Source organism: Thalassoroseus sp., from assembly GCF_984380535.1.
In genome coordinates, this window is sequence record NZ_CFHRBF010000008.1 from 230,687 (window position 1) to 288,357 (window position 57,671).

A 57,671-nucleotide genomic window follows, 5' to 3' on the forward strand; every position below is an offset into this window, starting at 1 on the left:
TTCGCGGACTTCCTCGTTAAATTGATTCGCAGTGCGACGTTGGAATTCGTCTTGAAGTTCGCGAAGTTCCTGCTCGGCCCGCGTGCCCTCGGCGGCGGCTTGTGAGACCATTCCCTCTTCGAGCGCCTCGGACGATTGCCGAGCGTTCTCGCGGGCTTGCTGCAGTTGTTGTCGCTCTTGATTCATCCGCTCCTGGTTCTCAGGTTCGGACATCCGCTGATCGAGTTCCTCCATATTCCGCAGGATTTGCTGCTGTTCCTCACGGAGCCGTTTGAGTTGTCGTTCGAGTTCCTCCTTCTCCGCTTGCGTTTGGGCCTCGTCCAAGGCGGACTGCAATTCCTTCACGCGGTCATTGAGATCGTTCTGCCGTTGGGCAAGTTCACGCAATCGGTTGAGGACTTGCCGATCTTCCCGTTGTTCCTGTGTCTCCTGTGGAGCGGCGGTCTGTTGAGTTTCGTAGCGGTTTTCATCGTCGTTCAATTCCAACTGTTGGAGTTGCTGTTGGGATCGACTGGATGACGACGAACTCGAACTACTGCTCGACGATTGTTGCTGCTGACTACGGACGACTTCGTGCTCTCGGGCTCGCAACTTGAGCAACGCTTGATACGCCGACTGAGCCGCCGCGAGAGCCGGCTGTAACTTTTCGGGAGCGGCTTCTTCCCTTGCTGCACCGAGTTCGACGATCGTTTCTTGCATGTGTTGCTGGACGGCTTCGACGTACGCTTGCGACTGGGCATCTTGCAAGTTTTCCGCCAGTTCCTTGGCTTGTTCGAGGGCCGAGATCTGCGATTCCAGCACAAGACCGGCATCGTCTGCAAACTTTTCGGTGGGTTCGTCGTGGGTTTCACGTCGCACGATTTTCCACAGTGCATTGATGATTTGCTTCTGCAGTTCCGCCAGTTCCTCAGCTTGCTGGGCGTTGCCGCCGTTTTGTTGCTGCTGTTGCTGCTGTTGTTGTTGAGACGCTGACGGCTGTTGACCTTGGCGGAAGATTTCCTCGAAGTGCCGCACCTCGGCGAAGTACAAATCGCCGGATGTTCGTCGTCGTTCGCCGTCGGGTCCGATGTCCTCCGCCCAGAAGTAGTAGGACACCAACTGATCCGGCTCGGCGTTGAGACTTTCGAACGAGAGTAAATGCTCGATGGCCAACCGTTCCTTCGCCGGTGCATCTTCGGCGAGTACGATTTCCTGCCCCTCAGTGCCTGCCAAATTGAAGTTGAGACCGAAGCGTTTCAAACCGTAGTCGTCCCAGGCATTCGCTGCCAGGTTGAGTTCTTCGATTGGGGAGACTTGCATGTCGCGGGCAGGAAAGGTGAGTTTCAAATCCGGCGGTCGATTTGGCAACGCCTTCAACACGAACTCAGCGGGATCGCGGTTTTCTCGACCGTCACTATCGGTGAGTTTGAGTTTCAAACGACGTGAGCGATCGAGTGTCAGGGTCGTTTGCATCGTTGTCGGTTCATTCGGGTCCGCGACGAGTGCGATTGGTTCCGCGTCATCTTCGACGAGCATCGCCTCACGCACGGGTTTGTTGAGTCGACAGATGAGTGTGACTTCCGTGCCCTCGATGGCGGAAACTCGGCGCACATCTTGCACGACTTTGTCGTCTTGATTCGTGTAACTCGGGAAGTGCAGTTTCGCGTCGGCTTGTTGCAGTTTGGGGTATTCAAAAACGGTGACGTGATAGGCAGCGGATTGCTGCTTCGCGAAGGCAACGCGGTAAGTCAGCGGTTGATCGACGGCGGCGATGCGTCCGCCGAAGACCGGGTCGTCGAGACTCTTCGCGAGGGCGATCTGCTGCGACTTGCCGGTTTCGTCGTCGGCGATGAGTGTGGCGTCGGGCGGGAGCGGACCGGTGAACCGTGCCAACACCAGCAGACTGCTGCCCCGTTCGATCTCGGTGTCGCCCGGCTCCACGCTGAGTTCGTATTCCGGATTCTCGGTCACTTTCACATCGTCGAAAGCCAACCCGCTAGGCGTATACGCGGGCGTCGACTTGTTCCCGAACAGTGTGAACAACAAGGCGGCCAACACGCAGACGCTGAGCCCATTCGCCAAATGGGCGGCCCATACACGGGACCGTGGAATACTGTCCTTCCAGGCGTGAATTTCGGAATGCGTAAGCGCTCGTCGCAACACATCTTGCTGGAGGTAGCCGTATCCGTATTGCCCGTTGGCCGCGTTTGGTTGCTGCTCGATGGCCGTCAGCAAACTGACGTTGAGTTCAGGAAACTTCGATTCAATCCGCCACGCCAAACGCCGGATGCTAATCGACGATCGCCAAACGACCAGACTGTAGATCGCCGCCACTCCGCAAGTTGTCAGGATTAAGCCAAGCACGAAGCGACTCGACACCGGACCAACCGACCAAGCCACACCAGCGACGATGGCCGCGATCATCCAAATCATCGCGAGCCCGGTCGAGAGACGCAGTCGTCGCAGCCGACCGGCGACCGGCTCCAACCGGCGAGAGAGTTGACGGTCGATCATGATTGTTCTCCGGAGGAGTGTTGAAGGCGTCGCGTTCGCCAGGCGGCCAAACCGGTTTCTAAACCGATAAAGACCAATGCGGCTACGATGAACCACTTCCACAGTTTTTGACGGTTTTCCAGCTCGATGTTCTGCAAACGACTGAGCCGTTCCAGTTCTTCCGTTCGCGTCGCTTGCATACCGAGCGAAACCCCGAACTGCTCGAGTTGGTCCAAATCGAGCGGGGCGGTTCGACTTTCCATATGCGGCACATTCACTGCAAATGATTGCGATTGATTCCCGGTGACGAGTTGATAAATCCCCGGTGCCATCGCCGCTTCGATTACCCTGGCGTCGACAGCGATCGAGAATTCTTCGCCGCTTGCAGCTTTCACAACCCGCGTTGCGTTCTCCGAGTTCGGAGGCAGTGTGAGGGTTTGGGTGTCGGTCGAACTGGTTTGCAAGGTGGTCGGCTCAACCGATAACGCGAGCAACGCTTCCAACCAGGGCACAAACTTCGTGGACAAGGCAAACTGACTTTCCTCGGGCTGCCAACCACTGGTGAGAACGAACATTCGTCCTTCGCCAACGGTTTGCTCCCAGAGCATGGGGCGATAGTTATCGAACCGAGCGATCACGTTCGCCGACGATTCCGTTGGCAAATCGACAGGCACCGATCGCCAGAATCGAATCGCTGTGAAATCGTTGTAGCGGGGGTTTGCGAACGGACGAAACAGCGGGTGCGAGAAATCAATTTCGCCAAGCAAGCGGTAATCGTCTTCGGTCACAGGTGGTGTTTCGGCTTCGGTGATGATGTCGCTCGCCAACGGTCCTAACGATGCGATCATCTCGGAATCTTGCAGCACCACTAATGCCGTTCCGCCATCGCGAATGTAACGGTGTAATGCGTCTTGTTCCGCATCGGTGACTTTCGCGGTCACGAGGGCCAAATCGGCACCGTCTTTGGAAATCAGGAGCGGATCGTTTGCACTGACGTTCGTGATGTCCACACGACGCTCTGGCGTCTCTGCCAAGGCCGAGGCAAAGTAATACAACAGTCCTTGCGGATCGCCCTTTTGATCCTGGCCCAGGTACGCGACGTGGACGTGCTGCTGTTTCGGCGGGACGACGAAGTAGGTGTTGTCGAAGTCGGCTTGGTCGCCGGTGAGGACCAGCCGATCTGCATGCGGGGAAGAGTCGCGTGGCACGGACAATACCCGACTTTCCCCCGGCGGCACGTAGAACTTCACAGACGGTGATTCTTTGAGTGAATCTCCGCTCGTCCAGCGGACTTCAAATTGTTCGGTGGTTGAATCCGGAGCATTGTGCACGCGGACTTTAGGCGGGGCGGTTGGTTCGTCGGTTTCCGTGCGGGCGAGCAATTGCAACGACGCGTTAGACGGATCGGGTAGCGTGAGCGGCCTGACATCCACTTGCACTTGCTCCGGCCACTCGAACGCCTGCAATGCCTGTCGGTCGGCTCCTTCTTGGAGATCGCTGATCAACACAATTTGCAGAGCGGCAGGTTGATCATCTTGGCCTTCAATTTCGAGCATTTGCTCTGCGAGATTCACCATCGCGTCACCCAGCCGCGTGGTTCGCCACGTGGGTTCCAACTTCGCAAGTTCCCCACGCACGAGTTCGTGATTGGGTTTCGAGGCGTCTTTGTCGTGCTGGTCAGGAAAACCGACCACGCGTTCGGGAGTCCGGTCGAACGTCCACAAGGCGACGACGTCGGCCGGTTCAAGTTCGTCTAACGTTTTCTCGGCTTCCGCGATCGCCTCCGACCACAATTCGCCCCGCTGCATGCTGGCACTGGTGTCGAGCAAAATCGCGACGTGTCGCCCGCGAACATCATTCGCGGAGAGTTCGACGGCCGCCTGCCAGTACGGTCTTGTGAATGCGAGGGCCAACATCACGATGGCCGCCGTCCGCAGCAGAAGCAACAGCCAATCGTCCAACCGACTGCGACGTGTCAGCCGAGGTGGCGTGGGCTTGAGGAACATCAGCGAACTGAATTCCTGCCGACCTTTGGGCGTGCGGCGGATCAGGTGGAAGACGATCGGAAACGCGACCGCCGCCGTCCCCGCCAGGAAGGACAGGAACAACACGTTCATGTCGTCGGCCCTCCCGCATTCAAGTTTGCCGACCGGGAGCCCGCCGATCGGCTGCGTCGCATCCGCATGTTCAAGAAGTCGAACAGCACGTACTCCAACGGCTGAGCCGTCGAAACGGAAATCAGATCGATGCCGAGCGTGTCACAAATCTGTTGTAACTCGGCCGCGTGTTCGTGGAAGTTCTTCAGGTACGATTCGCGAACGGCGTCGGGGTCGATATAGATTTCCCGGCCGGATTCCAAATCGTGAAACATCACCGGATCACGGAACGAGAAGTCCGTTTCCCGCGGATCGAGCACCCGTAGCAACAGGACTTCATGCCCCCGCGATCGCAAGTACGACAGGCTTTTCTTCAGGGGTTCCACAGGCGTGAGGACATCGGAAATCAGCACGACGAGTCCGCGTTTCGTGACTAGGTCGGCCATTTGTTCGATCGGCGTGATTAGGTCGGTGTTCTTGCCCCCTAAGCTGTTCTCCAAGCCAAGCATCAACCGTCGCATGTGTCCGGTGCGAAAGCGGGCGGGGAGAAACTCGCGGATCGTTTCGTCGAAAGTCATCAGACCGACCGCGTCGCGTTGAAGTGTCATGAAATACGCGAGTGTGGCAGCGGCGGTCTTGGCGTACTCGGCTTTGGTGTTAGGGGTGTCACTACTGCCGAAACCCATCGAACGACTGAGATCGACCAACAACCAACACCGCAGATTCGTTTCGTCTTCGAACCGTTTGATGTAGTAGCGATCGCTGCGGGCGAATAACCGCCAATCGAGATAACGCGGATCGTCACCTGGGGAATATTGCCGATATTCGGAGAACTCCACCGAAAATCCGTGATACGGACTGCGATGCAAACCGGTCAAAAACCCTTCGACAACCGCCTTCGCCCGCAGTTCCAAATTCTTGATCCGCATCAGCGTATCGGGATCCGACCGCATCGCAGATCTTTGCGGATTCGTAGTTGTGGGTTCGGACGTACTGACGTTCATAAATGACGTTTGATTGGGGTGCCACGACTCAGTGAGTCGTGTGTTCCGGGTCCATTGCTTAGCACGGCTCACAGAGCCGTACCACACGTTGATCCATACAATCTCATTGCTTCGGGACTTCGATGCTTTCCAACAGACGACTAATGACGTTCTCGACAGACACGCCTTCGGCCTCCGCTCGGTAACCGACGAGCACACGATGTCGAAGTGTGGCATGGGCGAGTGCGCGAATGTCTTCGATTGCAACATGCGTCCGACCGGCGAACAACGCCCGCGCTTTGGCTCCCAGAACCAGATATTGAGCCGCTCGCAAACCGGCCCCCCAACTCACCCAGTTGTTGATGTAATCCGGCGTGTGCGGACGACCGGGCCGGGTCGCGTCGACCAAACGCACCGCATACCGCACCAAATCCTCAGCGACTGGCACCCGGCGGACGATGTCCTGAAATCGCAGGATGTCCTCGCCCGTGTAGAGTGGTTCGATCGGTTCCGGCTTGCGAGACGTGGTCTGCGTGACGACCGCAACTTCGTCGTCTTCGGGCAAATAATCGATCTGGACGTTGAACATGAAGCGGTCCAACTGAGCTTCCGGCAACGGGTAGGTGCCTTCCATCTCGATCGGGTTTTGGGTGGCGAGCACGAAGAACGGTTCTTCGAGGGGATACCGTACACCGGCTGCTGTCACTTGATGTTCTTGCATCGCCTCCAAGAGGGCCGCCTGCGTTTTCGGCGGCGTGCGGTTAATTTCGTCGGCGAGAATCACGTTGGCGAATATCGGGCCTTTGACAAACTGCAAGCGACGACGTCCATCTTCGGCTTCTTCGAGAATTTCGGTGCCGGTGATGTCGGCGGGCATCAGGTCAGGGGTGAACTGAATTCGCTGAAATTTGAGATGGAAGATTTGCGCGACCGACCGCACCAACAACGTTTTCGCGAGCCCCGGTGCCCCGGTGATGAGACAGTGCCCGCCTGCAAACAAGCTGAGCAACAGTTGCTCGGTGACTTCGCGTTGGCCAATGATGACCTTCGAGAGTTCCGCTTCGATCCGGTCTCGGCTGCCCCGAATTTGTTCGACGGCTGCTTGTTCATCTTCGTAGGATTCGCCAGCGTTCACGTTTGATTCCTTGTCTCCAGTAGGGTGCGTGAAGCTATGCGAAACGCACCACCAAGGTTGGTCATCGGATCCAGCGATGGGGTTCAAAACGCAAACCCACGTATAACATGAAACCCCGCAGACAGACGATTGGGTTCGCAAGACCCAACCTTTTTTCCGTTCAGTGCGTCATTGCGTAAGTCACGATGTTGATTCCCAACGGGTACGCCCACTTTTCGGAGTACTCATGGAAATAACCGGAATCGACCCCTTCGCGTTCCCAGCCGTCACCGAGATCGGTGTTGTGACAGATGATCGCCATCATCCGGCCATCGTCGTCAAACACGCCACGGTAATGGGCTTCCGTCGCGTCCCAGCGTTCGGTGCGACGACCACTGAGGTAGTGATTGATGCTGGGAATCTGCGGTTTCTCGGTGAGGTCGTAAACGCAATGAAAGATTTCATGTTCCAAAGGCAACTCTTGCGGCTCACGATCGGGGAAGACGCGTTTGAGGTTTTGATAAAACGTGTCCCACTCGTATTCGCCCCAGAAGTCGTCGACCATCAGGAATCCGCCGTTCAGCAGATACCGTCGTAGCCCTTGAACTTCCGCTTCGGTCAGCGACATCTCGCCAGGTTCGATGATGTAGATGAAGGGGTAATCGAACAGTTCCGGGTCATCCAACCGTACGATCTTGCCATTCGGATCGACCTTGAGCGACGTGAGTTGTTGCAGGCGAAACGAGAAATTCAGATCGCTGTCGGGCCAATCGGTTTCCCATTTTCCCCGCCAGCCACGATTCCCGTAAGACGTGTACTGAATACGGGCGAACGTAAAAACATCCTGCTTGAACTCGGCGTCTTTCTCCCATGTGGGCACGCCGTTGCGGTTAATGTCTTCCGGGGCGATCTGCGAAGGATCGACGCGACGGTCCCAACTCCGCCGACCGCGGCCGTACTGTGCCCAGGCGATTCCGCCGATCACCACGAGAACCAGCAGACAGATCAATATCGAATTACGGACGCGTTTCATGGACGGCCCTCGGTGATGGGTTTCCGTTCCTCGGCGATCGCGGGCGGAGGAACGGCGGTCTCTAACGGTGTGGATGGTGTCTCGACAATGGCGAGCAGCAAGCGTTGGGCATCGCGATAACGCGGCGCTTCCTCCAAGGCTTGCAGAATGTGTCGACGGGCGGATTCTTTATGCCCCGTGCGGTGCAGTAGTTTTGCGGTTCGATACGAAAGAGCCGCCGGGTCGAACGGTTCCATCTCCGCGAGTGCGAACAATCCGGCCAACGCACGGTCATCGTCGCCAGCGTGTTCGCCAGCATCCGCCAAATAGCGATGTGGTGCAGCCACCAGCGGATTCACCGCCAAGACACGCTCGGCATTCGACAGCACCGCGGGCCAATCGTTGCGTTCACTCGCCAACTCCGCCAACCGCAATGAGACTTCCCAAGCGTTGTCTTGAAGTTCAACAATCCGCTCCAAAGTCTCGCGTTCGGCCGCCGTGTTTTCCTGCTCCCGATACACACGCACCAACATCGCAAGCGCGGCTTCGGAACCTGTGCGTTCGGGGAACAACTTGGAAAGCCTTGTGAGGATTTCCGCAGCAGTGTCCCATTGTTTCGCGGCTATCAGTTGCGTTGCGTACTGCTGGAGTGCGGTGACGTTCTGGGGATGTTCGTTCACGAACGCGGCTAGCATTTCCAAGTTGGCGGCGCGGGGTAACTCGGGGTCACTGAAGTCAGCATCCGGTGCCCAGTTTCTCGCACGATCGCGAGCATACTCGCTGAAATCTTCGTCGAGAGCCGCCAAGGAACCCGTTGTGCGTTCCAAACACTCGTTGATCGACAACCCGCGTCCCAAGTCGACAAGAATCTCTTTGAGTGCATCTAGACCGTGTTGTTCGATGATGTACTCCACCACCAACGACGACTCGTAATACGCGAATTGCAAGTGAATCGGCGTTTCCGGACTCAGAAATGCGGCACTCAACTGACTGACTGGTGTCAGGTCTTCGCCGAGAATCATTTCGCGGTATTGTCGATTCATCGACTCGCCCCATGCGGGGTCGGCTTGGCGTTCCTCGTAAACGGAAATGCCTTCACTGAGCCATCGTGGCATGCGGTTGTTCGTTTTTGTCAGCGTGACGACGTGACAGAATTCATGCCATAACACCGATTGCCAATTTGCCGGCGTCGCACCTTGCGAAGCGGGGCTGTTCATTGTGATGACCGACCCAAAACATACGCCCAGAAACCCCGCACCGCCGGGCAAACCGAACGTGCGAATCGCGAAGTCTTGCTGTTTCGGATAAATGTCGACAAACACCGTCTCCGGCAATTCAACATCGTATTTCGCCACCAACTCGGCCTTGGCTCGGCGAAGCGTGTCCAACACTCGCGGGCCATAAATCCGGGATTCGCGAGCATCCATGCGGACGAGAAACCCATCGGACTTCAGAATCGCAAACTCATCGAGATGGTCGTGCAAGATCGAAAGGTTGTGAGCAACGACGTTGTAACCATCTCGCTCGAAGACTTCGCTGGCGAGTTTCCAACCTTCGTCTTCCTGGCCGAGTCGTAACAAATCTTGCGACAACTGCATTTTGGCGGGTAGGTAATACGGGTCGAACTCCAACGACTGTCGTTGATGTTTCGCCCCTTCCGCGAATCGATACTTCTGCGAGAGTTTTTTGCCGATGAGGTGATCAACTTCGGGATTCTTCGGCCATGTAGAAAGTGCCTGCTCGCGTGCGGCTTTCTCCTCGTTCGGTTCGTTCTCCAAGTGAGCGAGCACCGCCCGGTATGCCCATAACTTGGGATGCCGGGGATTGACGGCTTCAATTTCTGCGAGTGTCTTGTGAGCCAACTCGTAGCGTTCGGCGTCGACTTGGTCATCGACAAGCGAGAGCAAACTCGGCACATGTTTCGGGTTCCGCTCCAACGCCTGTTTGAGCGCGGCTTGGGATTTTTCGGAATCACTGGGAGCATACGCCTGCGACAGTCCAAAGGCGATTCGCGGGTCGTCTTCGTCGAGCTTCTTGGCTTTCTCGAATTCCGTGGCGGCCAAACCGTAATCGTGTTTGGCAAGAGCCAACTCACCGCTGACGATGTAAGCCATCGGCAAGTTCGGCTGATCTTTTTTGATCTGATCGTAAATGCTCTGCAGCACTTCTTTGGCATCGGCGCCTTGTTCTAACAGGAACTCCGCGAGCACCAACCGGTCCGCGACATTTCGGTAACGCCACGACGCTTGTTGGACTTTCTCGATTAACTCGACGACCATCCGATCGGCGTCCGCGGGTTTCGCGTTGAAGCGGTAAACCTCCCGCCCCAACCACCGCAACCGAATACTGTGCGGATACCGTTCGAGAGCCGCCGTCAACGACTCCAACGCCTGGCCGTATTCACCGATTGCGAGCTGCGCTTCGATGCGGAGGGTTCGCCAACTCTCCGAGAAGTCCCGATCTTCGATCGCTTCCCCCGTCAGTGCGATGCATTCCGCGTACTGCCCGGTGTCGAAAAACTCCTGGGCTTGCGACAAGTCCGCCGCGTTCGCCGAGGGGGAAACAAAAAACGACCCCAGAAGGGTCGCGAGCAGAAGACTGGCGGGAAAGACGGTCAGCGGTCCGGCTTCGGTACGAGCGGATAACGGATTCAGCCGCCAACGCAATCGGGTCAGAAGTTCCAAAGGCACGGTCTCCGTTCCGGATCAAAGAACGTCATCACAGCACCAACTCACAAACTTTATCCTACGAACCGGAACCGAGAAGGCAATAGCCAGACATCAGCGAAGCCAAAAACGCGGCCGGACCATTACAACGCCGAAACGGCGATCAGGTCCATTTCTTCGCCAATTGATTGTAGGCGTCGGTGATATCAAACCAGTATTCCGAACCATCGGTGCATTCGATGAGATCGAAATGCGATTCGTCTTGTGAGTTGAAACTTTGCAGCTTGAGTTGTTTGCCCATGTGGTGAATCAAATCATGTTCGTCCGAAGTGCGAGTCACAATGAACGGGGCGTCCCGCGTCCCCTCGCCAGATGTACGAATGCCGGTGAGACAAGCATCCTCGATCACCAATTCCAACTGAGCCGCTTCATCATTGCCAAGTTTGTGATGCAAGAAGCCAAGCATGTTGTGGGCACGTGGACTTAGCATCAAATTCGGCATCGTCTTGCGGAGCGCGTCTTGCGCTTCCTCGAGTTGTCCTTGCTCGTAGAGTTCTCCGGCGGTTTGGAATTCGTCGGAATAAGGGTCGTACTCGTCACACTGAATGATGTAGTCACGGATGGCGAAATAGGACTCACGATCGGGCGTTTTCACAAACTGAAAGAACTGTTCACGCATTGCATAGCCTTTCGTCTCGAGTTGAGATGTTCGCGGTCGCAACCCACGTTTCTATGGAACTCCAAAGCGAGTCGGTTCGCGAGTTCTGAAATGTTTGTCACTGAGTCATTCTTTCGCCCATGCTTCGTGCATTGCTTTCAGCTTCGTCACCATATCCGGATTCTCGGCGGCAAGGTTCTTCATTTCGGTTTTGTCTTGTTTGAGGTTGGCGAGAAAGAGTTTGTCGTCTTTGCCAAGTGGGGCTTTGTTGGAGGTGTCACGCGGGTTGGCGATGAGTTTCCAATCGTGATGACGGACAGCCCAACTGTTGCCGATGGTCCAATGCAAAATCTCGTGCGGCGTGTTTGCATCGGCGGACTTGATCACCGACATCAGACTTTGGCCATCGATATTGTTCGGTGATTGAACTTTACAAAGTTCCGCAACGGTCGGGAGCCAATCGCAACTGTGGGCAAGTTGATCACGGACTTCACCCTCCGGCAGATGTCCCGGCCACGCAATGATCGCCGGCACACGGATGCCACCTTCGAACAGACTAAACTTCGCCCCACGATATGGACCCGCGTAACCGCCACCGTTGTGAGCGCGGACTTCGGTCGAGTACCCATGATCCGACTGAAACACGATGATGGTCTTGTCCTTCAAACCCTGTTCATCGACATGGTCCATCAATCGGCCAATACGAGCATCCAACGTCGAGACAAACGCGTTGTACAAGTTTCGGGGGTAGGGGACATCTTTGTAAGTCTCCAGCCATTCGGGTTCGCCTTGGTAGGGATAATGCGGCGTGTTCATGGCGAAGTACATAAAGAACGGCTTCTCGCGGTGTTCGCTGATGAACTGCGATGCCTCCTCAACCATCATGTCGGGAAAGAATTTGCCGGGTTCGCGGATCCGTTCGTTGTTTCGCCACAGGTCATGACGGTTCGGCCCGTTCCAGTAAAAGAAGTGCGTGTAGTTGTCGATGCAACCGCCCATGTGCCCGAATGAGTAGTCAAATCCCTGGTCGAGCGGTCGCTCTCCGTTGCCCACATTCAAGTGCCACTTGCCGATGTGAGCCGTCGCATACCCCGCGGCGTGGAACATTTCCGCCATCGTGGTTTGTATCGCCCAGGTGCTCTCGGGAGACTTGGTGCTTGCGAGATGTTTCAGCCCTTCGACTGGTGGAGCTCCCGCGTTTCCTGGCATCCCGGCGAGAATCGGGTATCGCCCCGTGAGCAAACCGGCTCGACTCGGCGAACACACCGGAGCGGCCGAATAGAACTGCGTAAATCGCACGCCACGTTTCGCGAGACGATCGATACTCGGCGTTTGCAGATCCGTCGCACCGTAACAACCGGCATCGAGCGTGCCTTGGTCGTCGGTGAGAATAACAACCACATTCGGACGATCCGCAGCGTCTGTATGCGTATCCCGATCACCAATCGCCGCGACCGCAACAAGACAGCTGAAAACACGCACTAACAACCAGATTCGAGCGACTTTCATGACTCTCACAATTTTGAAAACGAAGAATTCGAACGAGAGGTTCCGCTCGCATTCTGAGCCGCCATTTCGAGAGAGTCAAACCTACACCAACTGGCCGACGTTTGGTTTGCCACAACCGGCGGGATATCATCAGCCGGTTCGGTGGATCAGCAGCGTCTTCACCGCCGACACTCCTTTCCACGTTGGCCTTAAGGAATCCTGCAATGAGTCTTACAGTCGGCGGACACAAATTTCAGCTTGAACATCAGGGCGAAGAAGATGATCTGGGCTACCGAATCTATTGGCGGAGCCAGATTGCCGCTGCACCCCTCACGACTTGGGGGCGGGGAGAAGATCAGTTGGGAGAACAACCGTTGCCGGTGAGTTTTGTTGGAAACTCCGAAGCCCCACCTTCACCCGCTCAACGGGCGGCTTTCGAGTGGTTGGCCTCTCATCTCGAAGAAGCGACGACACGAATCCAAGCCGCGTGCGAGAACTCGTGGAGGGAGTGCTACTTCTGGGAAGGCAACGAAATGGAGGATGATGAGGAGTACTTCATCGAAGACATTCGGATTCCCCCCGGCGAAACAGGCGAAGGAGTCAATACCCCCCGTGACCCCGCGTTGCCCGCTTTGATCGTCGTCGACCTGCAACAGGACTGGGAAATCGAACACGGTTTTTATGTGGTACTCGATCCGGCCGACGCGCAGGGCGATCGCTGGACCACCTGGGATGGCATGACCGAAATCGGCCTCTGCTGCGACGACGACGCATTTACGTAAGACAAACGGAAGTCCTCATGACAGCCAAGAGCAGGTCGGTCACGCGCCTTCCAACACGTGCTGGACAGCGGCACGGACCAATTGATTCGCGTTGGGCAGGTGGAGCTTCTCTTTGATTTTCTCGCGATAGCTTTCCACCGTTTTCGGACTCAGTTCCAGATCGCTGGCAACCTCCTTGGTGGTCAACCCTCTGCCAATCAGTTCGAAGACAGCTAGTTCTCGATCGGTCAGACTGTCCATCGGAGATTGGTATTCCTCCGTTTGTCCGGAGATCAGCCGATTGAGAATTCGCTCGGTCATTTTCGGACTCAGGAAAATTTTCCCGTCCAAGACCCGTCGCACCGCTTCCACCAAACGTTCGCCAGTTTCGCCTTTGTTGAGATAGCCAGACGCCCCCGCATGCAACGCCCGCTCGGCGTACAGTTCATCATCGTGCGCGGACACCACAAGCGACTTCACCGGGGTTCGCGAATTCGTGTCGGGTTGCTCGTTCCAAGCACGAATCTGCTTGCAAACCTCCAAACCGTGACCGTTGCGAAGGGCAATGTCGACAATGACCAGATTCGGGCCCAACTGTGCGATCTTCTGTGTCGCCTCGGTCTCGGTCGCTGCTTCACCGCAGATTTCCAGTCCGGCTTCGCTGCCAAGAATCTGGCCATAGCCTCGCCGCACGATCTCGTGATCATCAACGATAAAAATTTTGGCAGGTGGTGATTCTGGAAATTCGGAACGCGTGGTCATTCGGGGAAACTCGGTTGTCTATCGACGAGTAAAAAGCGAGTGGCAAAACGAATCTTCAAGACGACAGACCGACCTGACTCGCCAACCCGCTCAATGTGTTCATTGATCGATCCGCCATTCGACATAATAGTCCTTATGACAAATGTCGTCTATGACCATCATGTTCACGCAGGCTGGCGAACAACCAGAATGCCAGCGCACACGTCTGGGTTTCGTCGATTGCAAGTCATACGGACGCCCACGAATTTCGAAAATTGCCGAGAAAAATCCCGGTCGTAGTCTCGACTGTTAGCTGGATTCCAATTGTCTGTCGGTCCGCATCAACTGATCCAGCAACAACGCATCGGCATGCCCAGACGGACCATTCTTAGAATCTCTGCATGTCGACTCTCGAACGACCCGATACAACAGATCAGGACCTGTCTGCGTTGTCGTTCATGTCAATATCAGTTCTGATAAATGACGGGTCCGCCCCTTTCAGACGACCATCTCATAACCTCAACAGCCCCAACGACATCCAACACGCCATCGATTTTTCGATCGAAAAATCGCTACGGACAGGATTGTTTTGCGTGAGGAACTCACTATCATCGCTCGACACGCTGTACGTTTTCGCTAATGTTGCATTCAGACGAAACTAGATGAACACACTGTCAGCCTGACGGTACCGATCAGGTGCTCGACAAACCGCAGAGGGCCAACTTCGATGAGCGAATACCGAATCGAACAAGATTCGATGGGCCAAGTAAAAGTTCCTGCGGAGGCGTACTACGGTGCCCAAACACAGCGGGCCGTGCAAAACTTTCCGATCTCAGGTCAACCGCTGCCGCCAGACCTGATTCAAGCCATGGGCCTGGTCAAATTCGCCTGTGGGATCGCCAACCGCGACCTCGGGAAGTTGACCGGCACTGGTAAAAACCCGCTCTCTGATGAGCAAGTCTCCGCAATGCTAGACGCTGCTCGTGAGGTTTCGGTCGGCAAATGGAACGATCAGTTCCCAATCGACGTGTATCAAACGGGTTCTGGCACGTCGAGCAACATGAATTGCAACGAGGTCATTTCGAACCGAGCGATCGAACTGCTCGGCGAAGACCGGTTCCAGCCGACAAAAAGCGTGCATCCGAACGATCACGTGAACATGGGCCAAAGCACCAACGACACGTTCCCGACTGCTATCCATGTCGCAGTCGGAAGCACCATCAGCAAGCGATTGCTGCCGGCTTTGAAAGCATTGCACGAGGAGTTGAGTGCAAAAGCCGCCGCTTGGGACCGCATCATCAAGATCGGCCGCACACACCTCGCAGACGCCACCCCACTGCGATTAGGCCAAGAATTTGGCGGTTTCGCTCGGCAAATTGAGTTATCGATCGGGCGAGCGGAACGGGCCTGCCAGGCAGTTCTGGAACTGCCTGTCGGTGGAACTGCTGTTGGATCAGGTATTAACACTCATCCGGAATTCGGTCGCCGAGTCGCAAGAGTCCTTGCGGACGAGACCGGAATTGCTTTCGTCGAAGCCGATAACCACTTCGAAGCCAACGCTCAACGCGACGGACTCGTCGAATGTCACGGCCAACTCAAAGCGGTGGCGGTGACGCTCTTCAACTTGGCTAACAACATCCGCTGGTTGGGTTCTGGTCCGCGTTGTGGGTTTTACGAAGTCAAAATCCCTGACTTGCAACCAGGCAGCTCGATTATGCCGGGGAAAGTGAACCCCGTCATGTGCGAAAGCCTCATGCAAGTAACCGCCCGAGTCATGGGGCACGACGAAGCCATCACCGTGGCCGGTGCCGCCGGTGGCAACTTCCAACTGAACATCATGATGCCGATGATGGGACAAACCGTCCTCGAGAGTGTGACGATCCTCTCCGGTGCGGTGCAAGCATTCCGAGATTTCTGTATCGAGAGCCTGGAACCAAACGAAGAAGCGTGCGAGGCTGCGGTCGAAAAAAGCTTGTCGATGGTCACAAGCCTAAACCCGCACATTGGCTACGAAAAGGCAGCTGCACTCGCCAAAGAAGCCTTCAAAAGCGGAAAAACAATTCGAGAGTTATGCCAAGAACAGGAAATTCTTCCCGAAGAAGTTCTTGCAGATGCTCTCGACCCATTCAAAATGACTGTACCGCGAAGCTGACAACGGCCCCGAGCCCTGTTAGCATGCCCAGATGGTATCAATCCGTCTAGTCACTATCGATCCACCTTGTGAATTGATGTAGCAGTTCTGCCTGCATCAGTCCGCAATTCATAGCTGACGTTCTCCCTTGATCCTTTGCCGATTCCGGCGGGAGTCATGTCGAAATGCGTACGATCTTTGCCTGGATGTTCACGTCCCTCAAACCGATCACCCTCATTACGCTTTGGCTGGGTTTGATCGGCGTCGTGATCGTTGCCACCACCCCAGCAGTCGACGAAGCCGTCGGCGACGAACCGTCAAGCTGGGCGATCGCGATGGGCAGCAAACACGACGAAGTTCGAGAGGAAGCCGTCAAACGATTCTTGGCAGCCGGCCCCAAACTGTGCCCACTCCTTGAGACCACCGCCCTGAACGGCAACGAACGCCAGATCGACTCCGTTCTCAAAGTGCTGCAAGAATTCTACCGATCGCCACGCCCTGAATATCACGTGGTCGCAGAAGAAGCGCTGTACCGACTCCAAGATTCATCGATTCCCGATGTCACCCTACCGACGATCGCCTCCTGGTCATCCAATCGAAAGCTACGGGTGAATCGGTGCGCTGCCCGATTCGAAGAACTTGGCGGTTCGGTGCGGATCGATGAATCCCAATGGAATGGACCAACCAGTGATTTCCGTCGAGCCACCACTGCGATCCTCGACGAAAACTGGTCAGGCGGCGATGAGGGCTTGGAACATATTCGCCGAATGCCGGGACTTCAGGTAATCGAAATCACTCGTGATGCGAACGTCTCCAAAGCAGCGCTTGCGGAACTTCAAGAGCACTGCCCAGGCGTGACGATCATCCACCGCGGGGCAGCGAGCATGGGCGTCGAGGGCGTCGAACAATCGCAAGGCTTCTTGGTCGTCTCGGTTACGCCAGGTGGAGGAGCAGAAAAAGCAGGGCTCAAACCACGCGACTTCATCCTGATCGTGGGCGACGTTTCTGCTAGCAGTTTCCAAGATGTCGCGAACCACATCGCCGAACACGCCCCTGGCGATGTCGTCCCAATGACGATCCGACGCGGACACGCAATCTTGGAACTTGATGTGACGTTGGGTTCACGAGATTGACGCTTGAAACCCGTTGTTGCCGAAAAACGCAACTTCAATCTTTCGTGCGTACTTCCAGAAACAAATCACTGCGTTGATCGTATGGCCGAGTGCGGATGTACCACCTTCGCCAGCGATCACGCAATTGTTCCTTCCACCTTTTGAGTGCCTGGTCTCGCTCGGCCTGCGTTGCATTGGCCGCAAGATTCGCCCAAGGCGAATTCGGAATATTCTGCCCTCGAGGCAATCGGCTCAGGGTCCGTAGGGCCGCCTGTGCTTCAACGAGGATATCGAGATCCTCACTATCCAAAGCCTCAATCAGCATTCGCGCGAGCCCCATATCGGCGGTTTGTCCGATCGCCCAGATCGCGGTACGACGCACCTCCGGTCGAGGATCGTCAGCAAGTTTGATCAATGTTTCCGTTTGCCCGATCAGCGATTCTTTGTCGCCGATCTTGATTTGATCCACCACGGCCGCCTGTGCAGACGCCACATTCGCGGAATCCAGTTTCTCCAATTCCGCCAACAACTCGTCCAATGGACCGACGACTTTCTGCTGCTTGACTTTACCGTCTTCGAGTTCCGTCCGCCCGAGATCATCCGGCAGACCACGCCCACCCACGAGCAACCCCGAACCCACACTTTGTGGCGTGACCACCTTCCGTCCCAGCAACTTGGATGTTGCCCGGGTCAGAAACAATAGTCCGAACCCAGTCGTGGCGGGGTCGTCGGATTGACCACTCCAACCACCATCCGGTCGCTGCAATCGTAACAACGTGTTCGTTCCGTCATCGTACCAGTTCCGACCAGCAATCGTTTCGCGGTCCGCGAATGCCGCCATGCGTTCGAGACCATAGATGTAATACATCGGCCAGTCGGGAGCCTTCGGCGAGAGATAGGCCCGATCCACCCACCTCAATGCCCCTTCGATGGCTGCATCGATTCGGGCCAACGGAGTCCGTACGACACCCACCGGTTCTGCGTTCACTTCCTTATCGGAAGCCGCTTTATCAATTTCGACTTTCTCCAAGAATCCAAACTTTTTGGAATCTTCTTCCTCCTTCTTCTTCTCCTTACCTGCCGGCGTTCCGGCCCTGCCTGAACCGATTTCACCCGCATTCGGGTACAACTGCATGCGACAAATGACCAGACTGCTGATGCCGTTGACCGTCAATGCGAGTGTGCCGGCTGAATTATTGCCGCCCGGATTTGGATGATATGCAAAACTGCCATCACGACACTGCGTGACAATATGCCAGTTTGCAGCACGATCCCAAACGTGGAGAGGGATTTCACTTCCGGCCCGTTTAGCGGCCCATAAGCCGAGCAGTGCATACTGGGTTTGGCTGGTGTCTCCGTTTCCGGGAGTATTATTGTAATGCCAAGCCCCGTTCGGCAGTTGCGTCGAGAGCAAGTGTCGAGCAATCGCCTCAATTTGCGTGCTGTAACGCTCTTTGTCGACGGCCTCCAAGAACATGAGGTCCACACCCGCCGTGTAATTGTGAGACGTATTCCGTGGTTCATATCGCGTGCCGCGAACCGCGGAGGTCACCTTCCGGGCAACTTGCGTGATGGCCTGATGATTGGTATCGGCTCCCGCTTTGAGCGCAGCATACGCACCGATACTGTCTTGCCCGGCCGTACCGGACGCCACTTTTCCCAGAATAAATTGCAGGCCCCGATCGACCGCTTGCTGAACCTGCGGACTAAGATCCGCACTGGTCGCAAACTCTCCCCCGAGCATCACGCTCGACACCAAAACCATAATTACAAGGCGAGACCGGATCATCGATTCAGATACCTCGTGCAATGCCCGCAGATGTGTTGCTGGCCAATTGTAGCGGATTCCGCTCCAAACTGGCGCATGGTTACGTGAAAATTCTCATTCCTGAAAAATGCCGCGTAACCGAATTGAGAAAAGAACGGGCTCGTTCAGTGATTTTATGAGGAATCGGAAGCCGGCTTCAGCGAATTTCGTGAAAGTCTGGGCTTTGCCACTCCCGAACGTGGCAAACCGGAGTGGAATGAATATACTCCCCAGTGTCCTCCGAAGTTCGGCCGGACGTTTTCATTCCCCGCGTTGTTGGTAAGCCTCACGGAGAAGGCGAATGCCGCAAGTTTTTCATCCGAGTTTCAACACGATTTCCCGGGTGAGCATCTTCGGTTCGGCGTTTATTGTCGCAGCGATTTTTTACGTGCTTTACGCGTTTTATCGCTCGCCATATTCGACCGAAGAAGACGTAATTCAAACCCAGCCCGTGCCATTCAGCCATGCGCATCACGTTGGCGATATTGGAATCGACTGCCGCTACTGTCATACCAGTGTGGAAGATTCCTCGTTCGCGAACGTGCCTCCAACGGCCACATGTATGAACTGCCACTCGCAGTTGTACCGTGATGAGCCGATGTTCGCGGCTGTTGTCGAAAGCTTCCGCAGCGCGGGAACCACTGAAGAGAAACCTCTTCGCTGGACCCGGGTCCACGACGTTCCCGACTATGCTTACTTCAACCACAGCATCCACTTGAAAAAGGGAATCGGCTGTGTGAGTTGTCACGGGGAAGTCGACAAAATGCCCCTGATGTGGCGGGAAAATACACTGCATATGGAGTGGTGTTTGGACTGCCATCGGAACCCAGAGAAGAACATCCGCCCGCGAGAGTTTTTGTTTTCGCTCCTCTCGCGTGAGGAACTTTCGAGTAGCGACGAGTTCCAAGAGTATCTCAAACGCGACTTCCCCGACATCGCTCAAGATGATGATCGAGCCGGCGACATGGCGGCAATCGCGAATGATTTGGTGGAAGCGTACGGAATTCAAAAAGAGCACCCGAAAACCCATTGCTCGGCTTGTCATCGGTGAGTCATGCCACGGAAAAACGGATTCGAAAATCAATCAGCCGGCGAACGGTTGCGAGTCGCGCGTGGCCGCGAGTACTGGCGAACGCTCGACGAACTAGCCGACACGCCGGAGTTCCAAGACGCACTCCGGCATGAGTTCCCGGCTTCCGCCGACACCTGGACCGACGACGCTTCCCGTCGTGAGTTCCTCAAGGTGATGGGTGCGTCGCTGGCGTTGGCTGGTTTGAGTGGCTGTAATGCCTCGCAGCCGCACGAAGAAATCGTGCCCTACGTCAAGCAGCCGGAAGAAATTGTTCCCGGTTTGCCGATGTACTTCGCAACCGCCATGCCGTTGGCCGGGTTCGGTACAGGGCTGTTGGTCGAAAGTCATATGGGACGCCCGACGAAAGTCGAAGGCAACCCATCACATCCGGCCGTTCCAATCGGTCATGGACGCAAAAACGACGACGTTCGTGCCGGTGCGACCGATGTGTTCGCACAGGCGTCGATCTTGCAGCTTTACGATCCCGATCGTGGCCAAACCGTCTTCGATCGCGGCAAAATCGCCACTTGGGAGCGGTTTCTCTCGGCGTTGCGAATCGAAAAACTCGCCCGGGAAGCGAACAACGGTCAAGGTCTTCGGATTCTCACAGGCAACGTCACGTCGCCCTCGACCCGCGATCAAATCAGCCGATTGCTTGAGAAGTATCCGAACGCAAAATGGCATCAATACGAGCCGATCTGCAATGACCACTCGCGTGCGGGTGCGATGGTAGCGTTTGCTCAAGATGTGCAACCGGTCTACCATTTTGACCGAGCGGACGTTGTGCTCTCACTCGATGCCGACTTCATGCAAGCTGGTGCAGCCCACTTGAAGTCCGCTCGTGATTTCATGAGTCGTCGCAACGTCCTCATGGCTGAAGGCGATGCCAAACCGACGATGAATCGGCTTTACGCCATCGAATGTACGCCGAACTTGACGGCGTCGAAGGCGGACCATCGCTTGTCGGTCGAGCCCGAACGGTTGGGTCAGATCGCGATGGCGATTGCATCCCGCGTGGGTGTAAACGTCGAGGAACCAAGTTTCGAAGTCGACGAAAAGCTGGAAACGTGGATCGAAGCCCTCGTCGAAGATCTGAAGGAGTATCGCACTTCCGAAGACGGTGCCAGCTTGGTTGTGGCCGGTGAATCCCAACCACCCGCCGTCCATGCTTTGGCTCACGCGATCAACTCGCAACTGGGCAACATCGGCAAAACGGTGGAGTACATCGAGCCATTGATCGGTTCTGATGCCGGTCACCTGGAATCGCTCAAAGCCTTGGTCCAAGCGATGCGGACGGATGAAGTCGAGACCCTCTTGATTCTCGGCGGCAATCCAGTTTACTCCGCACCGGCCGATCTCGAATTTGCGGACGCATTGAACAAGGTTCCGTTCCGAGCACACCTCGGACTCCACAATGACGAGACCTCGCGGTTGTGTCACTGGCACGTCCCGATGGCCCACTTCCTTGAAACCTGGGGCGATGTGCGAGCGTTCGACGGTACCGTCTCGCTCATGCAACCGTTGATTGCTCCGCTGTACGATGGCCACAACGCGAGTGAGATCCTGGCGTTTCTGTTGGGCGAGGAATCTGCGACGGCTTATAACATCGTGCAAGATTACTGGTCCAAACAGTACGAAGGCGACAACTTCGATACGTTCTGGCAAGAGTCACTCCACAACGGAGTGGTGGCGGCCGATCAGACAGCGGTCAAGAAGCCTGAGTCCGTCGATGTCACCCTGAAAGTCGGTTTTGCGAGTGATGAAGAGTTCAAGTTGCCGGAATCAACAGGCGACTTTACGGTCCTCTTCCGTCCTGATCCCCATATTGGTGATGGTGAATTTGCAAACAACGGCTGGTTGCAGGAACTTCCAAAGCCGTTCACAAAACTGACGTGGGACAACGCTGCCCTCATCAGCCCGGAAACAGCCGAGAAACTCGGCGTGCGGGACGGTGAGATGGTCACGCTCACGTCCGGTAAACGAACACTCGATGCTGCCGTGCTCAAGTTGCCCGGTCAGCCGAACGGTGTGGTGACCCTCCACCTCGGTTATGGTCGCACACAAGCTGGCCGAGTCGGAGACGATGCCGGCTTCGATGCGAACAAACTCCGCACGACACAAAACCCATGGATGCTTTCGGGCGTCAAAATCACGCCGACTGGCGAGAAGTATTTGCTCGCTCATACGCAGCACCACTTCTCGATGGAAAATCGCCATCTGATCCGCTCCGGTTCGTTGGAGCAATTGCATGAATCGCCGGAAGACCCGGAGTTCATGCACGTCGGGCATGGGGCACCGCATGAGTCGATGTACCCTGAGATCGAGTACAACGACTACAAGTGGGGCATGGTGATCAACCAGTCCGCGTGCATCGGCTGCAATGCCTGCACGATCGCTTGTCAATCGGAAAATAACATTCCGGTGGTCGGCAAGAAAGAAGTGGCCCGCGGACGGGAGATGCACTGGATTCGCGTCGATGGCTATTACAGTGGTGATGCCAACGCTCCCGACACGATGGAACATCAACCCGTCGCCTGTCAGCACTGCGAACACGCCCCCTGTGAGATCGTGTGCCCGGTTCACGCAACCACACACAGCCCGGATGGCGTCAATGAGATGACGTACAACCGCTGTGTGGGAACGCGGTACTGCTCGAACAACTGCCCGTACAAAGTCCGGCGGTTTAACTTCTTGGAGTACACCGAACCCGTCAAAGAAACGCCGGTGCTGCAGTTACTCCAGAACCCCGATGTGACCGTGCGGTCTCGCGGTGTGATGGAGAAGTGCAACTACTGCATCCAACGGATTCAACACGGCAAGATCGAATCGCAGAAAGAAGACCGCCGCATCGAAGATGGGGAAGTCGTAACGGCCTGCCAATCGGTTTGCCCGACTGAAGCCATCGTGTTCGGCGATTTGAACGACGAAGACAGCCTGATCAACAAAGCTTATGCGAGCCCGTTGACTTACGGCTTGCTCGAAGAATTGAACACGCGACCGCGAACCCGTTACGGTGCGGTCGTTAGAAACTTGCATCCAAAGTTAGCCGCTTTGGAACCGAGCGAGGAACACGCTCACCACTAGAGATGTCGATGTCAGGTGTGTCGAGACGCACCTTGGAAACGATCTGGAATTTCGGTGCGTCTAGACGCACCCTACGCCCAAGTCATGTTGAACGGCAATCCCAACGGCCACCGAGTTACGATATGAGTAGTCATTCGCCCGACTCGTCGTCACACGACGCCCAGCATCAACCCGCTAATCGAATGATTGGCCCGGGTCATAGCTTGGGATCCGTGACGGACAAGATCACCAGCTTGACGCTCCGACAGGGTGTCGGCTGGAAGTGGCTTCTCGGTTTTACCATCAGCTTTGCACTGGTGATGTTGTTAATGCTCTCAGTTGCGATGCTGTTTAAGTACGGCGTCGGAATTTGGGGGATCAACATTCCGGTCGGCTGGGGTTTTGCGATCGTCAACTTCGTGTGGTGGGTCGGAATTGGCCACGCGGGTACGTTGATTTCCGCCGTCTTGTTGCTGCTGCGACAGCAATGGCGAACCAGTATCAACCGTTTCGCCGAAGCCATGACGCTGTTCGCTGTCGCGTGTGCAGGGATGTATCCGCTGTTGCACATGGGTCGGCCGCAGTTCTTCTATTGGATTTTCCCGTATCCGAACACAATGGATATCTATCCGCAGTTCCGCAGCCCGTTGGTGTGGGATGCGTTCGCGTTGACGGCCTATGGAACCGTTTCCGCGTTGTTCTGGTACGTCGGTTTGATTCCGGATATGGCGACACTCCGCGACCGGGCCAAGACTCGGTTCTCGCAGATCACCTACGGGTTTCTGTCAATGGGCTGGCGAGGTTCGGCCCGACACTGGAAACGCTATGAAACCGCATATTTGCTGCTCGCCGGTTTAGCGACGCCGTTGGTGGTCTCGGTGCACACGATCGTGAGTTTCGACTTCGCGGTGGGGATCATCCCCGGTTGGCACGCGACGGTCTTCCCGCCGTACTTCGTCGCCGGTGCGATTTACTCCGGCTTCGCGATGGTGTTGACACTTTGTATTCCGCTGCGAGCGGCTTACGGCTTGAAAGATTTCATCACCGACCGCCACCTCGACAATATGGCGAAAGTCATGCTGGCATCCGGGTTGGTTGTCGCTTATGGCTATGGCATGGAAATGTTCATGGCGTACTACAGCGGTCATGATGTCGAAGCTTACATGCTCGAGAATCGTCTTGGCGGACCGTACGCATTCTTCTTCTGGTCCTTGCTGGGCTGTAACATCGCAATTCCACAATTGCTGTGGTTCCCGGCAGTGCGGCGGAACACGCTGATGCTGTTCGTGATTGCGATTATCATCAACATCGGCATGTGGTTGGAACGGTTCATCATCGTGGTGACCAGTTTGCACCGCGACTTCTTGCCTTCATCCTGGGATATGTATTACCCGACCTTCTGGGATTGGGCGTTGTATATCGGCACGATTGGTTTCTTCTTCGCGTGTCTGTTTGTCTTCGTGCGACTGCTGCCTGCAATTTCGATCTTCGAAATGCGTGAATTGTTGGAGACGGAAGAAGGGGGTAACGGACATGGCCACTAAATGGGACGCCGTCACCTACGGACTGATGGCAGAATTCAACGAGCCGGAAGAACTCATCGTCGCCACCCGTAAGGCGCGAGAACAAGGCTATCGCTGGTTTGAATCGTACTCCCCGTTCCCGGTTCACGGTTTGTCGGAAGCCATGGGTTTCCGTCATACGAAACTGCCGTTGATCGTCCTGACGGCCGGTTTGCTCGGCGGACTGGGCGGGTTCGGTTTGCAGTATTACCTCACGGTGATTGAGTATCCGTTGAACGTCGGCGGTCGACCGTTGTTTAGTTGGCCGTCGTTCATTCCGATTACCTTCGAACTCACCGTTCTTAGTGCCGCGTTTGGGGCGGTGCTGGGAATGTTAGGACTCAACGGTCTCCCACGACCACACCACCCGGTGTTCAACATTCCCGAGTTCGCCAGCGCGAGTCGAGACAAGTTCTTCTTGTGTCTCCAATCTCGTGATGAAAAATTCCAAATGCAGTCGTCGCGTGAGTTCCTCGAGAGCTTGCAACCGGCGGCAATTTACGAAGTTCCGCAATAGACGTTTTGAATGCCTAGCGACGTTAGTCACCTGGCGACCGGAAAGATGTGCTTTCGGTTTTCGATTCAGAATTGAAGACACAATGGATTCCAGAATCATCCTATTCGTTTTCGGACTGTTCGCCCTGGCGGTGATGGTCGGTTGCGATCAAAACATGATCGACCAACCACGGTACGAACCGTTGGAAACGAGCAACTTCTTCCCAGACGGGCAATCGGCGCGACCGATTGTTTCCGGCACAGTTGCTCGTGGCAACCTGCGGACCGACGAAGAGTTTTTCACCGGCCGGGCTGATGGAAAACCTGTTCGCGGTTTGCCGGAACGAGTCCTCGAAGGCAAGACACTCAAAGATGTGCTGACTCGCGGTCAGCAGCGATACGAGATTTTCTGCATGCCCTGTCATGGGATTTCCGGCAATGGCGACGGAATGGTCGTCAAACGCGGTTTTCCAAGACCGCCGTCATTTGTGCATGGCGATGACGGTGCCCGATTACGCGGCGTGGGTGAAGGTCATATTTTCGGCGTGATCACCAACGGTATCGGCCGAATGTATCCTTATGCTTCGCAGATTCCACCGGAAGATCGCTGGGCCATCGCCAGTTATATTCGTGCTTTGCAACTCAGCCAACATGCTGCTGTGGATGCGTTGCCGAACGACTTGAAGAGCAAATTGCAATCCTCGCCCGAGAGCAATAACTAGCATTTCCAGGGCCATAACCAAAGCCTTGATAAGGCATGAGGCTGATGTCGACAACAGCTGAACATACACAACACCCTCCGTTGATCGAGCAAATCAACACGATCCGCAAACGCGCGTTGATCGCCGGCGTCGTAGCGATTGCGGTCTGTGCCATTGCGTTGTTCACCGACCCGCGATCGTTCTTCACATCGTATCTGGTCGGTTACACGTACTGGTGGCAATTCGCTGTCGGTGGGTTGGGTTTGGTGCTGTTGCATCAACTGGTCGGCGGTAATTGGGGCGTGCCCGTGCGACCGATTCTGTCGGCGGCCACCTCCACCATGTTGCCGTTGGCAGTTTTGGCGGTCCCGATTTATCTCGGTGTTGATTACATTTTCCCTTGGACCAATCCCGAGTATATCCATAGCAACCACCTGCTCGAACAGAAGACGTTCTTCCTGAATAAACCGTTCTTCGTGATGCGAGCGCCAATTTACTTTGGCATCTGGTTGTTCCTTGGTTTCACACTTAACACCGCGACCAAACGACAAATGCGGGCCACCGGATTACCGAACGCCGAGGGCCTGAAATTCATCAGTGGCATCGGTTTGCTGGCATTGTTTCTCTCGGCGACATTTGCGTCGTTCGACTGGATCATGAGTCTCGACCCATTGTGGTACTCCACAATTTACGGGGCATTGGTGATCGTCGGTGGTGGCGTCTCGATGTTCGCCTTATGTGCCGCAGTCGCAGCCCTGTTACCGTTCCAGCTCAAAGGCGAGAACAACACGATTTACTCTGCCGCCCGAGGCACACTCGGCGACTTGGGAACCCTGCTGCTCGCGTTCATCATGCTTTGGACGTACTTTGCGTTCTCGCAATACCTCATCATCTGGAATGGTGACCTGCCGGAAGAAATTTCCTGGTATATGATTCGACGGGAACACGGTTGGGCGATTGTTTCGTTCGTGATCGGACTGTTCCATTTTGTCGTGCCGTTCTTCTGCCTGATGTCTCGCGAATTCAAGGAAACTCCGAAACTGCTCGGGGGTCTTGCACTAGGCATTCTGGTGATGCGACTCGTCGACGTCTTCTGGAATATCGTGCCGAGCTTGGAACGAACCGGCTTTCAAATTGCGTGGACCGACCCATTCGCGGTCGTTGGAATCGGCGGGTTATGGACGGCCGCGTTTCTCTGGAAGCTGCCGAGTTTTCTCAACGATGACACCCTAAAAGCTCCCCGTGGCCTATTCGACCTCGCGGCTATCAACGAGGAGGAGCATGCACATGACTGATTCCAAGTCACCCCAGTTTGATCCCGCGCAAGACGAAATCGGTCACGAACCGCTGGCTGTCAGCATCCGCGGTGTGGTCATTGCGATGGTCAGCCTCGCAGCATTGTTGGTATTCACATTGGTGCTCGCCAACTTGCTCATTCAAACAACCACGCCGGAATCGACAGTTTCCGATTCCGTTACACCGTCATGGAACGCCGACCGATTGCCTCCCGCTCCACGAGTGACGCCAAAGCAAGCCCGAGAGTTTCGCGAGATGCTAGCTCAGCAAAAAGCTCAACTCGGCGAAACAGTGCTACGTGATAGCAAAAACAACATCGCACAGATTCCATTGGACCGTGCGATAGAATTGCTCGAATCAGAGGGCCTCGACGCGTTCGACCGGTTGACCGGAAGCGATAGCAATCCAGGTTCGAACTCTACAGATAAGGAGTCCGAGAACTAATGACTGCTCATCGCTTCAATATGCTTGCGACCGGACTGGTGCTGTTTGGCTTGATGTCGAACATCACATTCGCAGAGTCGTCGATCCTCGACCCTCTGAATGCAGCCCGGCTAGAACAACAACTCGGTTCTCAAGTTCCGTTAGACCTTGAGTTCACGAACTCAGAGGGCAAGCAAGTCCGACTTGCGGACCTCGTGAACAACGAACGCCCGGTCGTCCTGAACCTGGTGTATTTCGAGTGCCCAATGTTATGCAATATGACAATGGACGGGCTTCTGGAAACACTTCGTGCGATTGATTTCAACATCGGTGAGGACTTTGACATTATCACGCTCAGTTTCGATTCCCGTGAAGGGCCGAAACTTGCAGCTGGGAAAAAGCAAAGCGTAATCAAAGCCTACGGCAAACCCGAAGCGGCCGCAAATTGGCACTTCTTGACGGGCACTAAAGAATCGATCCGCACACTGACCGATTCCGTGGGTTTTCAATTCCAGTACGACCCGTTGACGAAACAGTATGCACATTCAGCGGGACTGATTGTGCTCACTAGCGACGGCATCGTCTCCCGGTATCTGCAGGGTGTTCAATACACGGATTTGCGGTTGTCGATTGTCGAAGCGTCGAACGGAAACGTGAGCACTGTCAAAGACAATATCTTATTGCTGTGTTACCAGTATGACCCAGCGAGTGGTAAGTATGGTTTCGCCGTGCTGACTACGATTCGGCTTGCCGGAATCGCAATGGTGGCGGTCTTGGCTGGGTATGTCATTTACCATCTCCGCCGTGAGAAACGAGTTCCCTCCGAACCTGTCGCGACCGAGTGATGTTCAGGTTGATTTGTCGACCGGAATTAACTCAGTTTTGATTGTTCGTTTGTCTAAAGCAGACCGTTATGGAAAGCGAATTTCGACTATATCCCAGACAAGCGTCGTCCTTCGCGGAGAAGTACGACGAGTTAAACTGGTTCATCGTTTCAACGTCGTTATTCTTCGTCGTCTTGATCTGCGCTTTGATCATTTTCTTCGCGATCAAATATCGAAAACGACCGAACGCTCAACAGCCGAAACTCGAAGGCGGCCATTTCATTCTGCTAGAGATTGGCTGGTCGATTGTGCCATTGGTGCTGTCGATGGTGATGTTCGGCTGGGGTGTTGTCCTGTTTTTGGAAATGGAACGCACGCCCGAAGAGCATGAGCAGTTCTATACCGTCGGCAAACAGTGGATGTGGAAGAATCAGCATCCTAACGGTCAGCAAGAAATCAACGACTTGCACATCCCAGTCGGTGAAACGATTGAGATGAAAATGATTTCTGAGGATGTGATCCACAGTTTCTATATTCCTGATTTCCGCATCAAACAGGATGTGCTACCTGGGCGATACACGTATGTTTGGTTTAAGCCCACACGAGTCGGGAAGTATCACCTCTTTTGCACGGAATACTGTGGAACCAGCCATTCAGAAATGATTGGCACCGTGCATGTGATGGAAGCTGCCGACTATGCGAATTGGCTCAACGAACAAACGAGCCCACCGGCTGATGTCGCCGGCAAAGAGGTCTTCGAGAAGTACCACTGTAACAACTGTCACCTCCACAAAGGCGGAGGACAAGGTCCGTCGCTCGTCGGTATCCTCGGGAAAACTCGGATCCTCAATGGCGGTGAACGAGTCGTCGCCGACGAAGAATACATCCGGGAGTCGATCTTCACGCCCAATGAGAAAATTGCTGCCGGGCATCGTGCTGTTATGCCGACGTTTCAAAAGGAGATCTCCGAAGACGAAGTTCTTCAGTTGATTTCCTACTTGGAGTCGCTCGACGAAGACGACAACTCCCAATCATCGGACGAGACTAAACCTGAAGAGTAAATCGATACGATTTGACTCGCAGACTTCACTTTTTGAGTTCAACAGTCATGGCTGCAGCTGCGGTTTCACCAAAACGCAATTACCTGAATGCGAGCTATAATATATGGTCGTGGTTTCTCACCGTTGACCATAAGCGGATCGCAATTCTGTATATGATTTCGATCACGCTGTTCTTCTTTGTCGGAGGGGCTGCGGCAGTCGCGTTGCGGCTGGAGCTGATGGCTCCCGGCCAAGACCTCATGATCTCCGAAACATACAACAAGATGTTCACCATGCATGGCGTGACCATGGTGTTCTTCTTTTTGATTCCCTCCGTCCCGGCGGTGTTAGGCAACTTCCTACTACCACTCATGCTCGGCGCGAAGGATCTTGCGTTTCCAAAACTCAACTTGATGAGTTGGTACGTCTATATGGCGGGCGGAATTTTGACGCTCGTCTCGATTATTATCGGTGGTGTCGATACCGGTTGGACGTTCTATACACCTTACAGTAGTACATTCACGAATAGCTATGTGATGGTCATGGCTGTCGGGGTGTTTATTGTCGGGTTCTCATCGATTCTGACTGGTCTCAATTTCCTAGTCACGATTCACACAATGCGTGCGCCCGGACTGACTTGGTTCCGGTTGCCGTTGTTTGTGTGGTCGATGTATGCGACTAGCATCATCATTATGCTGGGGACGCCCGTCGTCTCTGTGACGATTTTATTAGTCGCGTTGGAAAAGGCCTTTGGGTTTCCGATTTTCGACCCGAACAACGGTGGTGACCCACTTCTGTTCCAACACCTGTTTTGGTTCTACTCGCACCCGGCTGTCTACATCATGATTCTGCCAGGGATGGGTGTGGTTAGCGAATTGATCACCTGTTTTTCTCGCAAGCGAATCTTCGGTTACTCGTTTATCGCCTTTTCGAGTTTGGCGATTGCGGTACTCGGGTTTCTTGTGTGGGGCCACCATATGTTCGTGAGTGGCCAGAGCATCTATGTCGGGATTATTTTCTCGTTCCTCACGATGCTAGTCGCGGTGCCATCGGCGATTAAAGTTTTCAACTGGACTGCAACGCTCTACAAAGGTTCGATCACCTGGGACACACCGATGTTGTATGCCCTAGGCTTCATCGGGTTGTTCACAATTGGCGGACTCACAGGTTTGTTCCTGGGCAATATCGCCTTGGATGTCCACCTGCACGACACATATTTCGTCGTTGCTCACTTCCACTACATTATGGTGGGTGGGATGGTGATGGCGTATCTTGGTGGTGTCCACTTTTGGTGGCCGAAGATGACCGGTCGCATGTACCCCGAATGGTGGGCCCGTGTGTCGGCGGTCATTATTTTCGTCGGTTTCAACCTGACGTTCTTCCCACAGTTTCTGCTGGGATACCTTGGAATGCCGAGGCGGTACCACATTTACCCGGAAGAGTTTCAAATCCTCAATGTGATGTCGTCCGCCGGTGCTTCGATCCTGGGGATTGGGTATCTCATCCCGCTGATTTATCTTCTGTGGTCGTTGCGATATGGCCCGAAAGCACCTAGCAACCCATGGAAGGCGACCGGACTGGAGTGGATCACCCCGTCCCCGCCAACCACGTTCAACTTCGATCAAACGCCGATCGTGACACGCGGCCCCTATGAGTACGACGTCATGGACGAAGAACTCCGGAAAGCCGAACGCGGCGAACTTGTTAACCCCGCCAAGCTGAACCAGGGATACATCCCTGAAACAAAAGCAGAGGAGTCAGCCAGTGACCACTGAGACTGTCTCGACTGACCATCACGGACACGACCCACACGTTGCACACCACTTTGACGACGCCGAACAGCAGTTCGAAGCGGCCAACCTCGGGATGTGGGCGTTCCTGACTACCGAAGTCATGTTCTTTGGCGGGTTCTTTGCAGCCTATGCCATTTACCGCTCGACGTACCCTTTGGCTTTTGTCGAGGGCAGTTTGCACCTCAGCCACGGGATCGGCGGAATCTTAGGCTTCGTCAACACGCTGTTCTTGCTGTGCAGTAGTTTGACGATGGTCCTAGCCGTCCACGCCGCCCAGACGAACAACTCCAAAGGGGCCGGCAAACTGATCGTAACGACGATCATCCTGGGGGCAATCTTCCTGGGCGTGAAGAGTTTCGAGTACTATGAAAAGTTCAAGCATCATCTCGTGCCAGGTATCGCTGGCTTCGAGTTAGATGACTCCGAGCGACTCTTGCTCGAACACGGCGAAGAAGAACTCGAAGCCGCCAAAGGTTCCGGCGACGTCAAATCCATCGAACACGCAGAAGCAATCGTGGCTCGTGGAAAAGCCGTGCAACCGCGACATGTCGAAATCTTTATGGCCTTCTATTTCGGCATGACTGGTTTGCACGCGTTGCACATGATTATTGGTATCCCGATCCTCGGTTTTTACGCGTACAAAGCGTATCACAATGCCTATTCAGCGGAGTACTACACGCCGGTCGAAATGTGCGGGCTCTATTGGCACTTTGTCGACATCGTTTGGGTGTTCCTGTATCCGCTTCTTTATCTCATTCGCTGAACAACGCACTACCATGTCGCATCATGTTGTCGAGAAGAAAACCTATTACGCGGTCTTCGTGGCGTTGATCGTTCTGCTTGTGATCACCTACGGAGCGTCGCTATTGGATGTCGGCGAGTTACTCAACTTGACGATCGCCCTCGTCATTGCCGCCACCAAAGCCATTTTGATTCTGCTGTTCTTCATGCAGGTCAAATACGCCACACCGCTACGTCGATGTTTTGCCGCATCAGGATTCTTGTTCCTGATCTTCCTGTTCACGATCACATTCGCGGACTACATCCAACGCGGACCATGGGATGAAATCCCTGTGCCGAGTGCGTCATCAATGAGTGAAGACGCCCATCAGGAAGCAGCGACGGAACTCGAAGCCGAGTGACGACTGAACTCAGGAAACCGTCGCACACGTTGGTTCGAGGGACGCATCGCAGACGGGATTGGGTTCTTCGATCGGCGGAACACGACCGGGACGGTCTTCGGAATACCATTCAGCCAGGGCAGCCATCCACTGTGATGGCTGTTTTGTTTTGACGAAGGCATCGCGGACAGCTTCATGGTCCGGGTGTAACTCCGCGAACTGCACGCCGAACTTACGCATCATTCGACAACCGTGTTCGGGTCCGTAGAGTTCAACGGCGAGCTGAAAGTGGTCGGCAATGACTCTGCGTTGCTCGTGCAGGGTAGGGATGGTCGGCGTCTTGCCGGATGCGAGTTCTGCAACTTGGCCGAAGATCCACGGGTTGCCGATGGCTCCGCGAGCAACGGTCACACCGTCGACTCCGGTATAATCCATCATCCGCAAGCAGCTCGCAGCATCGAACAAATCACCGCTGCCAAGCACAATCCGATCCCCCGCGAACTCTTTAAGTTCCCGCAGGAATTCCCACTTGCTCGGGCCGATGTACCGCTGCGTCACTGTGCGACCGTGAACCGTCACCGCTGCCAAACCGGTCTCGTAGGCGGCTTCGAGAATCTGATAAAACCGATCGTGGCTTTCCGGGGTGTCGTCGATCCCGCGTCGCATCTTGACGGTCACGGGAATCTCCGCCGGGACTGCCGACCGCACGCGTTGCATGATTTCGATCGCAACATCCGGCTGACTCAGATGATATCCCCCACGACACCGCCCCAAGACCTTCTTCACCGGGCAGCCGAAGTTGATATCGATTACATCGAAGCCGACCTCGACCAGTCGAAGCGCAGCCGGTTCGAAGAGTTCCGGGTCTGCCCCCATGAGTTGCCCGCCGACGGGGTGTTCCTCGTCGGCAATCTGGAGATGACGACGGTTCTTCCGACTGCGACTGGCTTCGACGAGGAATTTGTCGAGCATGACCTCGCAAAGAGTGTACGAGGCTCCCATCCGACGCGCGATTCGGCGCATCGGTCCGTCGCTATATCCGCTGAGAGCCGCCTGCACGATGGGCGTGTCCAACCGCACGGAACCGAGATGGAGTGGTTTCAACGCGGCGTGCTTCTCGACACCAATGCTTCCGTTCACTCTGACCCCGTGCCCTTTTGTTTGTAGCGGTTGCTGGCTTTCTTCAGGCGACGTTTCTCGGCTTCCGTCAGCGATTGCATGCCCTGCGTATGGACCTTTTCCAATAGTGCATCAAGTTCGCGTTCCACCTCGGCTTGTTCGAGCAGACGTTTCTGCTCTTTCTCTTCTTGCCGACGTTTTCGCCATCGTGCAATGGGCCCAGGCGGACGTTCCACTCGTTCTTCACGTTCCAAACTCGTGTAGCCTTGGGAGAAGTCATACCCCAAGAAAGAATCGTCGTAGACATCGGTCTGCTGAAGCTGATGACGTTCCAGCAGGTTCGAGATGAATATCAAGGCTCCGAACAACACCACGGACGCCCCGCGAATCGTGGCACCGTCTGGCACGAAAATCCCGATCACCATGAACACCGCACCCACCACGAAACCGACCATCGTGCCAATTTCAACCGCCCGCCGACTCCCTACATGAGATGCAGCAATCGACCGGACCATTTGACCACCGTCGAGTGGCATCACGGGTATCAAGTTGAAAAGGATCAGCACCCAGTTCAACCAGCAGGTAAGAATGGCCAAATCTTGGGGCCAATTTGTGATGTTATGAATCGGCACTAGAAACGGATAGAACGCGTTTCCCAGGGAACCGGCTTGCGAAACGGGGACAACCGCCAGCAGACACAGCGACAAGTTCACGAGCAATCCGCCGCCATGCGTGAGCAACTGCGCGAACGTGGAATTTGCCGGTCGGACGAACGCCAAACCGCCCAACGGCCACATGAGGATGTCTTCCCCGGTCCCGCCGGTGAGTCTCGCTGCGAAAATGTGGCCGTATTCGTGGAGCAGGATCGAAACAAATCCGATCCCGGCCAATGCCAGATTCAACGGCCAAGGCAGGCGTAGAAAAATGAACAGGACGACCAACGGCAACCAAATGCTGATTCGCACACGGACGCCGAACCAGGTGCCGAACGGAATCGACCACATCCAGAAATTGTCATGTGCGTTCATAGCAGCGTGTTCCGAACCGCGTGAGCTGACCGCCTGTGGTGCCCACACCCAGCCAATGGATAAGAGATGAATTCTATCACTCCCTGGCCACCCCCGCAAATCCGGATTTTTCCGGCGAACCATTGTGCAGAAAGTTTGTCAGGACTGCCAAATCGGCTTGCTGGGGGGAGTTGATTGTCACGGGGTGATCGTGGCGTTACACTATTCCTCCTTGCTGGCGGTCACGGTCCGGACTTTCCACGGTCTCCGTCCGGGTGTTCACGAAACGAATTGGCCGTTAAGTTTTTGAAAATTGCCGACTCTTTGGGTGGCAAAGAAGGTTGAAGACATGCGACACGTTCTCAGCGCCCTGGTGATTAACCAGCCGGGTGTGTTGGCCCACATTTCCGGAATGCTCGCTTCGCGGGCGTTTAACATCGACAGCTTGGCCGTCGGCGAAACGGAGAACTCTGAGTTCAGCCGGATCACGTTCGTAGTGAACGGTGATGACCGCGTGCTCGACCAAGTCCGTAAGCAACTCGAAAAAATCGTCACCGTTGTTCGCGTGGAAGACTACTCCAACGACGATTTCGTCGAACGCGACCTGATGCTGATCAAAGTCTGCACCAAAGACGGCGACCGAACGCAAGTCAAAGAACTGACCGAAATCTTCCGTGGTCGCATCGTGGACGTTTCCCCCGAGCATGTCGTGGTGGAACTGTCCGGCCAAGAAAAGAAGATCGAAGCCTTCATCGACGCCATGCGTCCCTTTGGCATCCTCGAACTCGCCCGCACCGGCCGCATCGCCATCTGCCGCCGCAAGTCCATCACCGAAGGCCTTGAGCAAGAGTCAGGTGACGGGGGACAGGAGACAGCAGACGGCAAGCAGGAAGCGAAAGCCGTGTAACACTGGGAGCGTAGATCGTGGCGGTTCAGTCGGTCAAAGAATTGATCGTTTACCGAAAAGCCTACCAGACGGCGATGACAATTTTTTCGTTATCGCGTGAATTTCCCGTGGAAGAACGCTACGCTTTGACCTCTCAGATCAGGCGATCCTCACGTTCGGTCTGCAATAACCTGAGAGAGGCCTGGGCCAAACGACGCTATGAAGCTCACTTTGTGAGCAAACTGACAGACTGTGACGGCGAGAATGCCGAGACCGAAACGTCTCTCGATTTTGCCAAGGATTGTGGATACATCACAACCGAACAGCACGACAACTTGACTGCTGCCTGCCGTGAAATTGGAACGATGCTCGGCTCGATGATCAAAAACCCGAAACCGTTTCTAATTCAATCAGTGCATGCTGATTCCTAACCTCTGATTTGTTTTCCTGAATCCTGACCCGCGACTCCTGACCCCTGGTTCACCATGGCTGCCAAAGTTTACTACGAAGACGACGCTGACCTTTCACTCCTCAAAGACAAGACGATTGCCATTCTCGGCTATGGTTCGCAGGGCCATGCACAAGCTCAGAACCTGCGGGACAGTGGCCTGAACGTGATCGTAGGACAACGCAAAGGAAGTGCGAACTACGATTTGGCAGTCAGCCACGGGTTTGAACCGCTGCCGATCGCCGAAGCGACCGCCAAAGGCGATCTCGTCAACATTCTGCTGCCGGACGAAGTTCAAGGCGACTTGTACAAAGCGGAAATCAAGCCGAACCTATCTGCTGGCAATCTCTTGTTGTGCTCGCACGGGTTCAACATTCACTTCGGCCAAGTCGAACCGCCGGAAGGCGTGGACGCCGCTCTCGTCGCTCCGAAAGGACCGGGACACCTCGTCCGTAGCGAATACGAAAAAGGCGGCGGTGTGCCGAGCTTGATCGCTCTCGCCGAAGGTGCCAGCGAAAAGTCGCGTCAATTGGCTCTTGCATACGCCAAAGGGATCGGCGGCACACGTGGTGGTGTGATCGAAACCACCTTCGCCGAAGAAACCGAAACCGACCTGTTCGGCGAACAAGTCGTGCTCTGTGGTGGAGCCGCCGCACTTGTGAAAGCCGCTTTCGAAGTTCTCGTCGAAGCCGGATACCAACCCGAGATGGCTTACTTCGAGTGCATGCACGAGCTGAAGCTCATCGTCGACTTGTTCTACCAAGGCGGCCTGAACTACATGCGGTACTCGGTCAGTAACACCGCCGAGTTCGGTGACTACACCCGTGGCCCACGCATCGTCACCGAAGAAACTAAAGCTGAGATGAAAAAGATCCTCAGCGAAATCCAACAAGGCCAATTCGCCAAAGAGTGGATCCTCGAGAACCGAGCCGGCCAAGCTGCCTTCAAAGCCGCCCGTCGTCGCGATCGCGATCACGAGATCGAAAAAGTCGGCAAAGAACTCCGCCGCATGATGACTTGGATCGATTCCAAAGAAGTCTAAGTTCCGGCTGACGATTTACATTATTTGAATTCCACAAAACTCCGTGATGGATTTCTGTCGCGGAGTTTTGCTTTGCGCAGTGGTCAGTTGAGTTTCGACGTTCGGCCTGGCATTGTAGAGGACGGAATTGACGAACTCAGTCGAATGGAAAGGGCTTCGATGCGCTCGCAGGTCGGTCTTATCATTTTTTACGCCTCCGTTTTCACGAGTCTTCATATAAGTCATGCAGCCGATTCCGCCGAGAGGCCGAACATTCTGCTGGTGATGACCGACGACCAAGGATGGGGTGACGTCCATAGTCACAACAATCCGGACATCAACACGCCGGTGATGGATTCGCTCGCTGCATCGGGAGCACGGTTCGATCGGTTCTTTGTCAGCCCGGTTTGTGCGCCGACACGGGCCAGCTTGCTGACTGGCCGATACAACCTGCGAACACACGTGCATGGCGTTACGCGGGGCGAAGAAAACATGCGGGCGGAAGAAGTGACGATCGCCGAAATCTTCGCGGCCAACGGCTACAAAACCGGATGCTTCGGCAAATGGCACAACGGACGACATTACCCTTGGCATCCCAACGGCCAAGGCTTTCAAGAGTTCGTCGGATTCTGTGCGGGGCACTGGAACAACTACTTCAACACCACGCTGGAACGCAACGGCGAGGAGTTCCAATCCGAAGGGTTCATTATCGATGTGCTGACCAATCACGCATTGAAGTTCATCGAGAAGAATCAAAACGAACCGTTCCTGTGCTACGTGCCGATGAACACTCCCCACACGCCTTGGCAAGTTCCCGAAAAGTACTGGCAACGCTACGCCGACACCGATTTGCCGGAGACGACCAAGTGTGCCTACGCGATGTGCGAGAACATCGACTACAACCTCGGTCGATTGTTGAGCAAACTGGATGAACTCGACTTGGCCAAGAACACGATCGTGTTGTTCCTCACCGACAACGGAGCCAACACCGATCGCTACGACGGCCACATGCGAGGTCGCAAGGGAAGTGTTGATGAGGGGGGCGTGCGAGTTCCGTTGTTTGTGCGTTGGCCTGGCCACATTCCTGCCGGCCGAATGGTCAAACCGATTGCGATGCACATTGATCTGCTGCCGACACTGGTAAGTCTCTGCGGTGTCGAACCAGGATCACACAAGCCATGGGACGGAACTGATCTTGCGCCGTTACTCGTCGGTGAGGAGTCGGCAGCGGCTGATTGGCCGGATCGAAAACTGTTCACATTTCGAAAGCTCGGAATATCCGCTGAACGTTCGCAAGGGGCGGTACGAACTCAACGTTGGCGGTTAGTGCGACGGAATCCGGGGGCCAAGTGGACTCTTTACGACATGCAAACCGATCCTTCGCAGAACACCGATCTCGCGAAAAAACATCCGGATGTCGTGAACGAACTCGGCAACGCCTACGATGAGATCTTTCAAGATGTCACCCAAGCCGATTTCGATCCGCTGCCGATTCCGCTCGGATTAGCCGCCCGCCCGACGACAGTGCTCCCAGGTCATGAAGCGTATTTTCATCCCGCGAAAGGGCAGGGGATTCGGTATTTCGGCCCGAATGGTTGGGCGAACGATTGGATTTCCGGCTGGACCGACACAAACAGTTACCCCTGGTGGCCGGTGGAAGTTACGGAACCCGGACGGTACGCCGTCTCGGTTGATTACATCTGCCCGGCCACTCACGTTGGAGCAAAACTGACGGTCTCGATTGGCAATGAGTCCGTCTCGACGACGGTCTCCGAGCCCCACGATCCCAAGCCTATCCAAACTCCGGATCGCATCGACCGAAAAGAAGTCTACGAGTTTCCCTGGAAGACACTTTCACTCGGGCACATGGAGCTTCAGCCGCAACAAACACAACTCGTGATCCGTGGTTCCGACATGCAGAACGGGCGATTGCCGGAGATTAAAGCGGTTCGCATCACGCGTGTGAGCGATTCATCACCGGCGAAGTGAAAGCGTTTTGACTTCCTCGGCGGACAGCGATCGCGGCGCGAGAATCTGCGTGACCGCGATCCCGCCGGAGAAGCACACGTCAATATCCCGTCCGGGTAGACGGTCTCGATCTCCGTAGACCCCGCGATAGCGATAGCCGTCTGCGTGGTATTCATAGAGAGCCGGCAACGGGTGAGAGTCGAGTTCGCAGTACGTCAGCCCGAAGTCATCGGATTTCGCCCAGTCTGCCAGCACGCGACGACCGACATCGCCAAAATTCACGTTCCAGAATGCCCCTTCGTGCAATGGCATTTCCAGCAACGTGAGCAGCACCTTCCGAGCCACCGGGACCAACGCATCCCAGGGGAACTCGTCGCGAGACTTCCGATACTGGGAAAACGCGATTCCCGGCTTCCCCAGCAAAGCTGCCTCTCGAACCGCCGCCACGGTTCCGGACATGTTGACATCGGCCCCAAGATTGCCACCGTCGTTGATCCCGGAAAGCACCCAGTCAGCGTCTTTCGCCAGATGCATGAGACCGATTCGCGTACAATCCGCCGGTGTCCCTGTGAGAGAATATCGCCCGTCGGCCACGACTTCGGTGACTAGTGGTGAGTCTGTCGTAACCCGATGACTACACCCCGAAAGATGTTCATGCGGTGCAATCGCGGTGAAATCCCCGATGCCTGATACAACTTCTTGCAAAGCTGCCAAACCGGGAGCATGGATACCATCATCATTTGTCAGGAGAAAGTTCATGCAGACATTTCAGTGAGTCGCGTGCTGGGCGTCAACTCTCTTCTGAAGCTGGCGACTTACTGTAGAGATGCAAATCCATTCCGGATCGTTGCCAAGTGTCTTCACGAGCCCATGGTTCGGGCAGCAGGAACGCGGCATCCGCTGGCGTGCGAAACACCATCAAGACATTGTCGGCAGTCACACCGTCGCGAGCCAAGCGAGATAGCGACTTATACAACGGACGTCCGGGTTGCATCGTTTCGACGAGCTTGTAAGGCGGATCGAAGAAAACCAACTCATAGGGCAACATTTCGTCCACATTCTTGGGACGAAAGGACGTGCGAAACACATCGGTCTTCCAGCAGAGTGTCTCGTCTTCGACGCCGAGTTTCTCAACGTTCTCGCGTAGCAACTCATAGGCTTTGGCGTCTTGCTCAAAGAACACAACGCTCGACGCACCCCGACTGAGTGCTTCCAAACCGAGCGTACCAGTGCCCGAGAAGATGTCGGCCACACGACGGTTCTCGACGACTTCCGGCCCGAGTCGCTCAAACAGAATTTCCTTGATCCGATCGGTGATCGGACGCGTCACCATTCCCGGATTAGCCTGGAGTGTCCGCCGACGAAAACGACCCGCAATAATTCGCACGAAAAATCAACCTGTCAAACCATGTTCCTGACGCCACCGCCGAATGATATCCGCGGCTTGCGCGACAAGCGAGCCTTCCTGCTCAGTTTCGTCGGTCGCAGGACTTTCCGGGGCCGAATCTGCGTGGGGATCGACTCCATTTTCGCTGATAATCGTCGTGTCTCGCCCGTCACCCTCTTCATCGGTCAGCCAGCCCAGAATATCGTCTTCGGCTGACTCCGTTTTGCGTTCGTTTCTCGGTTTGGCGACTCGGCCCTGAGAGGGCGTCGAGTTCTTCACACTCTCTTCCTTCGTGAGTTCCTTAGCCACCAGAAACGGGATCGTACCGACTCGCAAAACATCGCCAATTTCCAGCAGCGTCGGCTCGGTGACCAAAACATCGTTGGCGAACGTTCCGTTGTGACTCCCGAGATCCCGAACCAATAAACCGCGGGACGTCGTGCGAACCACGCAATGCTGCTTGCTAATGTCAGACGACCCTAATCGAATCGAACACCCCGGGTCACGCCCGACAATGCAGTCCTTAGGCGGAATCTGCACACGACGACCTTTGAATTTCCCGGCTTGGATAATGAGCGACGCCATGAAGCAACTCCGTAGCAACAGCTTGGAGAGGCGTTCACATGCGGAGATGTAAACGCCCCAGGAGTTCGAAGGGGCCAGACCGAGCCACGGTCTTCTGTATCCATTAGCGACGCGAAGAAACTGTTGTTCACCGCCTACACGAGACAGAAACCGCGACGATCAAAAAATACATTTGTTAAGCGAATTTCGATAGAAACAGCACTCTTTTATACTGGTTTCTACTGATATGACGCAAGAGGAGAACCTGACGATTCCCCTTTTTAATGGGGTAAACGTACTAACAACTACGCCGGAACAGATACTGCTTCACCACATTCCGGACAAGCAATCCGTTCGCGTCGACGCGACGGACACATCTGAAATCGTCGTCCGCAGTGACAACGGAACATGACGCGTTGTGCCAGCGAGTTCGTTGAGTGACTCGCACCGGCTTTCCGCGATGAATCGAACAAGGATGCCGTTTGCTCGACCAGAGTTTTGGGACCAACCGGTTTGATAAAGTAAGCCGACGCGCCGACTTTCTCCGCTAGTAACGGCGCATCAGGAAGGTCGACTTCCGTCACGACTACCAACGGGATTGTGGAATCCCATCGATGAAGCTGATCACAAAGCAGAAAACCGCCGCCAGAAACCTGTCCGGCATCGTCAGGGAGCAGGAGATCAAGAAAGACGATATCCGGTCGGCGTTGCATCGCGAATGCGACTGCCTCGCGTGCCGATCGACACTCGACAGCTTGCACACCCTCTGCGTGCAATGCCTCGGTGAGTTTCTTGGACCAAACACGATCAAAGTCGACAACTAACGCCGAGTAAGACTCACCTGATTGATAAATGTGCGGCATCGATTTTCATCCTGAGCGCTGCTCGCGTGTTTCATGGGTCGCCGATACACCATCGGTGAATTCGACTGAGGATATCGATGTCGATTCCACAATTCCAGAAATAATTTGTAACCATTACAGAAAGTCGTTCAATATGCGGACCGATGTGAGAGATTCGACGGGAATTGCGGCGGGATTCTCGAAAAAACACGGAAAAAACCTGGCATTCATTGACAAGTTGGCGTTTCTTCCGTTAACTACCTTCACGCCATTCGGCAATCTTGTGAAGACCAACCTTTGATGAACACCCAACAAAACTGGAGTAGGGTATGGCGAAAAAGAAAGCGCCCGCTCGCGAAAAAGCGTTAACGAAATCGGAAATCCTCAACGAACTCGCTGAGCGGACCGAGCTGTCCCGCAAAGAAGTCGGTGCCGTGCTCGACTCACTGACGGAACTGATCAGTGAAGAACTGGGCAACAAGAAAGGCCCCCGCACTTTCAACTTGCCAGGCTTGTTGAAAATCTACGTTCTGCACCAAGCAGCGAAGCCAGCTCGTAAAGTTCGCAACCCAGCAACCGGCGAAGAAATGATGTCCAAGCCCAAACCGGCTCAAGACGTTGTAAAAGTCCGGGCCTTGAAGGGCTTGAAGGAAATGGCCTAATCGCATTCGCGAAGGGTATTCCTAAACTCGGCCGGTGGAAATCCTTGCATTATTGTTTGTGAATCCGGGATTTCCACCAAGTCTTCCATATTCAGTCAGTTGACTGATGTCGCCTCGCTCCGTAGACTTGCGGTGTTGAACTTTGGGCTGCGCTCTTCATACAGCGCAATCCGACTCAATGCCTGCTTGGCATCCCGTCAAGTTTACCAGGGCAGCTCGGATGGACTGCGGAGTACTCTTCAAATGTTGGTCTTGTCGCGGAAAAAAGATGAAAGCATCGTGATCAACGACAACATCGTGATTACGGTCGTGGAAATTCGCGGGGATAAAGTCCGCTTGGGAATCCAAGCACCGCGAGAGGTGCCGATTCACCGGCAAGAAATTTTTGAGATGATTCGTTCGGAGCAGAATGTCGAGCCCGAGGGATCCCTCTAAATTTCGGGCTAATATCTCCGCCAGTTCCACCTGCCGAAAACTTTTTTTGGTTACTCTTTCGCCAACACGGTGACTTGGCTTGACTCCCACGCAGGAATCGCTAAATTACCTCACACACTTGTTGGCCCCATCGTCTAGTCAGGTCCAGGACACCGGATTTTCGATCCGGTAACCGGGGTTCAAATCCCCGTGGGGTCACTCTTCAAAACTACGAAATCCTTTTCGGATTTCGGCAAATTTAAGTTCGGGTTGCTGTTAGCATCTCGAACTTTTTTTGTGTCCACTTTTCTTCTCATCAGTTCGACGCCCCCCTTATCGCATTGGAGACTCGAATGGAAGCGGGTGAAGCGTGGCGGAATCTCTTTGAAAATTGGCCAGAGAGTATTCCTCGACAGGGCGTGGCTGTGACAACGTTTGGTGAATCTATCAGCTTCATCAATTTCTTGATCTCCGGTGGCCTCCTGCTTGTCGAACGAGACAAACCCGATAGCGTGGGTGCCCGGAAAGTTGTCCTCAGTTACGATAGTCTCAGTGCCGTAAAACTGGCTAACACGATGGAGTTGGCCCGATTCCAAGTGATGGGGTTCCAAGCTCCGTTTTAGTTGCAACCCGGGGGACGTTATGTTCCCATATTGAAACACTTCTCTTCCTTTCTGACCTTCGTCGTATTGCTTCCGGTCGATCTAATCCGGCCAATCCCGATTCATTTCACGCGAAATCGCAAGCGATCTGCCTCCGGACTCGTTTGCGGACACGCAACGTGTCGAATGTGCGGACATGTTGCGAAAAATCAAATCCCTTCGACAAGAAACCTCCAACTTCACTCAAGTTCCCCAGACTCTGCGGTTTACCCTTGATTGCTGGTCGCGTTAACCCGACCGAGTTCGACTTTCTTGGCAGCTCATTCAGTCAATTCCTTTGCCACGTGCCTAGTTCGTGAAGATAATCGCAACAGGCCGCGCATTCCGAATTGCCTGCCTTCCTGTCACGTCGGACGGGACGCGAGGACACTCGCATTGTGAAGAGGTAAATACGATGAGAATTATGAATATCACGTGCATCGTTGCGTTAGGCGCGATGATGCTGACATCAGACGAGGCTTTCGCGCAGTATTGTGGGGCAGCCAGTTATCGGTGTTGTCCACCTGTGGCTTGTCAACCGGTGTCCTGCTACACCGCATGTCGAGTCGAGCGAAGAACCTGTTACCGGACCGTCTACGAGACGTGCTATCAACCGGAGCAGTACACAGTGAATCGCACCGTTTACGAGACGGTGTACGACAACGTCCAACAGACGTGTTATCGCAACGTCACCGAAACAGCGTACCGCCAGGAAAACTACACGGTTCGACGTCCTGTCTACGAGACATCGTGTCGCGAAGAGCAGTACCAAGTTCAACGCCCCGTTTGGGACGTGAGCTATCGCGAAGAATGTTACACCACGCAACGTCCGGTGTACGAAACGATTGAGCAACAACGTTGTCGCACGGTGATGCGTCCGGTCACGGAGACCTTAGAGCGGGAATGTCGTCGGACGGTGATGAAGCCGGTTTGCGAAACCGTCATGCAGGAACGCTGTCATACGGTCATGCAACCGGTAACGACGTACCGCACCGTTCGCGAAGACCGTGGATGTTGGACGACCCAAAAACAATATATTCCTGGTCCTGTGGTGCCGCGATTTAGTTGCGACCCGTGTCGAGGACCGCGAATCTGCATGGTGCAATGCCCCGGTGTGACGACATGTCGCCGAGTCTATGTGCCGAACGTGGTCTGTCGACAAGTTCCTTGCACGACCTACAAGCCGGTTGTCGTCCGACGTCAGTGCCCGATTCAAGTGACGCGGTATGTTCCCGAAGTCGTTGTGACAAAAGTGCCTTATCAAGTTTGTCGCATGGTGCCGGAACAAGTTGTCGAGAAGATTCCAGTACGTGTTTGCCGAATGGTCCAAGAACAACACACCCGTCGGGTGCCGGTGCGAACCTGCCGGATGGTGTGTGAAACACGGACCCGAAAAATTCCGATCCGGACTTGTCGCTACGTCGAAGAAACGCAGTGTCGCCAAGTTCCGTACTGCGTGACCAAGAAAGTCCCTTACACGGTCACGAATCGCGTCGCACGGTGTGTGCAGAAACAAGTCCCGGTGACTTGCACTCGGATGGTCGCCAAGTGTGTGCCTCGACAAGTGGCGTACGAAGTGTGCGACATGGTTCCGGTTCAGGTCTGCCCGAGCGGTTGCTCGACTCCTGGCTGTTCGGATTGCAGCACAGGTGGTTGCGATGCAACGGTCACACCGACGAATGCGACCGATTCCGATCCCGGCTATGCACCGCGTGACGAACGTCCACGGACGTTTGCTCCAGAACCCGATCCCGGTTTGCAATCACGCGGCTCACGCGAACGATCGGTCTGAGCTTCAACCCGACTGACTTGAAGACGGGACGAAGTTGACAGCAGCCGTTTCGCAAAAAGTTCGATGATACGAAAACAGCCCGCCGGTCTTTGGCGGGCTGTTTCTTTGGGCTTGGTATTTCTTGCCAGTGAGAGCAGTCGGCTTCTGATCGCGGTGATTTCTGTCTCGTGAAAGTCGGAAAGTAAAACCGTTCCGAGCGTTTCACGAGCACAAACGGCTGTAATTCGGTCTAGCGAATCGGTTTTGGCACGGCCACCAGTTGCGGCGTGGGATCACACAGCCAACTCTTCTGAGGGATTTGCCCTTCCTTGAGGATCGCCGGAATCGTGACCGTTTCGGCGGTCAGGAATGGCTTTTTGGTATGAGCGTGTTCCTTGTACTTGGCTTGGAACAGTTTTTGGTACTGTGCGATTTTCGGATCGTTCGGGCTGTCGAAAGAACCGACCGTCACGACCGAACGGAATTTGTCGTGGAAGACCCAGGCTTCCATCGGTTGACGCTTGGGCGGTTGTGATGGGTCGTCGTCCACCACAAAGTGTCCCTGCCGGATGGCAGTTGCGAGTTCCCAAGCATCGACGGCCGCTTGCCCCAGTGCATCACTGACCTGGAATTTTTCGGCCGCTTCACGAAGTTTCGCCAAACCGGTTGCCCCGACGTGGGCCTTGGTCGCTTTTCCGTAGAAGGAAGCCACCACCAACGTGTATTTGCCGGAGTTGTTCAACAGCGAAAGTTCGTCGCCGGTGTTCAGTTTGAGCAACAACGGATCGAACGTGCGGTTCTTGACTTCCTCAGGATCGAGCAGGGGGTTCAGCGTCAGGAAGGCACCGGCGAGAACCTTTTTGTTCGCCCGTTTCTTCGCGGGAGTCAGACGCACGATGCCACCACTGGCCAGTTTCTTGACCTGTGCACCCGCGGTCTGCTGGCTTTGGATGTAATCTTTGTCGGGATCGGTGAGGAATTTCGGTTCGAACTTCCGTTCGATGTAATCGAGAGTGGCATGGGCAATTTTTCCGGCCCGGCTTTCCTCGTCGATGCTGCTGTAATTCCCGGCGAGCACGCAGAATTGCTCCTGCTGTGCTCGGTATGACATGGATCGGGCTCGACCCAACCGGTCGATCGTGTTGATCTGCTCGAGATCTTCATCGCGGGAAAAGACGTACGCGGGAATGCCGATCTGTCGCAACTCGTACACGAGTTCATCGGCGGCTTCCTCGGGAGTCAAACCCTCCTTGGTGCGGCGTTCTTTCGGCGGGGCCTTGAAGCTGGCCACCATAATCATGTAGGGGCCGTGCTGTTTGGTGAGCGGATAACGCTTTCCTCGGACGGGTTTATCAATGCCCCATGCCGATGTTGACCACGTCGTCAGTAACATTAGTCCCGCGAGGAACCACGTCGCTTTTCGCATTCTCACAACAGACTCCCTTCTGCTCATTTTGCAATCACCAGCGATCACCAAAGCGTCGTCAACCACTGATCAACGCAGGGGGTCGTCTGGCCGGATGGAGAAGCGCGGGGAATCTAGCAATTTTTGCAAAACCTGTCTAGAGGCTAATTTTTCCTAAAGTTTGAATCCGATCGTCCAACAGAATCCCCTTAAAAAACGGGTACCACGGCTCTGTGAGCCGTGCTATACGAAAAGTCCCAAAGAACACGGCTCACAGAGCCGTGGCACACATGACTGGAATTCGCGTTAACTATCGAATGGCCAGTTGTCGCCTAATGCTTCCTGCTGGAGTTTCGTCAAGCGACGGATGCCTTCTTCGGCGACGGACAATTGCGCATCAAGCAGGTTTCGGGCAAAGGGCTGCCCCTCTGCGGTTCCCTGGACTTCGATGAATTCCCCGCTACCGGTCATGACGACATTCATATCTACGTCGGCTCGCACATCTTCGGAGTAATCCAAATCGCATAGCACGTCGGAACCGAACACACCCACGCTGACCGCCGCCACGCTGTTCGTAAGTACCGGGCGTTCGATCAGACCCTGCGACTTCAAACTCGCAATCGCATCGGCCAAGGCGATAAATCCCCCCGTGATCGACAGCGTCCGTGTGCCGCCGTCGGCTTGAACGACGTCGCAGTCGATTGTAATCGTACGGGCACCAAGAGCTTCAAAGTCAACCACCGCCCGCAAACTGCGACCGATCAGGCGTTGAATTTCCGTCGTGCGTCCGTCGACTTTCGAGCGATCGCGTCTCTTTCGCGGCGACGTGCTGCCGGGGAGCATGTTGTACTCGGCGGTCAGCCAACCGCTGGGGTTTTCGGGGTCCAACTTCCACGGGGGAACGAATTCTTCCACGCTCGCGGTGCACAGGATCGTTGTCTTCCCAGCCGAAATCAACAGGCTACCAGGAGCGGCCGACGCGAACCCCCGTTGAATTTGAATTGGACGAATGTCGGCGGCGGTTCGGTTGTCACTACGCATTATTCAGTATCTTTCTGAGTTTCCTGAGCAATCCATTCGAGAAATTCTGTGTGGCCGCCGCGAAGGGGAATCGTCACGATGCACGGGCAGTCGTAGGGGTGCAGTTCACGGATCCGGTCGATCAGCGGTGTTGTCAAATCCTCGGTACTTTTGAGGATTAACACAACCTCCGCAGCTTGTTCAATTTGGTTGTTCCAACGGTAAATCGAAGTCATCCCGTCGATCACGTTCGCACAGGCAGCTAAGCGGTCTTCGACAATCGCCCGCCCAATACGAACGGCCGTCTCGTGATCGGGCGTAGTCACGTACGCAAAAATCGCATTTCGACTCATTGATTCCGTTTTCCAGGCTCGAAAGGTGGTGTCACGATCTTGGTGATACGTTCATCGTTTGAAGTTCATTCGATGTGTTGGCTAAGTCGCCGACTTGGCGGACCGACCGCATACGCTCGGACCGGACGCGACAAGAAACGATTACGGCTGCCACGTTACTCAATCATCCCCGCGAATTTCCGCGAGGTGTTTCGACAGTTGCTCCACGACATCGGGATGATCTTCCCAAACGTTGTTTGTTTCCGAGGGATCATCCGCGAGGTTGTATAATTGCCCGGGTGGACCGCCGACTTTTGCGGGATCGATCGTGCGGGGAAATGTGAATCCGCCGGAACCTCGATGGGGAATAAGTTTCCACGGTCCTTGGCGAATCGCGAACGCCCCCCATAAGGAATGATGCACCGCGAACGACCGCACGGGTTCAGACGGGTTCTCTTTGAGTAACGCCGGCAGAATGTTGTGACTGTCCTCGGCGGCGTTGTCCGGGAGTTCGACGTCTAACATCGCGGCACATGTGGCGAGCAGATCCGTGAGTTCGATCAACTCGTCACTCACCGTACCGGCGGGTGTTTTGCCGGGCCAACGGACAACAAACGGCACTCGATGCCCGCCTTCCCAAATGTCCGCTTTCGTTCCCCGCAGGTGAGCATTCCCCTGATGCCCGAATTGTTGCACGTATTTTCCGCGGGCGTTCATGCGGTAGTTCTTTTTGTCGTCGCTCTCTTGCGGCGTCCAATAGTGATAGAGGCCGCCATTGTCGGACGTAAAGATGAACAACGTGTTCTCGGCTTGCCCGGTTCGCTCCAATGTTTCCAGGATTGATCCGACGATTGAATCGGTTTCAACGACGAAATCTCCATAGTGACCGGCATCGCTGTGGCCGCGATATTCTTCGTTCGGCACCAACGGCAAATGCGGAGACGTCAACGGCATATACAGGAAGAACGGCTGATCGTTGTCAGACTTTGCCTGGCGTTCGATGAAGTCGATCGCTTCTCCCGCTAATCGAGGCAGAACCCCGTAGATCGTGAAGTCCGGCGACCGCACGCCTTCATCGACGCTGATAAACTCGGTCGACATTCGCTCTTGGTGGAGTGTCGGCAAGTGAACGGGGCGATCATTTCGGATGTAACAGAACGGCGACATGTTCAACGACGCCGAGATGCCGAAGTATTCATCGAATCCGCGGGCGATCGGTCCACCGATGATAGGACGTGTGTAATCGACATCGTCGCCCGGTCGCGGCCGACCTTTGGTTTCGACCGGCACGTACTGCACAGGTTTGCCCTCGCGGTCGGTCCATTGCATACCGAGATGCCACTTCCCGACGCACCCCGTGTGATAACCGTGTTGTTTGAGCAACGCCGGCACAGTGAGCCGACCGTCTTCAATCAGGGGCGGATCGAGACCGTCGAGCACGCGAATTTTCATCTTCGTTCGCCACGCGTACCGCCCGGTGAGAATGCCATACCGGGTGGGTGTGCACACAGCGGACGGCGTATGAGCATCGGTAAACCGCATGCCCTCTTTCGCCAATCGATCGATGTTCGGCGTCTGAATTTTCGAGTCTGGGTTATAGCAACTCACGTCGCCATAACCGAGATCATCAGCCAGCACATACACAATGTTCGGTCGTACGGCGGCGGCAGAATCGGCAGAATTCACAACCCACAGCCCGATGGCCAAAGCAAAAATCAATCTCAAGGGACACCACTCCACACGTATGGAACAAAGAACGAATGCGAACGGAGTTAGTCTACCGCACCGGCAGGCAGGTTTCACTGACGGCGATTCCATTGCAGCGGCGGGCGGGAAATGTCAGCATATTCTTCGAACCGCTCGCGTCTAGCGTGGACACGAATGGCCGCAACAATCATTTCGAAATCCGTTGCATCAGGAGATCATCATGGCGTTCGGGGAACATGCGGATGTGTTTGACGGCAAGCCGGTTGTCGACTACGAAGTCGGGATGACGCTTGAACCGGACACCACGAACTATCGGTTACGGCTGGAATACGACTCGGAAGCATCGTTCGATGAACTCCTGACGGATTTTCTCTCAGCGGATAACGTGGACCGAGTGACGGGGGTACTCACCGGAGCATATTCCGAGGAGATGTACGAGGAATCGATGGCACCGGTCGTGGAAGCGATCATCGCCGCGGCCCCGCGATTGCCGAGTTTGAGCGGCTTGTTCATCGGCGACATTACCTACGAGGAAAACGAAGTTTCTTGGATTCAGCAAACGGACGTCGGCCCGGTGTGGACGGCGTTCCCCAAACTGCGGACATTCCAAATTCGTGGCGGCGAAGGGCTGGGATTGGGAGACATCGCACACGATCAACTAAAAACATTGATCGTTCAAACCGGTGGTATGCCGCGTGAAGTTCTTCAAGCACTCGCTGCCGCCCGACTGCCGGAGTTGGAACACCTCGAACTTTACCTCGGCGACTCCAACTACGGTTGGACCGGTACGGTTTCCGATATCAAAGCACTTTTACAAAGCGATCGGTTTCCCAAGCTGAAGTACTTGGGTCTCAAGAACAGCGAGATTACCGACGACATCGCCGAGTTGGTCAGCAACGCACCGATTGTGACACAACTGGAAACACTCGATCTCTCGCTGGGCACACTCGGGGATGCCGGTGCGGAAAAACTGCTCGCCAGCGAAAACGTGAAGTCACTGAAGAAACTTGACCTTTCACACCATTACATGAGCGATGCCATGATGGAGCGGTTCTCCGAACTGCCATGTGAGGTGGATGTCAGCGAACAGGAACACGAAGAGGAATGGGGACGGTACGTTTCGATCGGGGAGTGAGATGCAGTTTTTCGTCATCGGCAACCCAGAAAATCGCCGCGTTACGCTGTTCACCGAAGCGGCGCGGCGATGTGGGTTGCGGACGCCGAAAGTGATTTCCTATCGCGACTTGCTGACCGATCGGGTGTCGCTAGCCGATATCATCCCCACGCACGCGAACATCCGATTGGACTCCCCCGGCGAGAATGCAGACGTCGAACGCCTGTTGATCGAACGCGGCTCACAGCCGCATGAACAAATCGAATCGAACTGGGAACCAGGACGGATCATTCATCAGCGAAGATGGTTCGAGGGGTTCCGTTCGTTGTTGGAATCGATCACTGGTTCGTGTCCCCAACCGATTCATTGGATGTCTTCACCGGCAGACATTCCGGTACTCTTCGAGAAGCCGACGTGTTTGAATCGGTTGGCAACAGCCGGTGTACCTGTGCCACGCGGGTTGGGGATTGTGTCTTCGTTCGATGAGTTGCAAACGCTGATTGAACGCACCGGCGAACGCCGGCTATTTCTCAAGCAACCGTGGGGTTCGTCCGCATCGGGCGTGTTGGCATTTCAATCGAACAAGCACCGATCGATCATCACTACCAGCACTGAGATGATCACGAGTAACGGTCGTGTGGAACTCTACAACTCATTGCGAGTGCGTCGGTACACCGACCTCCACGAGATTCGCCAATTGATCGACACGCTCGCGATCGATGGATTGCACGTTGAGTGTTGGCAGCCCAAAGCCGGACTTGCAGGGAAGACTTTCGATTTGCGAATTGTCACCATCGCTGGTGAACCACGTCACATGGTCATGCGAACGAGTGCTGGTCCCCTGACGAATTTGCATCTCGGAAATCGGCGGGGCGACCTTTCAGCACTTCGGGCAAAAATGACAGACGCGGCTTGGGAAACGATGCTCGAAACGTGTCGGCAGGCAGCGGCAACGTTTCCGAACGTGTTCTGTCTGGGACTGGATGTGTTGATCCGCCCGAACTTTCGTTCCTGTGCAGTGATCGAAGCCAACGCGTTCGGAGATCTTTTGCCGGGTGTGTCGGACCGTGACGAAGATACTTACACGGCTCAGATCAATGCGTGGAGACAGCGGGTGAACGCGATGGCGACCCAAAGTCGCAATTGACATCGAATCCGAACGTGATACTGTAAAACACTCGTCTTCGCGTCACTCTAGCGCTCCTTCAGATATTCAGTTCGGTAGCTTGGCATGTCTCACACCGAAAACTTCGTTGAGGAATCGGCAACCGTTGAGCCACCACCGCCACCGTCTTGGTTGTTAAGATCGCGTCGCCTGACGAATCCTGAACCGATCCATTCCACTCCACCCGCACAACCACCGCAATCAGCACCATTACCAACTCAAGAACCATCAAAGTCGCCGCCACCTATCAATGAGGACGCAACCGAACCGCCGAACCCGTCTTCATATCGCCGATTGCTCAAACATCTGACGTCCGCTTACGGGTTGAGTCTGGTGTTGCATGCGATAGTGCTACTCGGGATGTGGTTGATCGTGATGCCACAAGACACGAAGGATTTGCTGCTGAATCTCCTGATCACGAATCACGAGCAGCCGGTCGAGGATCTGACGTTTGAAGCCATCGAACAACCCCCGGAATTGGCACCACCTCAGATCGACACCAACACGGATTTGGCTCCCGAGCTGACCAATTTGGTCTCCGAAGAGCCCGACACGAACCAACTCGACATCAGTGATTTGGAAGCCAGTTTGGATCTCAATCCCGACGCGTTCGCAGGTCCACCAGTGGCAAACATCAAGAATCAACGAGAAGGTCGCAGCCAGGCGAATCGCGATCAGATGTTGTCGAAACGCGGTGGGAATCAGGCGAGTGATGCCGCGGTCGCCTCGGGACTGAAATGGTTGGCCTCTGTGCAACAAGCCGACGGAAGTTGGAACTTCGCCGAGATCGGCAAGTCATCCCAACCGGGTCGCCTGCGTAACGGCGAGAATGGCGCGACCGCAATGGCCCTGATGACATTCCTCGGAGCCGGACACACCCATACCGAACCGGGACCATACCAACAAACTGTGAAACAAGGGATCGATTTTCTCCGCGTCAATTTCGTTTCGAACCGCGGGCCGGACGGTTGGGACTTTCGCGGCGAAAACGTGGGCAATGCCGGAATGTATATTCAGGGGATGGTGACAATCGCCCTCTGCGAAGCGTACGGAATGACCAAAGACCGACTCTTACGACGACCGGCGGAAGGCGCGATTCAGTTCATCGTCAAAGCCCAAGACCCTGCCGGCGGTGGTTGGCGATACCAATTGCAGCAAGCGGGTGATACCTCGGTGGTCGGCTGGGAAATCATGGCGCTCAAGAGCGGTCATCAAGCCGGTTTGGAAGTTCCGCGTCATGTCATCAGCGGAGCAAGGAAGTTTTTGGATCGTGTCGCATCGAATGGCGGTTCACGCTATTCCTACGTTCCCGGTCAGAGACCGAAACCGTCGACGACGGCAATCGGCTTACTCTGTCGAATGTATCTAGGCTGGGATCGGGAAGACAAAGCACTTGGCGACGGCGTTCGCTATCTCGTATCGACCGAACCGGCGACGAACGACATGTACTACAATTACTACGCGACACAGTCCATCATTCAATTTACCAACGCCCAAGGCGACGATTGGCAGAAATGGAATGGGCGAATGCGGGACTGGCTCGTCAAAACCCAGCGTACGAGCGGCCCGGAGAAGGGCAGTTGGAATGTGGCAGACACACACGGCTCCCAAGGTGGCCGACTCTACATGACATGCCTGGCCGTGATGACGTTGGAAGTCTACTACCGTGTCTTGCCGATCTACAAGAACGATGCATCGCAGAAAAACTTCTAAACGAACGCTGGAATAGACGCGGTTCGTCGAATCGATGAAATCGGACCAACCGTTAAAGCCCCAGTATCTCGAGAAGGAATCAGGATCGCACAACGATCACGTCGATGATAGCGTCATACCAGAAGGCTCCTCTGCCAATCCGATATGTCATCAAAGGCCGTTCGATGTCGCGAACCACGAACGACAGTTCTCAACCCGATCAACCGGGTTGCCCCGAAGCGGTAGCAAATGCGCACCCGCTGCAAACGGCTGAGCATGTTCTCGGTTTACTCGAACAGATCAACTCTGCCCCGAACAACAACGACCTATCGCTTCCGGTCGTTTGCGATAAAGTCAAAGAACTCATCGGCGACGTGCGGGATCTCGAAAGCCAACTCCTTCAACAGACGGAGGAACTCACCGGTTGGTTGCAGGTTCGACGTGCGGATACGGATGGCATCGACCTGCGTACGGTGGCCCGGAATCAACTGAAAATGATCTGCCGCCTCACGGGTTATCGCGGCGCTGCGTTGTTTCTGCTCGATCCCGCTCGGCGGCGGTTGGTGTTGCGAGAATCGTTCCAACAAGAGCCGCGTCAAATCCCTCGACCGTTACGACTGATGCAACCGGATTCACCGGATTGGCTTTCGCTGATCGAAGGACGCCAATTTCTGTTGCACAAAACGTCGGCCGTCTATTCACGTTGGTTTCCCGAAGACGTCCAATCCGCGTGCGTATTCCGAGTGGGTGACCCGGAGACCCCGTTGGGCACCTTGTGGACTTACGATCGGCGTTCTCGCGAACCGGTTACACGCGAACTGCAAGTCATCGAGTCGCTCATCGTGCAACTGGCGACCACGATCGAACGGGAAGTCTTGACGCATCAATGGCGGAACGGCCAGCGGTTACGTAGCGAAGTCGAGTATGCCTCCTCGAATGTGATCGGTCGGAATCTTGATTTGCAGTTACAGACATCCGGTATCGAAGTCGCCGGGTTCTGTCGCAGTTGTTCCGAACTAGGCGGGGACGTCTGCGAGGTCATTCCGTGGGACCAACGTCGCACTGTGCTCGCCGTTGGCGATGCCAGTGGACATGGAATTGCCGCCTCGATGGTGTCGGCGGCCGCACGAGGCGCTCTGAACGTGCTTGGCCATCCGAGTGATTCGAAGTCGTTGGATACCGTTTATGCGATTGGTCGAATCAACGATGCCCTGTGTCGTCTGACCGAATCTTACCAATTCATGAGCATGGTCTACGGCGTACTCGACAGCAAACGCAAGACCTTCCGCTACACGAACGCCGGTCATTGCTGTCCACTGCTCGTCCGGGGAACTGCCATCACCGAGATGGAGTCGCACGGATTACTCACCGGTGTGCTCAGTGGTACGGATTACGAAGCCTCCGAGCAAAAACTCGAAAGCGGCGATTACCTGATCTTGTTCTCCGATGGAATCACCGAAGCCATCGGTCAGAAAGACCGCATGGTGCGAACCTCTGGATTAAGCGAAGCGATTCTCGCCAACATCCACGAAAACTCCGCACAGAACATGCTCGATGCCATCACGAAAACGCTCGAGTTGAATAGCGGGACCATTGCCGACGACGATCAAACGCTGCTGGTCGTGCGGGTCGCTTAACGCATCGACTCTTTCGGGGCATCGACGTCATCGGATTGCCAGATTCCCCGACGGGATTCGCGAGCCTGTTTCTCGGCCTCGCGGAATCGCTGTTTCATCGCCTGACGAAATGGAAATCGGGTTTCTGCTTTGCTGAGACCGACGCGAATCAACTCTTCATTCAGCAGTTGATCACCCACGTAGACATACGCCAACACTCGGCCAAACCGATCACGACGTTCACGGTCGTATTCCAACCGAATCGGTTGCGAGCCGATAAAGCTTTTCGTAAAGGCCGTCGCTTCCGGCCCGAGTACTTCTACGGGATGATCCGGTCGCTTGGTCTCCGGTGTGTCGACACCCAATAGCCGCACGCGTATCCCGTCTTCTAACAGCAGTGTGTCACCATCGACAACACGGACAACCGGAACCATTTCCGATGTCGACGGTAACCGGTTGGTCGATTCATTGTGGCGAGAAAGCGTTCGCCAGACGGTCAAGAACAGAAACACGACCACAACCCAAACCGGCCATGGTCGTCGAGATCGACGCATCAGTTATCGCTGAAGTTGAGACGCCGCGGCATGTGACGCCCGAGCGGATCGGTCCGGTACTTTTCGTGACATTTCGGACACAGGTCGTAACGGAATTCTTGCAAGCCACAATCTTCGAGTGTTTCGCCAGTCGATTCCATTTCCGCCAACGCATCGGCAACTTGTTCGAGATGGTCGGCGTCCAAATCCTCTTCGTGGATCTCTTCCGGATCGAACGCGGGATACACCTCAACCCGCGCCACAAAACGTTCTTCGCCTAATTTCATGCCGCAGAGATCACACGTGAAGTGGAGCATTGCGTTCGAGTCCTTCTCGAAAGACAAACAGCGGATGCGTAACCTGTTCTACTCGATTTAATCACAAACCGCTGAATCGGGAAAGAGTGTCTTTCGCTTTTTAGTTGCCTGTTTGAAATTTCTTACAAACGAATATTGTCGAATTATTTCTGGCTTTCCGGCCGATCTCTACGTTGTTTTTCCGCAACGGCGGGAGTCGTCGGTTTCAAAGACGTAATGACGGTGTTCGTATTCGGTTTGCCGAGAAGTCGGTCAGCTTCCTTCAGCACGAAATCAGGATTCATGAATGGTTCGTAGCTAATGTCTTGCCACCGCACGAGCCCGGTTTCATCGATGAGGAACGTGCCATGCATCGCGAAGCCTTCGAAATCATCGAAGCAGCGATACGCCTTGAAGACGTCTTCGTCCGCATCGGAAACCAATGGGAACGGGAACACGCCGTCGCGATAATTCTCGTGTGAACGCTGGAGATTCTTCATGTCGTCAGTGCTGATCGCGATGAGTTCAATTCCTGCATCGCGGAACTCTTGCGTCTTCGGACCGAACGCCTGAAGTTGTTCCGCACAGTGCAGGCAACCGGCTCCCAAGTAGAAGATTACCACCACCGGTTTGCCCCGGTACGAAGCCAACGAATGCATGTGTCCTTCGGCATCCGGGAGCGACCATGATTCCGCCGGCGACGGATGCCAACGGAATGGACCGAGATCATCCAGATTCGGTCGTGAACCGAAATCGTCGGGTCGAGGTTGAGGTGTTCGCCAGTCGGTTGGGAAGCCAAGTTCTTTCGCGATCGGTGCGAGGGCAGCGAACACAGGGGTATCGAGATCGGCCGTTCCACCGACAGTTCGTAATTCCTCGAACGATTTCTTCGCGGCGTCCTTGTTGCCAAGTCGCCATTGAAGGGCAATTGCTTTTGCCAAAGGCAACGCTTCGTTTTCGTTGCGTTTGACTTGCGAGGCTGCGTCTTTCTCGGCCTCCTTTTCTTTGCCAAGTTGCCGTTTGAGTTCCGCCATTTCGAACGGGTCGGCACGACCGGCTTTTCGCAGCAAGTCATATCCCTTTTGAATGTCTTCGTCAGCAATGGCTTGGCGGCCATCCAATTCGTTCAGGGCTTGTGTGAGTGATCGCAATGTCGAACTGAACGATTTGCGAGCGTTCGACTCCGCATCGGCAACCGCCTTCTTACGGGCTTTTTCGTCCTTGTCTTTCGCATCGGCCAACGCTTTCTCACTGGCCTTCTTGACCGCTTCGTCTTGCTTGGCTTTTTGAGCGGTTTGCAGTTTCTCCAGTTCGCCACGTGTTTGCTTCGCCGCCTGGAAATCACCGACCCCGTACTGGGCGCGTCCCAAATACCGCAGGCGTTTGATTTGTTCGCCGATGTTGTCCGTCGGTGCCAAGTATGATGTGTGCGCGAGTTGAATCAACTCGTCCCACAGTTCCGCTTCGGAGAGCACATCGAACAATCGCAGACGGCCGTACGATGCCGACGAACCGGATTTGTCGATCCGGTTGTACTTCGGATGATGAGGCAACTCGGTCATGTTTTTGGCCAAGTCGAGAGCATCGTGAATCCGACCGACGTGCAACAAGTTCCGCGTGAGCCATTCGT

General features: G+C 55.0%; 49 protein-coding genes, 1 tRNA gene and 3 pseudogenes (2 of these 53 running past the window's edge). 30 read left to right on the forward strand and 23 right to left on the reverse strand.

Annotated features, from left to right (window positions below; genetic code table 11):
* The 8 genes from AC5DDB_RS12965 to AC5DDB_RS13000 all read right to left on the reverse strand — a co-directional run.
* On the reverse strand, nt 1–2,493 hold the 5' portion of the coding sequence (locus AC5DDB_RS12965; RefSeq protein ID WP_491740150.1) for a hypothetical protein. Its footprint begins 1,434 nt before the window's first position; the window shows 2,493 of its 3,927 coding nt (coding positions 1–2,493); the start codon lies at nt 2,491–2,493; its stop codon lies off the left edge, out of view.
* A complete protein-coding gene (locus tag AC5DDB_RS12970; protein ID WP_491740151.1) occupies nt 2,490–4,589 on the reverse strand; it encodes a BatA domain-containing protein in 2,100 nt (699 codons plus the stop codon). Before AC5DDB_RS12970 ends, AC5DDB_RS12965 begins: the two co-directional genes overlap by 4 nt.
* A complete protein-coding gene (locus AC5DDB_RS12975) occupies nt 4,586–5,521 on the reverse strand; it encodes a DUF58 domain-containing protein (RefSeq protein ID WP_491740152.1) in 936 nt (311 codons plus the stop codon). The genes AC5DDB_RS12970 and AC5DDB_RS12975 overlap by 4 nt, the downstream gene beginning before the upstream one ends.
* 154 nt (nt 5,522–5,675) lie before the next feature.
* Nucleotides 5,676–6,686, reverse strand: a complete 1,011-nt coding sequence (locus tag AC5DDB_RS12980) for an AAA family ATPase (protein WP_491740153.1) — start codon at nt 6,684–6,686, stop codon at nt 5,676–5,678.
* A 160-nt stretch (nt 6,687–6,846) separates the two neighbouring features.
* A complete protein-coding gene (locus AC5DDB_RS12985; RefSeq protein WP_491740154.1) occupies nt 6,847–7,698 on the reverse strand; it encodes a DUF4159 domain-containing protein in 852 nt (283 codons plus the stop codon).
* Nucleotides 7,695–10,367: a peptidase MA family metallohydrolase gene (locus AC5DDB_RS12990; protein WP_491740155.1), complete on the reverse strand. Its 2,673-nt coding sequence runs from the start codon at nt 10,365–10,367 to the stop codon at nt 7,695–7,697. Before AC5DDB_RS12990 ends, AC5DDB_RS12985 begins: the two co-directional genes overlap by 4 nt.
* 139 nt (nt 10,368–10,506) lie before the next feature.
* Nucleotides 10,507–11,022 (reverse strand): hypothetical protein, encoded by a 516-nt coding sequence (locus tag AC5DDB_RS12995; RefSeq protein WP_491740156.1) that lies wholly within the window; start codon nt 11,020–11,022, stop codon nt 10,507–10,509.
* Between the two features lie 105 nt (nt 11,023–11,127).
* Nucleotides 11,128–12,510 (reverse strand): sulfatase-like hydrolase/transferase, encoded by a 1,383-nt coding sequence (locus AC5DDB_RS13000; protein ID WP_491740157.1) that lies wholly within the window; start codon nt 12,508–12,510, stop codon nt 11,128–11,130.
* Between the two features lie 203 nt (nt 12,511–12,713).
* Here AC5DDB_RS13000 and AC5DDB_RS13005 point away from each other — a divergent pair, with 203 nt between their 5' ends.
* Nucleotides 12,714–13,271, forward strand: coding sequence for a hypothetical protein (locus AC5DDB_RS13005; protein WP_491740158.1), 558 nt, complete (start codon nt 12,714–12,716; stop codon nt 13,269–13,271).
* A gap of 39 nt (nt 13,272–13,310) precedes the next feature.
* Here the strand turns inward: AC5DDB_RS13005 and AC5DDB_RS13010 are convergent, their stop codons facing one another.
* Nucleotides 13,311–14,012: a response regulator gene (locus AC5DDB_RS13010; protein WP_491740159.1), complete on the reverse strand. Its 702-nt coding sequence runs from the start codon at nt 14,010–14,012 to the stop codon at nt 13,311–13,313.
* A gap of 706 nt (nt 14,013–14,718) precedes the next feature.
* Between AC5DDB_RS13010 and AC5DDB_RS13015 the strand changes: the two genes are divergently transcribed.
* Complete coding sequence (locus tag AC5DDB_RS13015; RefSeq protein WP_491740160.1) at nt 14,719–16,143, forward strand: class II fumarate hydratase; 1,425 nt, start codon at nt 14,719–14,721, stop codon at nt 16,141–16,143.
* Between the two features lie 164 nt (nt 16,144–16,307).
* On the forward strand, nt 16,308–17,255 hold the full coding sequence (locus tag AC5DDB_RS13020) for a PDZ domain-containing protein (RefSeq protein ID WP_491740161.1): 948 nt from the start codon (nt 16,308–16,310) through the stop codon (nt 17,253–17,255).
* Between the two features lie 34 nt (nt 17,256–17,289).
* Here the strand turns inward: AC5DDB_RS13020 and AC5DDB_RS13025 are convergent, their stop codons facing one another.
* Nucleotides 17,290–19,023, reverse strand: a complete 1,734-nt coding sequence (locus AC5DDB_RS13025; protein WP_491740162.1) for a HEAT repeat domain-containing protein — start codon at nt 19,021–19,023, stop codon at nt 17,290–17,292.
* Nucleotides 19,024–19,342: 319 nt separating this feature from the next.
* Here AC5DDB_RS13025 and AC5DDB_RS13030 point away from each other — a divergent pair, with 319 nt between their 5' ends.
* From AC5DDB_RS13030 to AC5DDB_RS13095, 14 genes and pseudogenes are all read left to right on the forward strand, one after another.
* Nucleotides 19,343–20,092 (forward strand): cytochrome c3 family protein, encoded by a 750-nt coding sequence (locus AC5DDB_RS13030; RefSeq protein WP_491740163.1) that lies wholly within the window; start codon nt 19,343–19,345, stop codon nt 20,090–20,092.
* A 3-nt stretch (nt 20,093–20,095) separates the two neighbouring features.
* On the forward strand, nt 20,096–23,197 hold the full coding sequence (locus tag AC5DDB_RS13035; protein WP_491740164.1) for a TAT-variant-translocated molybdopterin oxidoreductase: 3,102 nt from the start codon (nt 20,096–20,098) through the stop codon (nt 23,195–23,197).
* Nucleotides 23,198–23,319: 122 nt separating this feature from the next.
* Entirely contained in the window at nt 23,320–24,720 is a 1,401-nt protein-coding gene (gene nrfD / locus AC5DDB_RS13040) for an NrfD/PsrC family molybdoenzyme membrane anchor subunit (protein WP_491740165.1), read from the forward strand.
* Nucleotides 24,710–25,255, forward strand: coding sequence for a DUF3341 domain-containing protein (locus AC5DDB_RS13045; protein WP_491740166.1), 546 nt, complete (start codon nt 24,710–24,712; stop codon nt 25,253–25,255). Before nrfD ends, AC5DDB_RS13045 begins: the two co-directional genes overlap by 11 nt.
* An 82-nt stretch (nt 25,256–25,337) precedes the next feature.
* Nucleotides 25,338–25,955 carry a c-type cytochrome gene (locus AC5DDB_RS13050; RefSeq protein WP_491740167.1) on the forward strand — a complete coding sequence of 206 codons (618 nt, stop codon included), beginning with the start codon at nt 25,338–25,340 and terminating at the stop codon, nt 25,953–25,955.
* A 44-nt stretch (nt 25,956–25,999) separates the two neighbouring features.
* Nucleotides 26,000–27,229, forward strand: coding sequence for a hypothetical protein (locus AC5DDB_RS13055; protein WP_491740168.1), 1,230 nt, complete (start codon nt 26,000–26,002; stop codon nt 27,227–27,229).
* A complete protein-coding gene (locus AC5DDB_RS13060) occupies nt 27,222–27,674 on the forward strand; it encodes a hypothetical protein (protein ID WP_491740169.1) in 453 nt (150 codons plus the stop codon). The genes AC5DDB_RS13055 and AC5DDB_RS13060 overlap by 8 nt, the downstream gene beginning before the upstream one ends.
* A complete protein-coding gene (locus tag AC5DDB_RS13065) occupies nt 27,674–28,498 on the forward strand; it encodes an SCO family protein (protein WP_491740170.1) in 825 nt (274 codons plus the stop codon). The genes AC5DDB_RS13060 and AC5DDB_RS13065 overlap by 1 nt, the downstream gene beginning before the upstream one ends.
* 68 nt (nt 28,499–28,566) lie before the next feature.
* The gene (coxB, locus tag AC5DDB_RS13070; RefSeq protein ID WP_491740171.1) at nt 28,567–29,538 is read left to right on the forward strand and encodes a cytochrome c oxidase subunit II; all 972 of its coding nucleotides are present in this window, start codon (nt 28,567–28,569) and stop codon (nt 29,536–29,538) included.
* A gap of 47 nt (nt 29,539–29,585) precedes the next feature.
* Nucleotides 29,586–31,292, forward strand: a complete 1,707-nt coding sequence (ctaD, locus tag AC5DDB_RS13075; RefSeq protein ID WP_491740172.1) for a cytochrome c oxidase subunit I — start codon at nt 29,586–29,588, stop codon at nt 31,290–31,292.
* Nucleotides 31,282–31,668, forward strand: a pseudogene (locus AC5DDB_RS13080) (cytochrome c oxidase subunit 3); the annotation flags it as partial. The gene ctaD and the pseudogene AC5DDB_RS13080, both read left to right, overlap by 11 nt.
* Nucleotides 31,669–31,799: 131 nt before the next feature.
* Nucleotides 31,800–31,955, forward strand: a pseudogene (locus tag AC5DDB_RS13085) (TetR/AcrR family transcriptional regulator C-terminal domain-containing protein); the annotation flags it as partial.
* Nucleotides 31,879–32,073: pseudogene (locus AC5DDB_RS13090) on the forward strand (cytochrome c oxidase subunit 3); the annotation flags it as partial. The pseudogenes AC5DDB_RS13085 and AC5DDB_RS13090, both read left to right, overlap by 77 nt.
* A 13-nt stretch (nt 32,074–32,086) precedes the next feature.
* A complete protein-coding gene (locus tag AC5DDB_RS13095; RefSeq protein WP_491740173.1) occupies nt 32,087–32,452 on the forward strand; it encodes a cytochrome C oxidase subunit IV family protein in 366 nt (121 codons plus the stop codon).
* A 9-nt stretch (nt 32,453–32,461) separates the two neighbouring features.
* Here AC5DDB_RS13095 and AC5DDB_RS13100 read toward each other — a convergent pair whose 3' ends face one another.
* Together AC5DDB_RS13100 and AC5DDB_RS13105 are read right to left on the reverse strand one after the other, a co-directional pair.
* Nucleotides 32,462–33,571, reverse strand: coding sequence for a tRNA dihydrouridine synthase (locus AC5DDB_RS13100; RefSeq protein ID WP_491740174.1), 1,110 nt, complete (start codon nt 33,569–33,571; stop codon nt 32,462–32,464).
* Nucleotides 33,568–34,578 carry a site-2 protease family protein gene (locus tag AC5DDB_RS13105; RefSeq protein ID WP_491740175.1) on the reverse strand — a complete coding sequence of 337 codons (1,011 nt, stop codon included), beginning with the start codon at nt 34,576–34,578 and terminating at the stop codon, nt 33,568–33,570. The genes AC5DDB_RS13100 and AC5DDB_RS13105 overlap by 4 nt, the downstream gene beginning before the upstream one ends.
* Nucleotides 34,579–34,906: 328 nt before the next feature.
* Here AC5DDB_RS13105 and ilvN point away from each other — a divergent pair, with 328 nt between their 5' ends.
* From ilvN to AC5DDB_RS13125, 4 genes are all read left to right on the forward strand, one after another.
* A complete protein-coding gene (gene ilvN, locus AC5DDB_RS13110) occupies nt 34,907–35,464 on the forward strand; it encodes an acetolactate synthase small subunit (RefSeq protein WP_491740176.1) in 558 nt (185 codons plus the stop codon).
* Nucleotides 35,465–35,481: 17 nt separating this feature from the next.
* Nucleotides 35,482–35,874, forward strand: a complete 393-nt coding sequence (locus AC5DDB_RS13115; RefSeq protein ID WP_491740177.1) for a four helix bundle protein — start codon at nt 35,482–35,484, stop codon at nt 35,872–35,874.
* A gap of 54 nt (nt 35,875–35,928) precedes the next feature.
* Nucleotides 35,929–36,933 carry a ketol-acid reductoisomerase gene (gene ilvC / locus AC5DDB_RS13120; RefSeq protein WP_491740178.1) on the forward strand — a complete coding sequence of 335 codons (1,005 nt, stop codon included), beginning with the start codon at nt 35,929–35,931 and terminating at the stop codon, nt 36,931–36,933.
* 159 nt (nt 36,934–37,092) lie between these two features.
* The gene (locus AC5DDB_RS13125) at nt 37,093–38,901 is read left to right on the forward strand and encodes an arylsulfatase (protein ID WP_491740179.1); all 1,809 of its coding nucleotides are present in this window, start codon (nt 37,093–37,095) and stop codon (nt 38,899–38,901) included.
* Here the strand turns inward: AC5DDB_RS13125 and surE are convergent.
* From surE to AC5DDB_RS13145, 4 genes are all read right to left on the reverse strand, one after another.
* Nucleotides 38,887–39,639 carry a 5'/3'-nucleotidase SurE gene (gene surE, locus AC5DDB_RS13130; protein ID WP_491740180.1) on the reverse strand — a complete coding sequence of 251 codons (753 nt, stop codon included), beginning with the start codon at nt 39,637–39,639 and terminating at the stop codon, nt 38,887–38,889. The two genes, AC5DDB_RS13125 and surE, sit on opposite strands and share 15 nt — an antisense overlap.
* A gap of 31 nt (nt 39,640–39,670) precedes the next feature.
* Nucleotides 39,671–40,267 carry a 16S rRNA (guanine(966)-N(2))-methyltransferase RsmD gene (rsmD, locus tag AC5DDB_RS13135; protein ID WP_491740181.1) on the reverse strand — a complete coding sequence of 199 codons (597 nt, stop codon included), beginning with the start codon at nt 40,265–40,267 and terminating at the stop codon, nt 39,671–39,673.
* A 6-nt stretch (nt 40,268–40,273) separates the two neighbouring features.
* A complete protein-coding gene (locus tag AC5DDB_RS13140; RefSeq protein WP_491740182.1) occupies nt 40,274–40,852 on the reverse strand; it encodes an FHA domain-containing protein in 579 nt (192 codons plus the stop codon).
* A gap of 284 nt (nt 40,853–41,136) precedes the next feature.
* Nucleotides 41,137–41,694: a response regulator gene (locus AC5DDB_RS13145; RefSeq protein ID WP_491740183.1), complete on the reverse strand. Its 558-nt coding sequence runs from the start codon at nt 41,692–41,694 to the stop codon at nt 41,137–41,139.
* Between the two features lie 308 nt (nt 41,695–42,002).
* On the opposite strand from AC5DDB_RS13145, the gene AC5DDB_RS13150 reads away from it, so the two are divergent.
* The 5 genes from AC5DDB_RS13150 (at nt 42,003) to AC5DDB_RS13170 (ending at nt 45,182) form a co-directional block, all read left to right on the forward strand.
* Nucleotides 42,003–42,335, forward strand: coding sequence for an HU family DNA-binding protein (locus AC5DDB_RS13150; protein ID WP_491740184.1), 333 nt, complete (start codon nt 42,003–42,005; stop codon nt 42,333–42,335).
* Between the two features lie 243 nt (nt 42,336–42,578).
* The gene (csrA, locus tag AC5DDB_RS13155; RefSeq protein WP_491740185.1) at nt 42,579–42,770 is read left to right on the forward strand and encodes a carbon storage regulator CsrA; all 192 of its coding nucleotides are present in this window, start codon (nt 42,579–42,581) and stop codon (nt 42,768–42,770) included.
* Nucleotides 42,771–42,893: 123 nt separating this feature from the next.
* A tRNA-Glu gene (locus tag AC5DDB_RS13160) sits at nt 42,894–42,968 on the forward strand.
* Between the two features lie 134 nt (nt 42,969–43,102).
* A complete protein-coding gene (locus AC5DDB_RS13165; RefSeq protein ID WP_491740186.1) occupies nt 43,103–43,372 on the forward strand; it encodes a hypothetical protein in 270 nt (89 codons plus the stop codon).
* Nucleotides 43,373–43,805: 433 nt separating this feature from the next.
* The gene (locus AC5DDB_RS13170; RefSeq protein WP_491740187.1) at nt 43,806–45,182 is read left to right on the forward strand and encodes a hypothetical protein; all 1,377 of its coding nucleotides are present in this window, start codon (nt 43,806–43,808) and stop codon (nt 45,180–45,182) included.
* Nucleotides 45,183–45,411: 229 nt separating this feature from the next.
* Here the strand turns inward: AC5DDB_RS13170 and AC5DDB_RS13175 are convergent, their stop codons facing one another.
* The 4 genes from AC5DDB_RS13175 to AC5DDB_RS13190 form a co-directional block, all read right to left on the reverse strand.
* On the reverse strand, nt 45,412–46,587 hold the full coding sequence (locus tag AC5DDB_RS13175; RefSeq protein WP_491740188.1) for a hypothetical protein: 1,176 nt from the start codon (nt 46,585–46,587) through the stop codon (nt 45,412–45,414).
* A 285-nt stretch (nt 46,588–46,872) separates the two neighbouring features.
* Entirely contained in the window at nt 46,873–47,607 is a 735-nt protein-coding gene (gene rph / locus AC5DDB_RS13180) for a ribonuclease PH (RefSeq protein ID WP_491740189.1), read from the reverse strand.
* Nucleotides 47,607–47,939: a divalent-cation tolerance protein CutA gene (gene cutA, locus AC5DDB_RS13185; protein WP_491740190.1), complete on the reverse strand. Its 333-nt coding sequence runs from the start codon at nt 47,937–47,939 to the stop codon at nt 47,607–47,609. The genes rph and cutA overlap by 1 nt, the downstream gene beginning before the upstream one ends.
* Nucleotides 47,940–48,098: 159 nt before the next feature.
* Complete coding sequence (locus tag AC5DDB_RS13190) at nt 48,099–49,643, reverse strand: sulfatase family protein (RefSeq protein ID WP_491740191.1); 1,545 nt, start codon at nt 49,641–49,643, stop codon at nt 48,099–48,101.
* A 202-nt stretch (nt 49,644–49,845) separates the two neighbouring features.
* On the opposite strand from AC5DDB_RS13190, the gene AC5DDB_RS13195 reads away from it, so the two are divergent.
* The 4 genes from AC5DDB_RS13195 (at nt 49,846) to AC5DDB_RS13210 (ending at nt 55,233) form a co-directional block, all read left to right on the forward strand.
* Nucleotides 49,846–50,760 carry an STM4015 family protein gene (locus AC5DDB_RS13195; RefSeq protein ID WP_491740192.1) on the forward strand — a complete coding sequence of 305 codons (915 nt, stop codon included), beginning with the start codon at nt 49,846–49,848 and terminating at the stop codon, nt 50,758–50,760.
* 1 nt (nt 50,761) lies between these two features.
* The gene (locus tag AC5DDB_RS13200; protein ID WP_491740193.1) at nt 50,762–51,886 is read left to right on the forward strand and encodes an STM4014 family protein; all 1,125 of its coding nucleotides are present in this window, start codon (nt 50,762–50,764) and stop codon (nt 51,884–51,886) included.
* Nucleotides 51,887–51,970: 84 nt separating this feature from the next.
* Nucleotides 51,971–53,617 carry a prenyltransferase/squalene oxidase repeat-containing protein gene (locus AC5DDB_RS13205; protein WP_491740194.1) on the forward strand — a complete coding sequence of 549 codons (1,647 nt, stop codon included), beginning with the start codon at nt 51,971–51,973 and terminating at the stop codon, nt 53,615–53,617.
* Between the two features lie 164 nt (nt 53,618–53,781).
* Nucleotides 53,782–55,233 (forward strand): PP2C family protein-serine/threonine phosphatase, encoded by a 1,452-nt coding sequence (locus AC5DDB_RS13210; RefSeq protein ID WP_491740195.1) that lies wholly within the window; start codon nt 53,782–53,784, stop codon nt 55,231–55,233.
* Here AC5DDB_RS13210 and AC5DDB_RS13215 read toward each other — a convergent pair.
* From AC5DDB_RS13215 to AC5DDB_RS13225, 3 genes are all read right to left on the reverse strand, one after another.
* Nucleotides 55,230–55,766: a thermonuclease family protein gene (locus tag AC5DDB_RS13215; protein ID WP_491740196.1), complete on the reverse strand. Its 537-nt coding sequence runs from the start codon at nt 55,764–55,766 to the stop codon at nt 55,230–55,232. The two genes, AC5DDB_RS13210 and AC5DDB_RS13215, sit on opposite strands and share 4 nt — an antisense overlap.
* Complete coding sequence (locus tag AC5DDB_RS13220; RefSeq protein WP_491740197.1) at nt 55,766–56,062, reverse strand: hypothetical protein; 297 nt, start codon at nt 56,060–56,062, stop codon at nt 55,766–55,768. Before AC5DDB_RS13220 ends, AC5DDB_RS13215 begins: the two co-directional genes overlap by 1 nt.
* A 143-nt stretch (nt 56,063–56,205) precedes the next feature.
* A protein-coding gene (locus tag AC5DDB_RS13225; protein WP_491740198.1) for a redoxin domain-containing protein crosses the window boundary here: on the reverse strand, nt 56,206–57,671 show its 3' portion. The gene runs 919 nt beyond the window's last position; the window shows 1,466 of its 2,385 coding nt (coding positions 920–2,385); the start codon falls outside the window, past its right edge; its stop codon occupies nt 56,206–56,208.

Coding starts and splice junctions, on each gene's coding strand:
- AC5DDB_RS13105 (WP_491740175.1), bottom strand. CDS start 34,578: ATGAACGCACATGACAATTTCTGGATGTGGTCGATTCCGTTCGGCACC.
- AC5DDB_RS13010 (WP_491740159.1), bottom strand. CDS start 14,012: ATGACCACGCGTTCCGAATTTCCAGAATCACCACCTGCCAAAATTTTT.
- cutA (WP_491740190.1), bottom strand. CDS start 47,939: ATGAGTCGAAATGCGATTTTTGCGTACGTGACTACGCCCGATCACGAG.
- AC5DDB_RS13145 (WP_491740183.1), bottom strand. CDS start 41,694: ATGCCGCACATTTATCAATCAGGTGAGTCTTACTCGGCGTTAGTTGTC.
- AC5DDB_RS13065 (WP_491740170.1), top strand. CDS start 27,674: ATGACTGCTCATCGCTTCAATATGCTTGCGACCGGACTGGTGCTGTTT.
- AC5DDB_RS13030 (WP_491740163.1), top strand. CDS start 19,343: ATGCCGCAAGTTTTTCATCCGAGTTTCAACACGATTTCCCGGGTGAGC.
- AC5DDB_RS13215 (WP_491740196.1), bottom strand. CDS start 55,766: ATGCGTCGATCTCGACGACCATGGCCGGTTTGGGTTGTGGTCGTGTTT.
- AC5DDB_RS13210 (WP_491740195.1), top strand. CDS start 53,782: ATGTCGCGAACCACGAACGACAGTTCTCAACCCGATCAACCGGGTTGC.
- AC5DDB_RS13165 (WP_491740186.1), top strand. CDS start 43,103: ATGGAAGCGGGTGAAGCGTGGCGGAATCTCTTTGAAAATTGGCCAGAG.
- AC5DDB_RS13045 (WP_491740166.1), top strand. CDS start 24,710: ATGGCCACTAAATGGGACGCCGTCACCTACGGACTGATGGCAGAATTC.
- surE (WP_491740180.1), bottom strand. CDS start 39,639: ATGAACTTTCTCCTGACAAATGATGATGGTATCCATGCTCCCGGTTTG.
- AC5DDB_RS13200 (WP_491740193.1), top strand. CDS start 50,762: ATGCAGTTTTTCGTCATCGGCAACCCAGAAAATCGCCGCGTTACGCTG.
- AC5DDB_RS13035 (WP_491740164.1), top strand. CDS start 20,096: ATGCCACGGAAAAACGGATTCGAAAATCAATCAGCCGGCGAACGGTTG.
- csrA (WP_491740185.1), top strand. CDS start 42,579: ATGTTGGTCTTGTCGCGGAAAAAAGATGAAAGCATCGTGATCAACGAC.
- AC5DDB_RS13095 (WP_491740173.1), top strand. CDS start 32,087: ATGTCGCATCATGTTGTCGAGAAGAAAACCTATTACGCGGTCTTCGTG.
- ctaD (WP_491740172.1), top strand. CDS start 29,586: ATGGCTGCAGCTGCGGTTTCACCAAAACGCAATTACCTGAATGCGAGC.
- AC5DDB_RS13175 (WP_491740188.1), bottom strand. CDS start 46,587: ATGCGAAAAGCGACGTGGTTCCTCGCGGGACTAATGTTACTGACGACG.
- ilvC (WP_491740178.1), top strand. CDS start 35,929: ATGGCTGCCAAAGTTTACTACGAAGACGACGCTGACCTTTCACTCCTC.
- AC5DDB_RS13000 (WP_491740157.1), bottom strand. CDS start 12,510: ATGAAAGTCGCTCGAATCTGGTTGTTAGTGCGTGTTTTCAGCTGTCTT.
- AC5DDB_RS13125 (WP_491740179.1), top strand. CDS start 37,093: ATGCGCTCGCAGGTCGGTCTTATCATTTTTTACGCCTCCGTTTTCACG.
- AC5DDB_RS13005 (WP_491740158.1), top strand. CDS start 12,714: ATGAGTCTTACAGTCGGCGGACACAAATTTCAGCTTGAACATCAGGGC.
- AC5DDB_RS13060 (WP_491740169.1), top strand. CDS start 27,222: ATGACTGATTCCAAGTCACCCCAGTTTGATCCCGCGCAAGACGAAATC.
- rph (WP_491740189.1), bottom strand. CDS start 47,607: ATGCGTAGTGACAACCGAACCGCCGCCGACATTCGTCCAATTCAAATT.
- AC5DDB_RS13015 (WP_491740160.1), top strand. CDS start 14,719: ATGAGCGAATACCGAATCGAACAAGATTCGATGGGCCAAGTAAAAGTT.
- ilvN (WP_491740176.1), top strand. CDS start 34,907: ATGCGACACGTTCTCAGCGCCCTGGTGATTAACCAGCCGGGTGTGTTG.
- AC5DDB_RS13050 (WP_491740167.1), top strand. CDS start 25,338: ATGGATTCCAGAATCATCCTATTCGTTTTCGGACTGTTCGCCCTGGCG.
- AC5DDB_RS13140 (WP_491740182.1), bottom strand. CDS start 40,852: ATGGCGTCGCTCATTATCCAAGCCGGGAAATTCAAAGGTCGTCGTGTG.
- AC5DDB_RS13150 (WP_491740184.1), top strand. CDS start 42,003: ATGGCGAAAAAGAAAGCGCCCGCTCGCGAAAAAGCGTTAACGAAATCG.
- AC5DDB_RS12995 (WP_491740156.1), bottom strand. CDS start 11,022: ATGCGTGAACAGTTCTTTCAGTTTGTGAAAACGCCCGATCGTGAGTCC.
- AC5DDB_RS12975 (WP_491740152.1), bottom strand. CDS start 5,521: ATGCGGTCGGATCCCGATACGCTGATGCGGATCAAGAATTTGGAACTG.
- AC5DDB_RS13220 (WP_491740197.1), bottom strand. CDS start 56,062: ATGCTCCACTTCACGTGTGATCTCTGCGGCATGAAATTAGGCGAAGAA.
- AC5DDB_RS12985 (WP_491740154.1), bottom strand. CDS start 7,698: ATGAAACGCGTCCGTAATTCGATATTGATCTGTCTGCTGGTTCTCGTG.
- nrfD (WP_491740165.1), top strand. CDS start 23,320: ATGAGTAGTCATTCGCCCGACTCGTCGTCACACGACGCCCAGCATCAA.
- coxB (WP_491740171.1), top strand. CDS start 28,567: ATGGAAAGCGAATTTCGACTATATCCCAGACAAGCGTCGTCCTTCGCG.
- AC5DDB_RS13055 (WP_491740168.1), top strand. CDS start 26,000: ATGTCGACAACAGCTGAACATACACAACACCCTCCGTTGATCGAGCAA.
- AC5DDB_RS13195 (WP_491740192.1), top strand. CDS start 49,846: ATGGCGTTCGGGGAACATGCGGATGTGTTTGACGGCAAGCCGGTTGTC.
- AC5DDB_RS13025 (WP_491740162.1), bottom strand. CDS start 19,023: ATGATCCGGTCTCGCCTTGTAATTATGGTTTTGGTGTCGAGCGTGATG.
- AC5DDB_RS13205 (WP_491740194.1), top strand. CDS start 51,971: ATGTCTCACACCGAAAACTTCGTTGAGGAATCGGCAACCGTTGAGCCA.
- AC5DDB_RS13020 (WP_491740161.1), top strand. CDS start 16,308: ATGCGTACGATCTTTGCCTGGATGTTCACGTCCCTCAAACCGATCACC.
- AC5DDB_RS13170 (WP_491740187.1), top strand. CDS start 43,806: ATGAGAATTATGAATATCACGTGCATCGTTGCGTTAGGCGCGATGATG.
- AC5DDB_RS12970 (WP_491740151.1), bottom strand. CDS start 4,589: ATGAACGTGTTGTTCCTGTCCTTCCTGGCGGGGACGGCGGCGGTCGCG.